This is a genomic window from Pseudooceanicola marinus (genome assembly GCF_002786295.1).
Classification (GTDB): Bacteria; Pseudomonadota; Alphaproteobacteria; order Rhodobacterales; family Rhodobacteraceae; genus Pseudooceanicola; species Pseudooceanicola marinus.
In genome coordinates this window covers 117,595-174,103 of record NZ_PGTC01000013.1, presented here as the reverse complement: position 1 = coordinate 174,103, position 56,509 = coordinate 117,595, and the positions used below count along the sequence as shown (strand labels likewise).

Below are 56,509 nucleotides of genomic sequence, written 5' to 3'. Positions count from 1 at the left end.
ATGCGCAACGATCACCTTTCGGCCAAGTACGGCGCCGAGATCTGGCTGAAGCGTGAAGACCTGTCGCCGGTGCGCAGCTACAAGCTGCGCGGGGCCTTCAACGCCATGCGCAAGGAGCTGGCGGAGCGGGAGGTGAGCGCCTTCGTCTGTGCCAGCGCGGGCAACCACGCGCAGGGCATGGCCTTCATGTGTCGGCATTTCCAGGTGCCCGGGGTCGTCTTCATGCCGGTGACCACGCCGCAGCAGAAGATCGACAAGACGCGCATCTTCGGCGGTGAGTTTGTCGAGATCCGCCTGGTCGGGGACTATTTCGACGACACCCTGGCCGAGGCGCAGCGCCATTGTGCCGAGGTGGGCGGGCATTTCCTGGCGCCCTTCGACGATGTGGACGTGATCGAGGGCCAGGCCTCCGTCGCCGCCGAGATCGAGGCACAGCTGCCCGACCTGGCCGACATGATCGTCTTGCCCGTGGGCGGGGGCGGCCTATCGTCCGGTGTGCGCAGCTATTTCGGCGATCGGATCGCCTATCGTTTCGTCGAACCGGCGGGCGGGCCCTCCCTGCGCGCCGCCGTTGCGGCGGGTGAGCCGGTGACGGTGAAGATCGCGGACAACTTCGTCGATGGGGCCGCCGTGGCGAAGATCGGCGCACGGCCCTTCGAGCGGCTGCGCGACGTGGATCCGGCCCATGTGCTGGCGCTGCCCGAGGATCGCATCTGCATCACCATGCTGGACATGCTGAACGTCGAGGGCGTCGTGCTGGAACCTGCCGGCGCCCTGTCGATCAACGCGCTGGAGGACCTGAAGGGTCAGATCGCCGGCAAGCGGGTGATCTGCGTCACCTCGGGCGGCAATTTCGATTTTGAACGCCTGCCGGAGGTGAAGGAACGGGCGCAGCGCTATGCGGGCGTGAAGAAGTACTTCATTCTCCGCCTGCCGCAGCGCCCCGGCGCCCTGCGCGATTTCCTGGAAATGCTGGGGCCGGAGGATGACATCAGCCGGTTCGAGTACCTGAAGAAATCCGCGCGCAACTTCGGCTCCGTGCTGATCGGGATCGAGACCAAGCGGGCCGAGAACCTGGATGCGCTTTACGCGCGGATGGACGCGGCGGGCTTTACCTATCGTGACATTACGACCGATCCGGTGCTGTCGGAATTCCTGATCTGACTTGGGTCGGCGCTGCCCGTCGACCCGCAGGTTGGCCTCCGGCGGAACGGTGCAGGCCGTGTGATCTGCGTGGTCGCTGAAAAGGCACCGGGGCGCAACGCTCAGGCCGCCAACCGCTCGGGCAGTTCGGCCAGGAAGATGGCCTTGCTTTCGGCATAGCTGGCGCGGATCGCCTCCAGATCCACGGCAGCCCCTTCGCCCCGCGCGGCCCGGGCCTCACCCTCTGCGCATAGGTCCGAAAAATGCGTGAACCCGAGGTTCAATGCCGATCCCTTCAGCGCGTGCAGCACCTGTTCCAGCCTCGGGCCATGGGCCAGCGCCGCCAGCGTTTCCTCGACCTCATCGAGGAAGATCTCGACCACCTCGTCGAAATCCTCGGCGCCGACATCGTTGCGCAGTTCGGTGACCTGGGACCAGGTAATCATCACAGCCTCCGCCTGTCCGTGGCCGACGCTAGGCCGTGATGTTTAACCGGGGCTGAAGCCAGGGCGGTGTTTAGCGACAAGTCGAGCTTTAAGAGGCTCTTAAATCCGGCTGTCTAAGGCTGTGGCGCTTGGACCGGCCCCGCGTCGGCGGGCCGACCGAAACGGGCGAAACAGGCAAGTGGTCTTGGATGTGCAGTTGAAAAGCGACCAGAGGGCAGGGGCGCGCCCCGTGCTGCCGGAGGACGGGGCGGAGGGGATCTCTGCCCCGGGTCAGGCCGCGCGCCGCGTGCTGGTGGTGGATGACAGCCGGTTGCAGCGGCGCATCCTGCTGTCGTCGCTGTCGGGCTGGGGGTATGAGCTGCGCGAGGCCGACAGCGGGGAGGCCGCCCTGGCCGTCTGCCGCGACTGGCCGCCCGACCTGGTGATCAGCGACTGGATGATGCCGGGCATGGACGGGCTGGATTTCTGCAAGCAGTTCCGCACCCTGGAGCGGGAGAGCTATGGCTATTTCCTGCTGCTGACCTCGAAGAACGAGAAGGTCCATGCCGCCGAAGGGCTGGATGCCGGGGCCGACGATTTCCTGACCAAGCCGGTGAACAAGGCAGAGCTGCGGGCGCGGCTGAACGCCGGCGAACGTATCCTCGACATGCAGGAGGAGCTGACGGCGAAGAACCGCATCATCCGCCAGACCGTCAGCCGGCTTCAGGCCGCCCATGACGTGATCGACAGAGATCTGATCGAGGCGCGCAAGCTGCAGCAGAGCCTGGTGCGCGACCGGCACCGCGCCTTCGGGCCGATGCAGATCTCGCTGTTGCTGCGCCCCGCCGGGCGCGTCGGCGGCGACCTGGTGGGGTTCTACCCGATCGACGAGCAGACCTTCGGCTGTTTCGCCATCGACGTGTCGGGCCACGGGATCAGCTCGGCCTTGATGACGGCGCGGCTGGCGGGCTACCTGTCCTCGGCCGTGCCCGAACAGAACGTGGCGATCCGCGCGCTGCCCGGGGGCGGCTATGCGCCGCGCGATCCGGCGGAGGTGGTGGCCCATCTCAACGACCTGGTGCTGGGGGAGATGACGACCGAGCACTACTTCACCATGATCCTGGCCCATGTGCAGATGACCACGGGGCGGGTGCGGCTGGTGCAGGCGGGCCATCCCCATCCCGTGTTGCAACGCGCCGATGGCCACATCGCGGAGGTAGGGCGGCCCGGCGTGCCCGTGGGCCTGCTGCCCGAGGTCGCGTTCGAGGAATACGAACTGGTCCTGCGCCCGGGGGATCGCCTGCTTGTCACCTCCGACGGGATCACCGAATGCCCCGATCCGACAGGGCGGCTTCTGGACAGCGACGGGCTGGCCCGGATCCTGCAGGACTTGCGTGGCGCCTCTGGCACCGCCTTTCTGGAGGGGATGTTGTGGCAGCTGGGGGACTACGGCGGCGAAGAGGAGTTCCCCGATGACATTTCCGCCGTGCTGCTGGAATACCCGCAGCCGGCGCCGGGGTAGTCAGCCCGTGCTAGAGCAGCTGGCGCAGGATGCCGGCGTCGCCTTCGCTGCCCAGCAGGTCCACCGCGATCTCCGGCGCCATCCAAAGGGCAGTGTGATGCGGCTCAATCGGCTCGGACCGGGCCATGATAGGGCGCGCCATGTAGATGTGGCACAGCTTCTCGGCATACATGTCGTAGTCGGGCATCCAGACGAAGCGGCGGTAGACGCCGACCCGGCGCGGTGCGGCGATGGTCCAGCCGGTTTCTTCCCAGACCTCGCGGTGCAGGGCGCGCACCGGGCTTTCGCCGGGATCGATGCCGCCGCCGGGCAGCTGCACCTCGGCCTCCGGTTCGGCCTGGTAGGTCAGCAGCAGTTTCCCGTCGCGTGGCAGGATCGCATAGGCCCCGGGCCGCAGGGTGTATTGCGTGTCGGACAGGGGAGGCTTGCCGTAGCGACGCATGATGTCTCCTTGAAGCGGGCTCGCTTGCCCCTTAGGTGGCACCGGGTTATGCCAAGAGCAAGCGGATAGGACCCATTTCATGACCCTCAGCAGCAAGATCGCCTGGGACGACACCGTTTTGCCGTTCCAACTGGACAATGCCGACATCCGCGGCCGCGTGGCGCGGCTGGACGGGGTGCTGGACGGCATCCTGAAGCAGCACGATTACCCGCGCGCGGTCGAGGCCCTGGTGGCCGAGATGGCGCTGCTGACCGCGCTGATCGGCCAGACGATCAAGCTGCGCTGGAAACTGTCGCTGCAGGTGCAGACCAAGGGGGGCGCGGTGCGCATGATCGCCACCGACTACTACGGCCCCACCGAAGAGGGGGAGCCGGCGCGCATCCGTGCCTATGCCTCTTACGACAAGGACAAGGTCACCGGCGACGACCCCTGGTCGCAGCTGGGCAATGAGGGCTACTTCGCCATCCTGATCGACCAGGGCCAGGGCATGCAGCCCTACCAGGGGATCTCCCCGCTGGCCGGGGGGTCGCTGCGCGCCTGCGCCGAGGCCTACTTTGCTCAGTCGGAACAGATCGCCACGCGGTTCAACCTGTCCTACGGCCTGTCGCGCGAAGCGGGCGGCGAGGAACATTGGCGCGCCGGGGGCGTGATGCTTCAGATGATGCCGGGCGCCGGGATGCACGTCAGCGAAGGCAGCGGCGAAAAGGGCCTGTTGACCGCCAGTGACCTGGTGGAGAGCGACGAGGAGAAGTCGGAGAACTGGAACCGGGTGAACTTCCACCTGGATACGGTCGACCAGCTGGAGCTGATCGGCCCCTCCGTGGCGCCGACCGACCTTCTGGTGCGCCTGTTCCACGAGGAAGTGCCGCGCGTCTTCGATTCCCAGCCGGTGAAGTTCGGCTGCTCCTGCTCCGAGGACAAGGTGCGGCAGTCGCTGTCGATCTACTCGGCCAAGGACATCGAGACGATGACCACCGAAGAGGGCGTCGTGACCGCAGACTGCCAGTTCTGCGGCGCCCATTACGTGCTGGATCCGGCCACCGTCGGGTTCGAGGCTGAAGGGAAGGACGCCCTTGGCAACGATGTGTCGAAGGACTGATCCACGCGATCCCCGTGACCTGCTCTCCGTGGCGCTGTCCCGCGCCACGGAGCCATCGTCGGATTTCGATCTGAATGATGACGCGCATCTGCTGGCCAATGTGAAGACGCGGCCGGCGGGCGTGCTTTGTGCGGTCGAGGATCTGGGCGGCGTGCCCCATGTGATCCTGACGAAACGCTCCTCCCGGCTGAAACATCACCCCGGCCAGATCGCCTTTCCGGGGGGCAAGCAGGACCCGGGCGATGCCGACCCGATTGCCGCCGCCCTGCGCGAGGCGGATGAGGAGATCGGCCTGCCGCCCTCGCATGTCGAGGTGCTGGGCACCTTGCCCAAGCATCGCACCGTCACCGCCTTTCAGGTGACCCCGGTCATTGCCTGCGTCACCGCCCCCTTCGTGGCCCGCCCCGAACCCGGCGAGGTCGAGGAGATCTTCCGCGTGCCCCTGGCCCATGTGCTGGACCGGCGCAACTATTCGATCCAGTCGCGGCGCTGGCAGAACTCCATGCGCCATTACTTCACCGTCCCCTGGGGGCCCTATTACATCTGGGGCGCCACGGCGCGGATGTTGCGGGTTCTGGCCGAGGCGGTGGAGGTCGGGCAATGACCGGGGACGCCCCGCGGATCACCGGCGACTGGCTGACGGCGCCCGCCACGCGCGCGGTCTGCGATGCGCTGACCGAGGGTGGGCACCAGGCCTGGTTCGTCGGCGGTTGCGTGCGCGATGCGCTGCTGGGCGTGCCGGTCGGGGACATCGACATTTCCACCGATGCGCGTCCCGAGACGACGCTGGCCCTGGCGCAGGCCGCCGGGCTGAAGGCGCTGCCGACGGGGATCGACCATGGCACGATCACCGTGGTCTCGGGCGGCATCCCGCATGAGGTGACGACCTGGCGCCGCGACGTGGAAACCGATGGCCGCCGCGCCGTGGTGGACTTTGCCGACACGATGGACGAGGACGCGCGGCGCCGCGACTTCACCATGAACGCGCTCTATGCCGATCCGGAAGGGCGCGTGGCCGATCCGTTGGGGCAGGGGGCGCGGGATCTGCGCGCGCGTCGCCTGCGGTTCATCGACGATCCCGATCAGCGCATCCGCGAGGATTACCTGCGCATCCTGCGCTATTTCCGCTTTCACGCCCGGTTCGGCGATCCTGACGCCGGCATGGACCCCGAGGCCCTGGCGGCCATCGCCGCCAATGCCGACGGCATCGACGGGCTGTCGCGCGAACGCGTTGGGGCCGAACTGGTGAAACTGCTGTCGGTCGCCGATCCGATGCGCGCCCTGGCGGCCATGGATCAGACCGGCGTGCTGCGCCACGTCCTGCCCGGTGCCGGCCTGCGGGCGCTGGGGCCGCTGGTGCATCTGGAGGGCACGCAGGGTCGCGCCCCCGATCCGGTGCTGCGCCTCGCCGCCCTGGGAGGAGAGGACCCGGGCCCCGCCCTGCGGCTGCCCAAGAAGGATGCGGCGCGCATCACCCGGCTTCGCGACGAGGCAACCGGCACCCGCGGCCCCGCAGAGCTGGGCTGGCGCCACGGCGAGGAGGAGGCGCAGGCGATCCTGCTCCTGCGGGAGGCCCTGCTGGAGATGCCCCTGCCGCCCGACGCCATGGCCCGTGCGCGGTTCGGCGCGGCGCAGACCTTCCCGCTGAGCGCGAAGGACCTGCAGCCCCGGTTCCAGGGGCGCGCGCTGGGTGAGGCCCTGCGCCGGGCGGAGGCGCTGTGGATCGCCTCCGATTTCACCCTCGACGCTGGCGGATTGCTGGCCGCGCTCTAGCTTTCCGCCTGTCCCACGCCGGCGCTTGAATCCCCCGATGCGCGCGGGGATAACTAGGCGAAAGGGGCCCGACATGCTCAATATCAAGACCTGGCCTGCGAAACTGGTCGATCCCTATCGCCCGGCCAAGGGCGCGCCGCCCGACACATTGCTGGCCTTCATGGGCTGGTGCCTGTCCGGCGCCTGGCCGGGCCTTGCCCTGGGCGCATTCCTGGCCGCGCTGTCGGGGGCGGCGGATGCGGGCACCGCCTGGATCCTGGGGGCGGTGGTCGACGGGGCCGAGACCATGGGCCGCGAGGCGTTCTTCTCCGTCGCCAACCTGGCGCTTCTGCTGGGCGCGCTCGGCTTCTTCCTGATCGCGCGGCCGCTGTTCATGGGGCTGTCGACCGCGGCCACCTCGATGATCCTGCAGCCGAACCTCTTCTCGCTGGTGCTCAGCCGCGTGCATCGCTGGACCATGGGTCAGTCGGTCGTCTACTTCGACAACGATTTCGCCGGGCGCATCAGCCAGAAACAGATGCAGACCTCGCGCGCCATGACCGACGTGGCTTTCGAGGTCATCAACGTGGTGGCCTTCGCCCTGGCCACCCTGGCTGGCTCGATCGCGCTGATCATCTCGATCGACGGCTGGCTGGGGCTGATCTTCCTCCTCTGGCTGGCGGGCTATTTCGCCCTGATCCGTGTCTTCATGCCGCGTATCCGCGAACGCTCGGCCAAACGGGCCTCGGCCCGGGCCATGGTGTCGGGCGTGGTCGTGGACACGATCACCAACATCAAGACGGTGAAGCTGTTCGCCCACACCGAACATGAGGACCGCGCGGCACTTGGGGCGCTGGAGAACTTCCGCCAGACGGCGCTGTCCTTCGGCCGCATCTCCACCGCCTTCCGGGCGCTTCTGACCATCATCGGCGGGCTGCTGCCCGTGCTGCTGGTCGGTGGCACGCTGATCTTCTGGTCGCGGGGCACGGCCAGCGTGGGCGACATCGTGGCGGCGGGCGCCGTGGCGGTGCGGGTGGCGCAGATGACCGGTTGGGTCAGCTTCGCCCTGATGGGCATCTATGCCAGCGTGGGCGAGGTCGAGGATGGGATGCGCACCCTGGGCCGTCCGGTGCGGCTGCACGACAAGCCCGGCGCGACCGACCTGGTGGTACCCCAGGGCGAGATCCGGTTTGACCACGTGGGCTTTGCCTACGGGCAGGAAAAGGGCGGCGTGAAGGACCTCGACCTGGTGATCCGCCCGGGCGAGAAGCTGGGCATCGTGGGCGCCTCGGGGGCGGGCAAGTCGACGCTGGTCTCGCTGCTGCTGCGCCTCTACGACGCCGAAAAGGGCCGCATCCTGATCGACGGGCAGGACATCGCGGGCGTCACCCAGGACAGTCTGCGCCGCAATATCGCGCTGGTCACCCAGGACACCTCGATGTTCAACCGCTCGGCGCGGGAAAACATCCTCTATGGCCGTCCTGACGCCAGCGAGGATGAGCTGATGGAGGCCACCGACAAGGCCGAGGCGCATGCCTTCATCGAAGAACTGTCCGATTTCGAGGGGCGCACCGGCTACGACGCCCGGCTGGGCGAGCGGGGGGTGAAGCTGTCGGGTGGACAGCGGCAGCGCATCGCCCTGGCCCGTGCCATTCTGAAGGACGCGCCGATCCTGGTACTGGACGAGGCCACGAGCGCCCTGGACAGCGAGGTCGAGGCGCAGATCCAGGAGGCGCTGGAAAACGTCATGCAGGGCAAGACGGTGCTGGCCATCGCGCACCGCCTGTCGACCATTTCCCACATGGACCGGATCGTGGTGCTGCATGACGGTGAAATCGCCGAGCTGGGCAGCCACCGCGAGTTGTTGGCGCAGGAGGGCCTTTACGCCCGCTACTGGGCGCGGCAGTCGGGCGGCTTCCTGGTGACGGACGATGACGAGGCGGAAGAGGCCCAGGGCGGCGCGGCCGCCGAGTGAGCCCTGCTGCGAAAGGGCTAGGCGAAGCGCCGCGCCTCATGTAGGAGCCGCGCCATGCAAGAGTTTCAGATCCAGCGACTGGGCCACCACGGCGACGGGATCGCCGCAGGCCCCACAGGCCCGATTTTCGCCCCCATGACCCTGCCCGGGGAACGGGTGACCGGCACCCTTTCGGGCGACCGGCTGGAAGGGGTGAAGATCCTCGAACCCGCCCCCGAACGGGTGGCGGCGCCCTGCCGGCACTTCCGCTCCTGCGGGGGCTGCGCGGTGCAGCACGCGGGCGACGGTTACGTGGCGGCCTGGAAACGCGGGATCGTGGAAACCGCCCTGGCAGGCCAGGGGATCGAGGCAGAGATCGCGGGCGTCGAGACCTCGCCCGCGCAGTCCCGCCGCCGGGCCTCCCTGTCGGCGCGGCGCACGAAATCGGGGGCCATCGCCGGCTTCCACGGGCGCGCCTCGGGCGCCATCGTCGAGGTGCCCGATTGCCAGCTGCTGCATCCCGACCTGATGCGCGCCATCCCCGTGGCCGAGGCGCTGGCCGTGGCGGGCGGGGCCCGCAAGGGAGAGCTGTCGGTGCTGGCGACCCTGTCGGAAGCAGGGCTCGACATCTCGGTGAAGGGCGGCAAGGAACTGGACGAACCCCTGCGGCTGACGCTGACCGAGGCGGCGCAGAAGCTCGACCTGGCGCGGCTGTCGTGGGAGGGCGAGCTGATCGTCACCCGCAACCCGCCCTTCCAGCGGTTCGGCCGCGCCCAGGTGGTGCCGCCGCCCGGCGCCTTCCTGCAGGCCACGCAGCACGGGCAGGACACGTTGCTGGCCCATGTGCTGGAGATCGTGAAGGGCGCCAAGAAGGTCGCGGACCTCTTCGCCGGTTGCGGCACCTTCGCCCTGCCGTTGTCGGAACGGGCCGAGGTGCTGGCGGTCGAGGGCGACCGCGCCATGACCGCCGCGCTGGAAGACGGCTGGCGCCGCGCCGGGGGGCTGCACGCCCTCAGCGCGATGCAGCGCGACCTCTTCCGCGATCCGCTGGAGGGCGACGACCTGAAGGGCATCCAGGCCGTGGTGATCGACCCGCCGCGGGCGGGCGCCGAGGCGCAGGTGCGCGCCCTGGCCGAGGCCCGCATGCCGGTGATCGCCGCTGTCAGCTGCAACCCCGTGACCTTTGCCCGTGACGCGCGCCACCTACTGGCCGCCGGCTACAGGATGGGCCCGGTGACGGTGGTGGATCAGTTCCGCTGGTCGCCCCATGTGGAGGTCGTGGCCGGATTTTCGCTCAACAAGTCGTGATCGCCGCCTTGCCGCTTTTCGCGGCCCCATGCGGGCTGGTAGACTGGCGAAAACCCCGAAAACGAGCAGATCAATGAAAAGACGGGCAGTGCTTTCCCTGGTCCTGGCGGCAGTCGCCACGGCCTGTTCCAAGTTCCAGACCTACCGCGGGCCGGAGGTCACGCGCATCCACGTGCTGAAAGGTCAGCGGCGGATGTACCTGATGCATCACGACGAGGTGCTGAAGGCCTACGACATCGGCCTGGGCTTCGCGCCCGTGGGCCACAAGCAGTTCGAGGGCGACGGCAAGACCCCGGAGGGCGCCTATATCATCGACCGCCGCAACCCGAACTCCCAGTTCCACCTGTCGATCGGCGTGTCCTACCCAAACGAGACCGACATGGCCTTCGCCGAGGAGCAGGGGCGCAGCCCGGGGGGCGACATCTTCATCCACGGCAAGCCGCGCAAGTACCGCAACGCGCCGCAGGACTGGACGGCCGGCTGCATCTCCGTCTCCGACAAGGAGGTGGAGGAGATCTACGCCATGGTGGGCAACGGCACCCCGATCTACATCCACCCCTGACCCCCGGTCGGATCGCGGCATGTCATGCGACATGAAAAAGGGCGGCCCGCGGGCCGCCCTTTTCGTAACTGTCTGATATGTCTTGGATTAACCGCCTATGCGGTTAACGGGATGCGATTACTGGGCCATCGCCATTTCGGGGCTGCGGGCGCCCATGATGAGGGTCCACCAGATCTTGCCGTTGTTTTCCTGATGCCAGGCAAAGCCCATGTCGGTGGCGCGTTTGGACAGCAGCACGCGGCGTGTGTCGTCCTTGTCCATCCAGGCGGAAATCGTCTCCATCTCGGTTTCGTATGTCTCCGAGATGTTCTCGCCGATCAGGCCGCCGGGGTAGCCCACGCGCTGCACGCGGTCGATGGGCGAGGAGCCGTCAGAGCCGAAGTGCCAGGGGCGGTTCTGGTTGGACATGTCGCGCGAATGGGTGGCGGCGGCGGCGGTCAGCTGCGGGTTCAGCTGCACCGGCGGGGCGCCGGCGGCGCTGCGCAGGGTGTTGACCGAATCCAGGACCTCGTAGGGGATCCGGTTCCGCGCATTGCCCGAGATCCGGTAGAGCTTGGGCAGGGGTTTGCCGTCGGCGGCCAGGGTCGTCGTGGGCTGCTGCGACACGGGGCTGACACAGCCGGACAGGAAAAGCATGGCAGGCAGGAGAAGTAGAATGAAACGCATTGGGGCTCCGCCGAGTTAAGTAAAGCTAAGACCGCTTAGCGCGGCCGGGTGACCTTTTCAAACGCACATGCCCGTGAGGCGGTTCAATGACATGCGTTTGAATTGCGACTGCGGCAACTTCGCCATATGGTGCCGCCGCAGGTCCGGCGCCATTTGGCCAGATCGGATACGGAGATGAAGATGACTTTCCCCAAATTTCCCACGCGGCGTGCCTTCTTTGCCGGCGGTGCCGCTGCCCTCGCCAGTCCCGCCCTCGGCCAGGTGGTCGGCGGCGGCGAATATGCGACCCCCTTCGAGAACTCGACGGAAGTGGAGCGTGACCCGAACGAAACCGCGCGCCGCAATATCTCGTCCTTCCGTTCGCTCGACTGGCGCCCCTATTTCGACAACACCCGCAAAGGTGCCATCCTGGTGGATATCGACAGCCGTGCGCTGCACTTCTGGTCTGAGGACCAGTCGGTTTATCGCCTGTATCCCACCTCGGTGCCGCTGACCGAGGACCTGACCCGGCGCGGCCGCACCTCGGTGGTGCAGAAGGTGGAAAACCCGACCTGGCGCCCGACGCCCTCGATGAAGCAACGCAACCCCGAGTGGCCTGACGTGGTCGAGGGCGGCGCACCGGATAACCCCTTGGGCGTGCGCGCTCTTTACCTCAGCTGGACCTACTACCGAATCCACGGCACCCATGACACGCGCAAGATCGGCCGCCGGTCCTCCAACGGCTGCATCGGTCTGTACAATGAACACATCCTGGAGTTGTTCGACCTGTCGCAAGTGGGCACGCAAGTGTTGCTTATTTGACGACATTTCCTTGTGCGGGTTGGACCTTACGCATGTTGCCAATTGCATTTTGCGCCCCGGCCCGCGTATGACGGAATCACGAGGTAAGTCTTGGGTGCCGGTCGATTTATGTCTATTCGTCTGCCGGCCTTTATCTGGAGGATAAAATGAAAAAACTCGTTCTCGCCGCCGCTCTGGCCGCAGCCGCAACCACCGCTTCCGCTGGCGCCTACTCCGAGCCGGTCATCGAAGCTCCGGTTGTCGTCGAAGAAACCACCAGCTCGTCCGCCGGCATCATCCTGCCGCTGATCCTGCTGGCCGTGGTTGCTGCAGCCATCGCCGACTAATTCGGCAGGCGCATAGCAAAAAAGAAGGCGGTGGAGCAATCCACCGCCTTTTTTCATGTCTGGTGCCCAGATCCGAGGACGCCGGGCCTGGGTCGGGCAGGCCGCCACAGGCCCGCCCGGGGCGCGTCAGTCCAGCCAGCCCTGCAGGTTGCGCTCGATCTCGAAGGCCAGCGCGGCGATGTGTTCCTCGTCGTCGTTCAGGCAGGGCACGTAGGTGAAGCTTTCGCCGCCCGCATGTTCAAAGCTCTCGCGGATTTCCTCGTTGATCTCCTCCAGCGTCTCGATGCAGTCGGCGGAGAAGGCGGGGGCGATCACGGCGATCTTCTTCTTGCCCGCCTCGGCCAGGCGCGCGACCTCTTCCACCGTGTAGGGTTGCAGCCAGTCTTCGGGACCGAACTTCGACTGGAAGGTCGTGGTGATCTGCCCGTCGTCCCAGCCCAGCCGTTCCTTCAGCAGGCGCGTCGTCTTCACGCACTGGCAATGGTAGGGATCCCCTTCGGTCAGGTAGCGGAAGGGCAGGCCGTGGTAGGAACAGACCAGGATGTCGGGCTTGTCCTCCATCTCCGCGTACTTGCGTTCAACCGAAGCCGCCAGCGCCTCGATATAGGCGGGGCTGTCGAAATAGGGGGGCAGGGTGCGGGTCGCCGGCTGCCACTTCTCCTCCATCAGCGCGCGGAAGAACTGGTCGTTGGCGGTGGCCGTCGTGGCGCCGGCGTACTGCGGGTAGAGGGGGCAGAACAGGATCTTGGTGCAACCCGCCTCGACCATCTTGCGCACCTTCGAGCGGGTCGAGGGGTTGCCGTAGCGCATGCAGAAATCGACCATCACCCCCTCTTCGCCATAGCGTTCGGCCAGGGCGGCGGTCAGCGCGGCGGTCTGCGCCTTGGTGATCGTCATCAGGGGTGATTCGTCGTCTTCGGTGTTCCAGATCGTGCGGTAGGCCGCGCCGGATTTGAACGGGCGGATCGACAGGACGATGCCCTGCAGGATCGGCTGCCATTTCCATTTCGGATAGTCGATGACGCGCTGATCGCTGAGGAACTCGGACAGGTAGCGGCGCATGGACCAGTAGTCGGTGTTGTCCGGCGTGCCGAGGTTGGCCAGCAGCACGCCCACCTTCTCCCGCGGGATGGCCGGGTGGCTGGCGGGGGCGTGGTCGGGGCGGGTTGCGTCGTCCATGGGGGCTCTCCTGGCAATGTCGTCCCCGGGGATAGAGGGTTCACGCCCCGGGTCAATGCGTCACGTCATCAGGCGCGGGCCGCCGCGCCGTCAGGATTTCAGTGGCGTCTCGGTGGTGCTCAGCGCCTCGGCCAGGGAGGCGCGGGCGGAGCCGGGACGCAGCGGTTTCTGCTGGCTTTCGTGCGGGGCCCAGCCGGTCAGGGTGACCAGCTCGAAGGTGGCGGGTACGCGGCCCTCGGCGTCGCCGTGGGTCTGCAGGTAAAGGTCCACCGCGCGCATCATGACGGCCCGGCGCGTCGGGTGGCGCAGCCGGTCGTTCAGCGCGTTGCCCTCGCCCATGGCGCGCAAGTCCGCCAGCAGTTTCAGCGGCGAGGAATAGTCGACCTGTACCGCGTCGCTGTCGGCCACTGGCAGGGCGAACCCCGCCCGTTGCAGCAGGCCGCCCATGTCGCGGATCTCTCCCATCGGGGCGATGCGCGGCGACAACCCGCCCGTCACCTCGACCTCGGCCTGGCCCAGGCAGGCGCGCAGCTCGGTCAGGGTCTGGCCGCCGAAGAAGACCGCCAGCATCAGCCCGTCGGGCCGCAGGGCGCGGCGGCACTGGATCAGCTGGCCGACCGGGTCGTTGGACCAGTGCAGGTCGAAGACATGCATCACCAGGTCGGCGGATCCGGGTTCCACGTCCAGCACTTCCGCCGCGGGGATGATCCGCGGCGCGACCGGGAAGGGCGCGCTCAGCGCGCGCCAGTGGTCGGGGTAGGGGGTGATCAGCAGGGGATCGGTAAACTCTCTCTTAACCATCTCGACCCGATCCTGAAGGTCCAGCGCGGCGCGCTCGTGCAGGAAAAGGGCGTCTGCGGTGGCGCGGGCCCGATTGCGGGCCAGGGCGTCGGTATCGGTGAGGATCGGATGGGTCATGCGCGATTAGATAGGAGCTTCGGCGGCGCTGTGCAAATGGCACTGCGCCTGATCTATCCGCCGCGCTGCCTGGGCTGCGGCGGGCTGGTCGAAAGCGACTTCGGCCTGTGCGGGCCGTGCTGGCGCGACACGCCCTTCATCGGCGGCCTGGCCTGCGATGGCTGCGGGCTGCCGCTGCCCGGCGGGCGACCGGGCGAGGTGGCGCGCTGCGACGGCTGCCTGGCCGATCCGCCGCCCTGGGCGCAGGGGCGGGCGGTGATGCTCTATGAAGGGATGGGGCGGAAACTTGTGCTGGGGCTGAAGCATGGCGACCGGCATGACATCGCGGCCCCGTCGGCCGCCTGGCTGGCCGAGGCGGCGGAAGGGATCGTGGCCCGCGGCGCCGTCATCGCGCCGATCCCGCTGCACTGGCGGCGACGGGTGCGACGCGGCTACAACCAGTCGGCCCTGCTGTCGCGTGGGCTGGCCCGCGCCCTGGCGGCGCATGCGGTGCTGGACCTGCCCGACCTGCTGGAACGCCCCCGCGCCACGCCTTCGCTGGACGGGCGGCAGCGGGCCGAGCGGCGCGCGATCCTGAAGGGCGCGATCCGGGTCGCGCCCCGGTACGCCGACAGGCTGGCGGGGCGACCGGTGCTTCTGGTCGACGATGTCCTGACCTCGGGGGCGACCTTTTCGGCGGCAACCCGGGCCTGCCAGGCCGCCGGTGCCGCAACGGTTGCGGTTCTGGCACTGGCGCGGGTGGGCAAAGCACCTTAGGTTGGCGGCCGAACCGGATAACGGAGGCTCCCGTGCAGACCATTGAAATCTATACCAAGCCGACCTGCGGCTTCTGCCATGCCGCCAAGCGCCTGCTGACCAGCAAGGGCGCCGAATTCACCGAGATCGACATCGCCCAGCACCCCGAACGCCGGGGCGAGATGATCAGCCGCGCCTCGGGCGGGTCCACCGTGCCGCAGATCTTCGTGGGCGACATCCATGTCGGCGGCTGTGACGAGCTGATGGCGCTGGAACGCGCCGGTAAGCTCGACCCCCTACTGGCGATGGAGTGATCCCGTGACCGCGCCCGTCAAAGCCGCCCTTCTTCAGATCACCTCGACCGATCAGCCGGAGGGCAACCTTGGCATGATCCGCGCCATGGTGGCCGAGGCCGCCGGCCAGGGTGCGGGGTTTGTGCTGACGCCGGAGGTGTCGAACTGCCTGTCGAACTCGCGCGCGCACCAGCGCGAGGTGCTGTGCATGCAGGACGACGACCCCGTTTTGGCGGGCCTGCGCGCCCAGGCGGCGGAGCTGGGCATCTGGCTCCTGATCGGCTCGCTAGGGCTGAAGACGGGCGAGGCGGACGGGCGGTTCGCCAACCGCTCCTTCCTGATCGACCCAAAGGGCGGGATCGCCGCCTGGTACGACAAGATCCACATGTTCGACGTGAACGTGGATGCCCATGAAACCTACCGCGAATCCGATGGCTACCGCCCCGGTGACCGCGCGGTGGTGGCCGCAACGCCCTTCGGCACCGTGGGGATGACCATCTGCTACGACGTGCGGTTCCCCTACTTGCATCGGGCACTGGCCAAGGCCGGCGCGACGATCCTGACCGCGCCCGCCGCCTTCAGCCCTGTCACCGGCGCCGCCCATTGGGAACCGCTGCAACGCGCCCGGGCGATCGAGACCGGTTGTTACGTGCTGGCGCCCGCGCAGACCGGGCTGCACACCCGCCCGGACCAGAAGGAACGCCGCACCCATGGCCATTCGATGGTCGTGGCGCCCTGGGGCGAGGTCCTGCTGGACATGGGCACCGAGACCGGCATCGGCTATGCCGAGATCGACCCCGCCGCGGTGACCAGTGCGCGCAAGCGGGTTCCGTCGCTGGGCCATGACCGGCCCTTCTCCCTCGATACTTCCGCGCTCTGAGGCCCCATGGACGGACCCAGGAATTCCCTCGCCATCGCGCTGTTCTCCGAGATCCTGGCGGTGGATCAGATGATCCGCAACCGCCTGTCCAAGGTGTTGCCCAAGGGGATGGAGCTGTCGCATTTCTCGGTGCTGAACCACCTGGCGCGGACCGGCACGGAACGCAGCCCGGCGCAGCTGGCGCAGACGTTTCACGTGACGCGCGGCGCGATGACCAACACCCTGGGGAAGCTGGAATGGGCGGGCTACGTGCACATCCGGCCCGACTGGGATGATGCGCGGCGCAAGATGGTGGCGATCAGCCCCGCCGGGCGCCAGGCCCGCGATGCGGCGCTGACGGCGGTGGCACCGCTGTTCGCCGGCATGCTGGACGAGATCCCCGAGGAGAAGGTGCGCGCTATGCTGCCCTTGCTGCGGGAACTGCGCGGCAAGCTCGACGACGAGCGTTAGCCGCCGCCGCCGAAGGCCAGGACCTGCACCGCGATGGCGCCGGCGTAGATCAGCAGCAGGGCCGAGCTGTCGAACCCGATACCCGCCGGTCCGCGCCGTTCGCGCACCACCAGCCCGCCGATCAGGATCGCCGTCATCAGCGACGAGGTGACCACCCAGAAGTAGTCCTGGTTGGTGGCGGCGTGGTAGAGCGACCCGTCGCGATAGGCCATGTCCGACAGGGGCAGGAACAGCGTGTCGAAGGTGTTGCCGCCGATGATCCCGCCCACGGCCAGCTGCAGCGCGCCACGCCGCACGGCGGCCAGCGTCGTCACCAGTTCCGGCAGGGAGGTCGCTACGGCGGTCATCAGCGCCCCCACGAGCGAGGCCGACAGACCCAGCGTGTCGGTGATGGCCGAGCCGGTTTGCCCGATGCCGTAGCCCGCCACGCCCATGATGGCCATCAGCACGCCGAACTCGCCGTAAAGACGCAGGTTCGATTTGCGCGCGGTCTGTTCGTCCTCTTGCTCCGGGGCGTCGGTGCGGGTGTGGCGCGTGTGCACCGGCGTCCACATCGGTGTCTCCTGCACCGTCTTCGAGACGAAGAGACCCGCGATGTAGAGCGTGGGGATCAGGAAGGAGACCGGGTGGATCGACAGCCAGGTCACCTCCGGCGTGACCAGCGCGCCGAGTGGCAGAAGAAGCAGGAAGATCAGCAGGATACCCTGGAAAAGGTTGGTCAGCTCGGCGGCGGCATGTTCCAGGTTGGCGCGGCGGAACGTCATGTCGGCCAGCGCCAGGAAGGCGGTCTGCGCCGCAATGCCCCCGATGGAGTTGGAAAAGGCCAGCGAGGCGCGTCCCTCCATCGCGGCGGAGATCGACACGATTGTCCCCGAGAGGGAGGTCGCGGCGCCCAGGATGACGCCGCCCACGATCGCCTCGCCCAGCCCGGTGCGGTCGGCGATCCGGTCGGCGTAGTCGGTCATCCGCACGCCCACCAGGGCGATCACCACGGCAAAACCGGCGAAGAGGGCCAGCACGACGGCTGGGGGAAGATCAGCGAACATCGGCGGCCAGGATCGGCGTGGCGGGGCAGGGGCGGGACTGTGTCATCGCAGCCTCAACGCCCCCTGCGCCCGCCGGTTCCCTTATTCCGGTCGCAGCGCGGCGGTGACGTAGTTCACCGACAGATCCCGGGCGGAGATCGACCACTGCCAGCTGACCGGATTGAAGACGTAGCCCTTGCGGTCCACGGGCGTCATGCCGGCCTTGCGGATCAACTCGTACAGCTCATCGGGGGTGATGAACTTCGACCATTCATGGGTGCCCTTGGGCAGCCATCGCATGACCCATTCGGCGCCCACGATGGCCATGGCGAAGCTTTTGGCATTGCGGTTGATGGTCGAGCAAAGGTGCAGGCCGCCCGGCTTCAACAGATCGTGACAGGCGGTCAGATAGGCCAGCGGGTCGGAGACGTGTTCGACGACCTCCATGTTCAGCACCACGTCGAATTTCTCGCCGGCCGCCGCCATCGCCTCGGCGGTGTCGTGGCGATAGTCGATCTGCAGGCCCGACTGTTCGGCATGGGTCTGGGCCACGGGGATGTTGCGCGGGGCGGCATCGACGCCCACCACTTCGGCGCCAAGCCGCGCCATGGGTTCGCAGAGCAGTCCGCCGCCACAGCCGATGTCCAGCAACCGCAGGCCGGCAAAGGGTTTTTCGCCGCTCAGGTCACGGTCGAATTCCGCGGCGATCTGACGGGTGATGTAGTCCAGCCGCACCGGGTTCATCATGTGCAGCGGTTTGAACTTTCCAGTGGGGTCCCACCACTCGGCCGCCATGGCTTCGAACTTGGCGACTTCCGCGGCGTCCACGGTTGTGTTGTCGGTTTGCATTCCGCGCTCCTTGGGGTCATGGTGGCTTAACCCCTCTTATATGGGACGGAGATGGATAGAAACTCGGGTCAAAAGAGCGCAAGCCAGATGTTGTACCCGCCCGTGGACCCCTTCGATCAGCGGATGCTGACGGTGGGTGAGGGGCATGACATCTATGTCGAGCAATCCGGCAACCCGAAGGGCCTTCCGGCCATCGTCCTGCACGGCGGACCCGGGGGCGGCTGTTCCCCCGCCATGCGGCGCTATTTCGATCCCGACCGCTATCGCATCATCCTGTTCGATCAGCGCGGCTGCGGCCGTTCGCGCCCCTTCGCCAGCGTGGAACACAACACCACCTGGCACCTGGTGCGCGACATCGAAAAAATCCGCGAAACCCTGGGCATCGACCAGTGGTGCGTCTTCGGCGGATCCTGGGGCGCCACGCTGGCGCTGATCTACGCCGAAACCCACCCCGACCGCGTGCTGCACCTGGCGCTGCGCGGGGTCTTCACCATGACCCGGGCCGAGCTGGACTGGTTCTATGGCGGTGGCGCCGGACATTTCTGGCCGGAAACCTGGGCCCGCTTCATCGAACCGATCCCGGAGGAGGAACGCGACGACCTGATCGCCGCCTATGCGCGCAGGCTGTTCACCGGCGACCCGGTGGAAGAGGTGCGGTTCGCCAAGGCCTGGTCGTCTTGGGAGAATGCGCTGGCTTCGGTTGCCAGCAACGGCGTCGGCGGGGAACCCCCGGGGCAGTATGCGCGGGCCTTCGCGCGTCTGGAAAATCACTACTTCACCCACCTGGGCTGGATGGAAGAGGGACAGATCCTGCGCGACATTGGCCGCATCGCCCATATCCCCGGCGACATCGTGCAGGGGCGGCTGGACATGATCTGTCCGCCGCGGACGGCCTGGGCAGTGGCGCGGGCCTGGGACAAGGCGGATCTGCACATGGTTCCGAACGCGGGGCACGCCCTGTCGGAGCCCGGGATCACCGCGAAACTGGTGCAGGTGATGGACCGCGTGGCGCGGGGCTGAGCGGGCTGAAACGCAGCGGGGCTTGCGATTCGCCGCGTTCAGGCGTATATGCCCCTCAACAGCGGCGCGTCGGACCCTCTGGGATCGACACTCCACCGGAATTTCGACGGGCCGCGCGCCCGTTTTTTTGTGCCCCGATGGCCCCCGTGCCTGACGGCCCCGACCCGGATGAGTATGACCGATCTAATCGCAAAAACCGCCATCGACCGCCGCCTGGCAGAGATCGTGGGCCCCGTGATCGAGGACCTCGGTTTCGAGCTGGTGCGCATCCGCGTGATGGGTGGCACCAAGAACACCAAGACCGTGCAGATCATGGCCGAACGGCCTGACGGCGGGATCGAGGTGGATGAGTGCGCCGAGATTTCCAACGCGGTCTCCGCCGTGCTGGATGTCGAGGACCCGATCACCGACATGTACAACCTCGAGGTCAGCTCCCCCGGTATCGACCGGCCGCTGACCCGGCTGAAGGACTTCGAGGCCTACGAAGGCTACGAAGCCAAGGTCGAAACCGCCGAGCTGATCGACGGCCGCAAGCGGTTCCGCGGCATCCTGGCCGGGATCGAGGACAACGACGTGCTGATCAACATCGAGGATCAGGGCGAAGAGATCACCGTGGGTCTGAACTATGACTGGCTGGCGGACGCCAAGCTGGTCATGACCGACGAGCTGGTCAAGGAAATGCTGAAGGCCCGGAAAGCCGCCGGCGTGTTGAACGAAGAGACTTTCGACGAGATCGAGACCGATCCGGGTTCCCAGGAGGACTGATTATGGCGATTACCTCTGCCAACCAGCTTGAACTGCTGCAAACCGCCGAGGCGGTTGCGCGCGAGAAGATGATCGACCCCGGTCTCGTGGTCGAGGCGATGGAAGAGTCGCTGGCCCGGGCCGCCAAGAGCCGCTACGGCTCGGAGATGGACATCCGCGTGTCCATCGACCGCAAGACCGGCCGCGCCACCTTCACCCGCGTGCGCACCGTGGTCGAGGACGAGGACCTGGAGAACTACCAGGCCGAGATGACCGTCCAGCAGGCCAAGCAGTACATGGCCGACCCGCAGATCGGGGACACCTACGTCGAGGAGATCCCGCCGGTCGAGATGGGCCGGATCGCCGCCCAGTCGGCCAAGCAGGTGATCCTGCAGAAGGTCCGCGAAGCGGAGCGGGATCGCCAGTACGAGGAATTCCAGGATCGCGTCGGCACGATCATCAACGGCGTGGTCAAGCGCGAGGAATACGGCAACGTCATCGTCGACGTGGGCCGGGGCGAAGCCATCCTGCGCCGCAACGAGAAGATCGGCCGCGAGGCCTACCGTCCGAACGACCGCATCCGTTGCTACATCAAGGATGTGCGCCGCGAGACCCGTGGCCCGCAGATCTTCCTGTCCCGCACCGATCCGCAGTTCATGGCCGAGCTGTTCAAGATGGAAGTGCCGGAGATCTACGACGGCATCATCGAGATCAAGGCCGTGGCCCGGGATCCCGGCTCGCGCGCCAAGATCGGTGTGATTTCGCATGACGGTTCCATCGACCCCGTCGGCGCCTGTGTCGGTATGCGCGGGTCGCGCGTGCAGGCCGTGGTGAACGAACTGCAGGGCGAGAAGATCGACATCATCCCCTGGTCCGAAGACATGCCCACCTTCCTGGTGAACGCGCTGCAACCGGCCGAGGTGACCAAGGTCGTTCTCGACGAGGAAGCCGAGAGGATCGAGGTCGTGGTGCCCGAGGAGCAGCTGTCCCTGGCCATTGGCCGTCGCGGTCAGAACGTGCGCCTGGCCTCGCAGCTGACCGGCCTGGACATCGACATCATGACGGAGGAGGAGGAATCCGCCCGCCGTCAGAAGGAATTCGAGGATCGCACCAAGCTGTTCATGGACACGCTGGACCTGGACGAGTTCTTTGCCCAACTCCTGGTGTCCGAAGGCTTCACCAACCTCGAAGAGGTCGCCTACGTCGAGATCGACGAACTGCTGGTGATCGACGGGGTGGACGAGGATACGGCCAACGAACTGCAGGCCCGGGCCCGCGACGTTCTGGAAGCCCAGGCCAAGGCGGCCCTGGACCACGCCCGCGAGATGGGCGCCGAGGACAGCCTTATTGAATTCGACGGCCTGACCCCCCAGATGGTGGAGGTGCTGGCGGAAGACGGCATCAAGACGCTGGAAGATTTCGCCACCTGTGCCGACTGGGAACTGGCTGGCGGCTGGACCACCGTCGACGGCGAACGCCAGAAGGACGACGGCCTTCTGGAGAAATTCGACGTCTCCCTCGAAGAGGCTCAGCAACTGGTGATGACCGCCCGCGTCCTGCTGGGCTGGGTCGATCCGGCCGAGCTTGAACCGGACGAGGAAGAGATCGAGGACGGCGAAGAACAGGCCGAAGGCTGAGACCGGGAACGGAGACGCGCTGATGAGCCGTGGTGGCAAGACCAAGGCCCGCGAGGACGGACCGGAACGCAAGTGCATCGTCACTGGCGAGGTGCAGCCCAAGGCCGGGCTGATGCGTTTCGTCGTCGGGCCCGAGGGCCAGGTGGTCCCGGACGTGGCGGAGAAGCTGCCGGGCCGGGGCATCTGGGTCACCTCGGAACGCGAGGCGATCGACACGGCCGCGAAGAAGAAACTCTTCTCGCGGTCGGCCAAGCAACAGGTGACCGTGCCCGACAACCTGTCGGACATGGTCGAAACCCTTCTGGCGAAACGCGTGTGCGAGCTTCTGGCTCTGGCGCGCAAGTCCGGTGACGCGGTCGCGGGCTACGAGAAGGTGAAGGATATGCTGGCGAAGGAAGAGGCAACCGCCCTCATCCAGGCCTGCGACGGGTCGACCCGAGGCAAGACCAAACTGTCGACCCCCCACCGGGGCAAATACATCGGCTGGCTCACCGCAAGTGAGCTGGGCTTGGCCTTCGGACGGGAAACTGTCATACACGCCGCCTTAGGAACTGGCGGTTTGAGCAAACGTGTTGTAGAGGAGGCCGCAAGACTGCGAGGTCTGCGTGCCTGACGCATGAGGCGGGAGGGTCCCGCCTGAAAGGAAGATTGGCCAATATGAGCGACAACGACGGTAAAAAGACTCTGGGTGTTCGAGGCGGCGGTCCCCGTGCGGGGAACGTGAAGCAGAGCTTCAGCCACGGCCGCACCAAGAACGTCGAAGTGGTGACGAAGCGCAAACGCGTTGTCGTGCCCAAGCCGGGCTCGGGCAAATCTGGTGGCAACCCGGCACTGGGCGATCCCAACAAGCGGCCAAAGGGCATCACCGATGCCGAAATGGAACGCCGCCTGAAGGCCGTGGCCGCCGCCAAAGCGCGTGAGGCTGAAGACGCCGAACGCCGCGCCCGCGAGGAAAAGGAACGCGAGGAAGAGCGCCAGCGCCGCCGTGAAGAGGCGGAGCAGAAAGAGCGTGAGGCCCGCGAAGCCGAGGAAAAAGCCAAGGCCAAGGCCGCGGAAGAAGAGCGCAAGCGCACCGAGGAGGCCGAGGCCGCCAAGCGCGCTGCCGCTGCTGCCTCCGCGCCGGCTGCTGCTCCGGCCGGCGACGATGCCGGTCGCGCGCCCAAGGGCCGCGTCAAGACCGCGACCCCCGAACGCACCGACCGCGACGATCGCGGCGGCCGCAACAAGGGTCGCGATGATGGCCGTCGTTCCGGGAAACTGACGCTGAATCAAGCACTTCGCGGTGGCGAAGGTGGCCGTCAGAAATCCATGGCCGCGATGAAGCGGAAGCAGGAGCGTGCCCGCCAGAAAGCCATGGGCGGCAACGTTTCCCGTGAGAAGGTGGTGCGTGACGTGCAGCTGCCCGAAACCATCGTTGTCTCGGAACTGGCGAACCGCATGGCCGAACGCGTCGCCGACGTCGTGAAGTCGCTGATGAACATGGGCATGATGGTCACGCAGAACCAGACCATCGACGCGGACACCGCTGAACTGATCATCGAAGAGTTCGGCCACAAGGTGCAGCGTGTCTCCGATGCGGACGTCGAAGACGTCATTCACGCGGAAGAGGACAAGGAAGAGGATCTGCAGGGTCGTCCCCCGGTCATCACGATCATGGGCCACGTCGACCACGGCAAGACCTCGCTTCTGGACGCGATCCGCAACGCGAAGGTGGTGGCTGGCGAAGCCGGCGGCATCACCCAGCACATCGGTGCCTACCAGGTGACGACCGACAGCGGCGCTGTCCTGTCGTTCCTCGACACGCCCGGCCACGCGGCCTTCACCTCCATGCGCTCCCGCGGGGCGCAGGTGACGGACATCGTGGTGCTGGTGGTGGCGGCGGATGATTCGGTCATGCCGCAGACCATCGAGGCCATCCACCACGCGAAAGCGGCCGGCGTGCCGATGATCGTGGCGATCAACAAGTGCGACAAGCCCGCCGCAGACGCCGACAAGGTGCGCGCCGAGCTGCTGCAGCACGAGGTGATCGTCGAGAAAATGTCTGGCGACGTGCAGGACGTGGAAGTCTCGGCACTTACCGGCCAGGGCCTGGATGAACTGCTGGAAGCCATCGCGCTGCAGTCCGAGATCCTGGAACTGAAGGCGAACCCGAACCGGGCCGCCGAAGGCGCCGTGATCGAGGCCCAGCTGGACGTGGGCCGTGGCCCCGTCGCCACCGTGCTGGTCCAGAAGGGCACCCTGCATCGCGGCGACATCTTCGTCGTCGGCGAACAGTACGGCAAGGTCCGCGCCCTGGTGAACGACAAGGGCGAGCGCGTCGAGGAGGCCGGCCCGTCCGTGCCCGTCGAGGTGCTGGGCCTGAACGGCACGCCCGAAGCGGGTGACGTTCTGAACGTGGTTTCGACCGAGGCCCAGGCCCGCGAGATCGCCGAGTACCGTCACAACGTGGCCAAGGAGAAATCCGCGGTCATCGGGGCCGGCACCACGCTGGAACAGCTGATGGCGAAGGCCAAGGCGGACGAGAATGTGTCCGAACTGCCGGTCATCGTGAAGGCCGACGTGCAGGGCTCTGCCGAGGCCATCGTTCAGGCGCTGGAAAAGGTCGGCAACGACGAGGTCCGCGTGCGGGTTATCCATTACGGTGTCGGTGCCATCACCGAAACCGACGTGGGCCTGGCCGAAGCCTCCGGTTGCCCGGTCATCGGGTTCAACGTCCGGGCCAACGCCCCGGCGCGGAACTCGGCCAACCAGAAGGGCGTCGAGATCCGCTACTACTCGGTGATCTACGATCTGGTGGATGACGTGAAAGCGGCGGCCTCTGGCCTGCTGTCCAACGAGATCCGCGAGAACTTCATCGGCTACGCCACGATCAAGGATGTCTTCAAGGTGTCCAACGTCGGCAAGGTTGCTGGCTGCCTGGTCACCGAAGGTGTGGCCCGCCGTTCCGCAGGCGTCCGCCTGCTGCGCGACGACGTGGTGATCCACGAGGGTACGCTGAAGACCCTGAAGCGTTTCAAGGACGAGGTGTCGGAAGTCATCTCGGGCCAGGAATGCGGCATGGCCTTCGAGAACTACGAAGACGTCCGCCCCGGCGATGTCATCGAGATCTTCGAGCGCGAGGAGGTCGAGCGGAAGCTCTGATCGCCCGTCCCGGAACAGACGAAAGGCCGGTCCCTCGCAGGGCCGGCCTTTTTTGTTGTCTGGGAGGGAGGCAAGTGGCCGGGGGATGACCTTGCCGCCGAAAACGAAAAGGCAGCCCGAAGGCTGCCCTGACGCTATTCAATTTGGCCGTGCCAAGATGTTCAGGCGGCGGCGCCCTGGCTCACCGGGGACCCGGTGAACAGTTGCTGGCCGACGCGAACTTCGACCTTGCCGTTCGGCAGTGCGCGCACGAAGGTGCCCTGAACGGAAACGCACGTGCCAAGAGTAATGGTCTTCAGCATGGTTGGAACCCCTTCCCCACAAACGTTGTAGGTCCCTTTATACCTTATGCGTCATTCTCAGATCATCTAAAAATTACGCTTCGTTAACAAAACTGTCTCACTTTTCGTCCAATATTCCGCCGCGTCGCGGAAATATCGCCGCGACGCAGAAGTATGGCTTGCGCGTATGGACGCGTCATACGCCCCGAAAACCGGCACGAACCGTTGACTCGTCTATGAAATGGGCGAAGCTAACCTTATGGGTGCTCTGGGAAATTTTGCACACGCATAGAGAGAGTCGGCGACAGAGCGCCGATCTCGGCGGTGATTCGCCTAGAGCCAGTCGCGCAGGATGGGCAGGAGGGGCACATCCGCCGGGGGCATCTCGTAGTTGCGCAACTCGTTGCCACGCGCCCAGGCCAGGGTCTGGCCTTCCTGCGGTTGCGGCGTGCCCTCCCAGCGTCGGCAGGCAAAGAGCGGCATCAGCAGGTGGAAGTCGTCATAGGCGTGGCTGGCAAAGGTCAGCGGTGCCAGGCAGGATGACCAGGTCTCGATCCCCAGCTCCTCCTTCAGTTCGCGGATCAGCGCGGCCTCGGGGCTTTCGCCCGGCTCGACCTTGCCGCCCGGGAACTCCCACAGGCCGGCCATGGATTTGCCCTCCGGGCGCTGCGCCAGCAGCACCCGGCCGTCCACGTCGATCAGGGCGACGGCGGAGACGAGAATGATCTTCTTGGTCACGACCGATAATCCGCGTTGATCGAGATGTAGCCGTGGGTCAGATCGCAGGTCCAGACGGTGGCGGTGCCGCCGCCAAGGCCCAGGTCGACCGAAATGGCGATCTCCTGTTCCTTCATGATCGCGGCACCCTGTTCTTCGCGGTAGTCGGGCGAGACCCAGCCGTTTTCGGCCACCAGGACATCACCGAAGCGGATGGTCAGCAGGTCGCGGTCGGCCGCGGCGCCGGATTTGCCGATCGCCATGACAACACGGCCCCAATTCGGGTCCTCGCCGGCGACGGCGGTCTTGATCAGCGGCGAATTTGCGATGGCCATGGCGTGCACCTTGGCGTCCTCGTCCGAGGCCGCGCCGGAGACGTGGATCTCGACGAACTTCGTCGCTCCTTCGCCGTCCTTCACCACCTGGTGCGACAGATCCAGCATCACGCCGCGCAGCGCCTCGATGAAGGCGGTATTTTCCGGGCCGACCTCGGCCCCGCTCTTGCCGGTGGCGGCCAGCAGCAGCGTGTCGGAGGTGGAGGTGTCGCTGTCCACGGTGATGCAGTTGAAGGTCACGTCGGTCAGCGCCGACAGCATGTCCTGCAGCACGGACCGTTCCACCTTCGCATCGGTGAAGATGTAGACCAGCATCGTCGCCATGTCCGGCGCGATCATGCCGGAGCCCTTGGCGATACCCGCGATCTTCACCGGCTTGCCGTCCACCATCACCTCCGCCGAGGCGCCCTTGGGGAAGGTGTCGGTGGTCATGATGGCGCGGGCGGCTTCCTCGATCCCGGTGGCCGAGAGAGCGTCGGCCAGCTCATCCAGTTTGGCGGTGATGCGGGCGTGGGGCAGGGGTTCCCCGATCACGCCGGTGGAGGAGGAGAAAACGCGCGCCTCCTCCAGCCCCAGGGCCTTCGCCGCGGCAGAGGTGACCGCGCGGGTCGCCTCGATGCCGTTCTTGCCGGTGAAGGCGTTGGAGTTGCCCGAGTTGACGACGATGGCCGCCGGGCCGTCGCCGTCCTGGCCGATCTTGTCCTGGCAATCCAGCACCGGGGCCGAACGGGTCTTCGAGCGGGTGAAGACGCCGGCCATCGTGGTGCCGGCGTCGAGGGCGGCAAGCATCACGTCCGTGCGCCCCTGGTATTTCACGCCCGCCGCTGCCGTGGCAAAGCGCACCCCGTCGATGACGGGTAGTGCGGGGAAGGCGGCCGGAGCCAGGGGGGAGGTCGGATACTTGCCTGCCATGCGGTGTTACTCCTGCATTTCCATGTAGAGCGGCATCATGGCCTGGTTGCCCAGGTCCAGATCGCCAAGTTCGGCAATGGATGCATCGGAGTTTGCGGTCAGCTCGTCAAGATAGGCCGCGCTTTCGCTCTGCTGAAGTTCCGCGGTGAGTTCCTCGCGCACCTCGTCCAGCGAGGGTTTGCGCTGGCGGGTTTCCTCCAGCTTGATCACGTGCCAGCCGAACTGGGTCTGCACCGGCGCGGACACTTCGCCCGGCTCCATCGCTTCGACGGCCTGGCTGAACTCGGCCACCATGCGGTCCGGGGTGAACCAGCCCAGGTCGCCCCCGTTGGGACCCGACGGGCCGGTGGATTCGTCGCGCGCCAGCTGGGCGAACTCGGCGCCGCCGTCCAGCTGCTCGATGATGGCCTGAGCCTCTTCCTCGGTTTCGACCAGAATATGGGCAGCGTGGTATTCGACGGGGCCGGAGGCATCATCGGGGTAGGCCTCGTCATAGGCGGCCTGAATGCGCTCATCCGTCAGGGTCTCGTTCAGGTGCTGCATCATGGCGTCGGTGGCCACGATCCGGCGTTCGGTGTTGTCCAGCATGTAGCGCGTGGCGGCGGGGGTCTCGCCTTCGAACTGCTGGCTCAGCTCTTCCTGCTGGATCAGCTGTTGCAGCAGCGGGCCGGCGATCTGCGCCATGGGCATCTGGTTATAAGGCTGCGGAGCCTCCATGTGGGCTGCCACGACATGACCCAGGGTGATCTCGGTCTCGCCGACGCGGGCCAGCACGGTGTCCAGGGCCAGCGGGCCTTCGACGGTGAAGGTCTCCATCTCCGGGGCGGTGGTTTCCGTTGCGGCAGTGTCCTGCGCCAGCAGGGGGGCCGGAACCGAAAGGGCCAGCAGGGCGGCGAGGGTGAGACGGTGCAACATGGATTTTCCTTCCGTTTGCCACGGGGGGCGTGGCGTTGACACTCTTCCGCCCGCCCACTACATCGCCTTATGGCAAAGGGGCTTGGCGGCCTGTTCCGGCCCTGTTTACGGGCCCGAAGGCGACCGCACAACCGGCCCCCTCACACGTTGGCGTCAGGAAGCGGAAGATAGATCATGCTGGGTTTCGGAACACTCGCCAAGAAGGTCTTCGGCACACCGAATGACCGCAAGGTTAAGGCGACACGCCCGCTGATCGCGAAGATCAACGCGCTGGAAGAAGAGTACAAGGCCCTGTCGGACGATGGCCTGCGCGCCAAGACCGAGGAATTCAAGAAACGGCTGGGCGAGGGCGAGACACTCGACGATCTGCTGCCCGAAGCCTTTGCAAACTGCCGTGAAGGGGCCCGCCGCGCCATTGGCCTGCGGGCCTTCGACGTTCAGTTGATGGGCGGCATCTTCCTGCATCAGGGCAATATCGCCGAGATGAAGACGGGCGAGGGCAAGACCCTCGTCGCCACCTTCCCCGCCTACCTGAACGGGCTGACGGGCAAGGGCGTGCACGTGGTCACGGTGAACGACTACCTGGCCAAGCGTGACGCGGAATGGATGTCGAAGGTCTACGGCTTCCTCGGACTGACGACCGGTGTCGTCTATCCCAGCCAGCCGGACGCGGAGAAACGCGAGGCCTACCTCTGTGACATCACCTATGCGACCAACAACGAGCTGGGCTTCGATTACCTGCGCGACAACATGAAGTCCGAGCTGAAGGACCTCTACCAGCGCGAGCACAACTTCGCGATCGTCGACGAGGTGGACAGCATCCTGATCGACGAGGCGCGCACGCCGCTGATCATTTCCGGCCCGGCGCAGGACCGCAGCGATCTCTATACCGCGATCGACGCGCTGATCCCCTCGCTGACCGAAGAGGATTATTCCACCGACGAGAAGCAGCGCAGCGTCACCTTCACCGAGGCGGGCAACGAGAAGCTGGAGACCCTGCTGCACGAGGCCGGTCTGCTGGAAGAGGGGGCGACGCTCTATGACCCTGAATCCACCACGATCGTGCACCACGTGAACCAGGGCCTGCGCGCCCACAAGCTGTTCATCAAGGACCAGCATTACATCGTGCGCAACGGCGACGTGGTTCTGATCGACGAATTCACCGGCCGCATGATGCCGGGTCGCCGCCTGTCCGAGGGGCTGCACCAGGCGATCGAGGCCAAGGAAAAGGTCGAGATCCAGCCGGAGAACGTGACCCTGGCGCAGGTGACCTTCCAGAACTACTTCCGCCTCTACAACAAGCTGTCGGGCATGACCGGCACCGCCACCACCGAGGCCGAGGAATTCCAGGAAATCTATGGCCTGGGCGTCGTCGAGGTGCCGACGAACAAGCCGATCGCGCGGATCGACAACGACGACGCGATCTACCGCACCCAGGAAGAGAAGTACCAGGCGATCATCGAGGAGATCCGCAAGGCGCACGAGAAGGGTCAGCCTATCCTTGTGGGCACCACCTCGATCGAGAAGTCGGAACTGCTGTCGCAACTGCTGACCCAGGCCGGGCTGGAGCACAACGTGCTGAACGCCCGCCACCATGAGCAGGAGGCGCAGATCGTCGGCGAGGCCGGCAAGCTGGGCGCGATCACCATCGCCACGAACATGGCTGGCCGCGGCACCGACATCAAGCTGGGCGGCAACGTCGAGATGAAGGTGATGGATGCCCTGGCCGCCAACCCCGAGGCCGATCCCGACGCCGTGCGCGAGAAGATCGAGGCCGAACATGCCTCTGCCGAACAGGCGGTGAAGGATGCCGGCGGTCTTTACGTGCTGGCGACCGAACGCCACGAAAGCCGTCGCATCGACAACCAGCTGCGGGGCCGGTCGGGCCGTCAGGGGGACCCGGGCAAATCCAGCTTCTTCCTCAGCCTTGAAGACGATCTGATGCGCATCTTCGGCTCTGAACGGCTGGAGAAGGTGCTGTCGGGTCTCGGCATGAAGGAAGGCGAGGCGATCATCCACCCCTGGGTGAACAAGTCGCTGGAACGCGCCCAGGCCAAGGTCGAGGGCCGCAACTTCGACATGCGCAAGAACGTGTTGAAGTTCGACGACGTGATGAACGACCAGCGGAAGCTGATCTTCGGTCAGCGCCGCGAGATCATGGAGGCGCAGGACCTGAGCGAGATCGTGCAGGACATGCGCTATGAGGTGATCGCGGATCTGGTCGATCAGTACATGCCGCCCAAGACCTACGCCGATCAGTGGGATACCGAGGGCCTGCGCGCCGCCTGCATCGAGAAGCTGGGCATCGACGTGCCGGTGGACGAATGGGCCGCCGAGGAAGGCGTGGACGACGAACAGGTGATCGAACGGCTGGAGAAGGCGTCGGACGAGGCCATGGCCGCCAAGGCCGCCGCCTTCGGCCCCGAGCACATGCGCGTCATCGAAAAGCAGATCCTGCTGCAGACCATCGACGGCAAGTGGCGCGAACACCTGCTGCGGATGGAGCATCTGCGCTCTGTCGTCGGTTTCCGCGGCTATGCGCAGCGCGATCCGCTGAACGAGTACAAGAACGAGGGCTTCCAGCTGTTCGAGACGCTTCTGGACAGCCTGCGCGAAGAGGTGACGGCGACCCTGTCGCGGGTCCGCCCGATGACCGAGGAAGAGCGCCAGGCCCAGATCAACGCCCTGCAACAGCAGATGGCGGCGCAGCAGGCCCAGGTGGATGCCGCCGTGCAGCAGTCCGAGGCCCGCGCCTCGGGCGAGGTGGTGGCCGAAGGTGTGAACCCCGACGGCGAAGGCTACGTCGAGGGCTTCGATCCGGAGAACCCCGAAACCTGGGGCCGTCCGAACCGCAATGCGCTCTGCCCCTGCGGCTCGGGCAAGAAGTTCAAGCATTGCCACGGCGCGCTGGTCTGATCGCTGGCCGCCGACAGGATGCGAAGGGGCGGTGCCGATGGCGCCGCCCTTTTTTCATGGGCCCAAGCGGGGGGAGAGGCCCGAATGACTCCCCGCCCGCGCCACATCGCTGCCCGAATCCTCATCGATCTTGCGGTAATCGCAGGAGGGACATCCGATGCCACTCGCCAAGGCCAGACTGATCAAGGGCGTTGCCATTGCCGGGGCGACGCTTTGCGTTGCGGGCGTCAGCGGCGTGCTGATGGAACGGCACAGCCGACAGGTCGCCGCGGAACAGGCCGCCGAGGCCAGCGCCCCGGCGCGGCAACCCGCGGTGCAGGAGGCCAAGGCTGTCGCCCTCCCGGCTGCCCCGGTGCCCCAGGCTCTGCCCGAGGCTGAGACCTTGCCGCTTCAGGACATCGAACTGACTTCCTCCCCCGTGGTCCTGCCCGAGGCCGAGCCCACCCACGGCGGCTTCGGCGCCGAGGCGCAGTTGGTTCAGGCCCAGGCCGCGGACCCGACCGCGCCCAAGGATGAGGCCGATGCGGAGGTGGCAAACGACTGCCCCGTGACCCTGACCGCCGAACCCGCCGCCGCGGCCATGGTGACCCTGACCCTGGATGCGCCCTGCTACGCCGAGGATCGCGTGGCCTTCCATCATGAGGGCATGGTCTTTTCCGAGCTGACCGACGCCGAGGGTGCGCTGACCCTGTCGGTGCCGGCCCTGGCCGAATATGCGATCTTCGTGGCCGTCTTCCAGGATGGCGAAGGCGCCAGCGCCGAGGCCGAGGTGTCGTCGCTGGCCTTCTACGACCGCTCGGTCGTGCAGTGGCAGGGCGAGACGGGGCTGGAGCTGCACGCGCTGGAATATGGCGCGAACTACGACGACAGCGGCCACGTCTGGGCCGAAACCCCCCGCGACGTCAGCGTCGCAGCACGGGGCGAGGGCGGCTTCCTGACCGTGCTGGGTAACGCCGATCTGCCACAGGCCCGCCTGGCGCACGTCTATTCCTTCCCGCTGGGCATCGCCCGCCAGGCCGGCACCATAGACCTGTCGGTGGAGGCCCAGGTGACCGAGGCCAATTGCGGCCGCGAGATCACCGCCCAGGTCATCCACGTCAGCGAAGGCACCTTCGGCAGCTTCCATGACCTGAATGTCACGATGCCCGCCTGCGACGCGACGGGGGATTATCTGCTGTTGAAGAATCTGCTCGATGATCTGAAGATCGCCGTCAAGTAACCTGCGGGAACCCGAGGTCAGGCGCATGCGATCCTTCCGTGCGGCGATTTTCGCCGCACTTTTCCTTTTGCCGCTCGCGACACTGGTCCGCGCGCAGGACGTGACGCTGACCTCGCGCGACGGCAATGTCGAGCTGTCCGGCGACCTGCTGGGGTTCGACGGCGAATTCTACCGGCTGCAGACCGAGTTCGGCGTGCTGACGCTGGATGGATCCGGCGTGCTGTGCGACGGGCCGGGTTGTCCCGATCTGACCGACTATGTTGCCCGCATCACCATTTCCGGCGCCGAAACCGTGGGCGAGGTGCTGATGCCCGCCCTCGTCGAAGGCTTCGGCCTGCGTGCGGGCTATGCCGTGCGGCGCGAGGCCCTGGGGCCGGGGCAGGTCCTGTATATCCTGACGGAACGGGACGGTGGCCGCGTCGCGGGGGAATTCACCATTCACAGCCAGACCACCGACAGCGGCTTCGACGAGCTGATCGAGGCCGGCGCCGATCTGGTCATGGCCCTGCGCGAGGTCCGCGAGGAGGAGCTGGAGGCCGCCCGGGCGGCAGGCCTTGGCGATCTGACCCAGCGGGGCCGGGCGCGGGTGCTGGCGCTGGATGCCCTGGTGCCCATCGTGGCGCCGGACAACCCGGTGCAGCGGATCACCATGCCCCAGTTGGCCGATGTCTTCGCCGGGCGGATCACCAACTGGCAGGAGCTGGGCGGGGCGGATGCGCCCATCGTGCCGCACTTGCGGGATCTGACCTCGGGCCTGGGGCAGGTGGTGCAGGATCGCCTGCTGCGCCCCGCCGGGGCCGGCCTGGCCGAGGGGGCGGTGCAGCATGGCACCGACGACGCCCTGCTGCGCGCGGTGTTGGCCGATCCCTTCGCCATTGGCCTGTCCTCGGCCTCCGAAGTGGGGGCGGCGGCGGGGCTGGCCCTGTCGGGGGACTGCGGCTTCACCCTTCAGGCCACGCGGCGCAACGCCAAGACCGAAGATTACCCGATGACCGCGCCGGTCTTCCTCTACCAGCCCGCCGTGCGCCTGCCGAAGCTGGCGCGCGATTTCCTGGCCTATACCCGCGACCCCCAGGCGCAATACGTGATCCGACGTGCAGGATTCGTCGACCAGCTGCCCGAAGAGGTCGCGATCGACGACCAGGGGGACCGATTCGCCAACGCCATCGCCCAGGCCGGCGACGAGGTGCCCCTGGCCGAATTGCAGCGCATGGTGACCACCCTGACGGGGATGAAGCGGCTGACCATCTCCTTCCGCTTCCGCGCCGGATCCACCCGACTGGACGCGCAGTCCATGTCGAACGTGCGGATGATGGCCCGGGCGCTGGAAAGCGGCCAGTTCGACGGGCGCGAGGTTCTGCTGGTCGGCTTCTCCGACGGGGATGGCCCGGCGGAGGCGAACCTGCGACTGTCGGCGGAACGGGCCGAAACGGTGCGCCGCGCGGTGCTGGCCGCGGCCGAAACCGCCGACCTGTCGCGCCTGACCCTGGGCATCGACACCTTCGGCGAGGCGATGCCCATGGCCTGCGATGACAGCGAATGGGGCCGCCAGGTGAACCGCCGGGTCGAGGTCTGGCTGCGCTGAACGGGCCCGCAGGGCCTGGGCTTTCCATTTTCCGACCCCTGCTTTCCATATCGTGGAAAGGCGCGGAATTTCCGTCGTCAGTGACCGCACAGGCGCTATCCTTGACGCAACACTTTCAGGAGATCGTTATGACCGACTATGTCCGCCGCGCCGGCCTGTCCGTGGCCACCGAACTGGCCGATCTGATCGAAGGGCAGGTTCTGCCCGGCCTGCCCGTGGGGGCGGAAGAGTTCTGGGCCGGCTACGCCGGCATCCTGCGGGACCTGGTGCCGCAGAACCTGGCCCTGCTGAACACGCGCGAGACGATGCAGGCGCAGATCGACGACTGGCTGACCGCCCGCAAGGGCCAGCCCTGGGATGGCACCGCCTATCGCGCCTTCCTGGAGGAGATCGGCTATATCGTTCCCGAGGGCCCGGATTTCTCCATCGGCACCGAGAACGTCGATGACGAGATCGCCCGTGTCGCCGGTCCGCAGCTGGTGGTGCCGATCACCAACGCCCGCTTTGCGCTGAACGCCGCCAATGCCCGCTGGGGATCGCTCTACGACGCGCTTTACGGCACCGATGCCCTGCCGGGTGCGCCCGAGGGCAAGGGATACGACCCCAAGCGCGGCGCGCAGGCGGTGGCCTGGGCGGCGGAGTTCCTGGACACCACGGTGCCGCTGAAGACGATCTCGCACACCGAGGTCAGCGAGTATTTCCGCGAGGGCAAAGAGCTGATGGCGCGCTCGGCGTCCGGCGTGCACGGTTTCAAGGATCCGCATGTCTTCGTGGGCTACGCCGAAGAGGGCGCCACGGCCACTTACATGCTGCGCCACAACGGGTTGCACATCGGCCTGCTGATCGACCCCTCGCACCCGGTGGGCCGCGACAGCGCCGCGGGTCTGCGCGACGTGCTGCTGGAATCGGCCCTGACCGCGATCCAGGATTGCGAGGACAGCGTGGCCTGCGTCGATGCCGCGGACAAGGTTCTGGCCTATGCCAACTGGCTGGGCCTGATGAAGGGCGACCTCAGCGAGACCTTCGAGAAGGGCGGCGAGACGATGACCCGCGTCCTGGCCCCCGACATGGCGCTGACCGCGCCTGACGGCAGTGACCTGTCGCTGCAGGGCCGGTCGCTGCAGCTGGTGCGCAACGTGGGGCACCTGATGACCACCGATGCGGTGCTCTTCGAGGGCGAGGAGACGCCCGAGGGCATGCTGGACGCCATGGTCACCGTGACCTGCGCCATGCACGATCTGGCCAAGACCGAGGGCCCGCGCAATTCCCGCACCGGGTCGGTCTACGTGGTGAAGCCCAAGATGCACGGGCCGGAGGAAGTGGCCTTTGCCGATCGTCTTTATGCCGATGTGGAGGCCGTTCTGGGCCTGCCGCTGAACACGGTGAAGCTGGGCGTGATGGATGAGGAGCGCCGCACTTCGGTCAACCTCTCCGAATGCCTGCGCCAGGTGAAGGACCGCGTGGTCTTCATCAACACCGGCTTCCTCGACCGGACGGGCGATGAGATCCACACCTCGATGCAGGCGGGCGCCTTCGTGCCCAAGGCCGACATGGCCAAGGCCGGCTGGCTGGCCGCCTATGAACAGGGCAACGTCGATACCGGCCTGACCCTGGGCCTGCAGGGCAAGGGGCAGATCGGCAAGGGCATGTGGGCCAAGCCGGACAAGATGGCGGAGATGCTGGAGGCCAAGATCGGCCACCCGATGGCTGGCGCCAACTGCGCCTGGGTGCCGTCGCCCACGGCCGCCACGCTGCACGCCACCCACTACCATCAGGTCGATGTCTTCGCCCGCCAGAATGAGCTGAAGGGCCGTGAGGCCGCCTCGCTGGATGCGCTGCTGACGCCGCCGCTGCTGTCGGGGCGCAACTTGACGGACGAGGAGGTGACCCGCGAGGTGGAAAACAACTGCCAGGGCATCCTGGGCTACGTGGTGCGCTGGATCGACCAGGGCGTGGGCTGTTCCAAGGTGCCCGACATCAACGACGTGGGCCTGATGGAAGACCGCGCGACGCTGCGGATCTCGTCCCAGTACCTGGCCAACTGGCTGTTGCACGGCCTGGTCAGCGAAGACCAGGTCGAGGACGCCCTGCGCCGCATGGCCGTCAAGGTCGACGCCCAGAATGCCGGTGACCCGGCCTATACCCCCATGGCGCCCGATTTCGACGGGGTGGCATTTGCCGCCGCGCGGGACCTGATCTTCACCGGCGTGGCGCAGCCTTCGGGCTATACCGAACCGGTGCTGCATGCCCGCCGTCGGGAAGCGAAGGAGAAGGCCCAATGATCCAGGTGACCCGCTTGGACCTCGCCGATGCCCGCGTGCTGCTGGACGGCGCCAAGGCCAAGGCCGAGGAAATCGGCGTGCCCATGTGTATCGCCATCACCGACGAAAGCGGCAACCTGCTGGCGTTCGAGCGGATGGAAGGCGGCAAGGTGACCTCGATCACCATCGCCATCGACAAGAGCTTCACCGCCTCGGGGGCGAAGAAGGCGACCCATGACTACGGCAGCGCCTCGCAGCCCGGCGCACCGGCCTATGGCATCGGCTCCGCCATCGGTGGGCGCCTGATGGTCGTCGCCGGCGGTCTGCCGGTGATGGCCGGCGGCGACTGTGTCGGCGGCATCGGCATCAGCTCCGGCACGCCAGGGCAGGATCGCGAAGTGGCCGAGGCCGGGATCGCGGCCTTTGAGGCGACTCTCTGACCCTATCGGGGACAGGATGAGAGGATCGGGCGGCCCCTTCGGGGGCCGTCTGTCGTTCATGGCCAGGGTTATGCGGGCGAGGGCTAGAGGTAGCCTTCGGAGCGGAAGGACAACTCGCGCGAGCGGCCGACGATGATGTGGTCGTGCAGCGACAGGCCCAGGGCTGCGGCCGCGGCTTCGATCTGGGCGGTCATGTCGATATCCGCCTGCGAGGGCGAGGGATCGCCCGAAGGGTGGTTGTGCACCAGGATCAGAGCGCTGGCATTGAGCTGCAGCGCGCGTTTCACCACCTCGCGCGGGTAGACGGGCACATGGTCGACGGTGCCCTTGCCCTGTTCCTCATCCGCGATCAGCACGTTCTTCCGGTCGAGGTAGAGGACGCGGAACTGTTCGGTTTCGCGATGCGCCATGGCGGTGTGGCAGTAGTCCAGCAGGGCGTCCCAGGAACTGACCACGGGGCGCTGCATGATGCGGGCGCGGGCCAGGCGCTGCGCGGCGGCCTCGATGATCTTCAGCTCGCACACCACGGCCTCGCCGACCTCGTGCTGTTCCAGCAGCTGATCGCGCGGGGCGCTGATGACACCGTTGAAATCCCCGAACCGTTGCAGCAGGCGGCGGGCCAGGGGTTTCATGTCCTGGCGCGCATTGGCGCGGAAGAGGACCAGCTCCAGCATCTCGTAGTCGGGCAGGGCGGCGGGACCGCCCTGCATGAACCGTTCGCGCAGGCGCTTGCGGTGATCCCCGATATAGGACGGCAGGCGGCCGAATTTCAGCGGCTGCACTGGCGCCTCGTCGCTGTCGAAGAGCGAGGGGGAGCTGTCGGAAAAGGCGGGTGGTCTGGTCATGGGACCAGCCTGTGCCCGCAATGGTTAGCGTTGGGTTAAGGGGCTTGGGGCAAAGAGAAAGGGCGGCCCTGGGGGACCGCCCTTTGTACGGGTATTGCATGGGGGCCGGGGCTCCGCCCGTGAATTGCCCAAAGGGTCCACTGGACCTTTTGCCGGGGCCAAAGGCCCCGGTTCGGCAATTCACCCCTTCATCGAATCCCAGAAGTTCTTCACCGACTTGAAGAAGCCTTCACTTTCGGGATTGTTCTCTTCCGAGAGATCCTCGAACTCGCGCAGCAGCTCCTTCTGGCGGCTGGTCAGGTTGACCGGGGTCTCCACCGCCAGTTCGATGAACATGTCACCCGAACCGCCGCCGCGCAGGGCCGGCATGCCCTTACCGCGCAGGCGCATCTGGCGACCCGATTGCGAGCCTTCGGGGATCTTCACGCGGCTTCGGCCGCCGTCGATCGTCGGCACCTCGATGTCGCCACCGAGTGCGGCCGTGGCCATCGACACCGGCACGCGGCAGAAGAGGTTGGGCCCTTCGCGTTCAAAGATCGGATGCTTGGCCACCTCGATGAAGATGTAGAGATCCCCGGAAGGACCGCCACGCATCCCGGCCTCGCCCTCGCCGCCCAGGCGAATGCGGGTGCCGGTTTCGACACCGGCGGGGATGTTCACCGACAGCTGCCGGTCGCGATCGACACGGCCCTGGCCGCCACAGGCCTTGCAGGGGTTCTGGATGATCTGGCCCAGGCCCGAACAGGTCGGACAGGTGCGTTCGACCGTGAAGAAGCCCTGCTGCGCGCGCACCTTGCCCATGCCGGAACAGGTGGGGCAGGTGGTGGGTTCCGCGCCACCCTCGGCGCCGGACCCCTCGCAGACGGTACATTGCACCGAGGTCGGCACGTTGATCGTCTTCTGCAGGCCGGTGTGGGCCTCTTCGAGGGAGACACGCAGGTTGTAGCGCAGGTCTGCGCCCCGGGTGGCGCGCTGGCGCCCGCCGGGCTGACGCCCGCCCATGAAGTCGCCGAACAGATCGTCGAAGACATCGGAGAAGGCCGAGGCGAAGTCGGCATTGCCGCCGGGGCCACCGCCGCCGGGACGTCCGCCGCCGCCCATGCCGCCCTCGAAGGCCGCGTGGCCGTAGCGGTCATAGGCCGCCTTGCGGTCGGCATCCTTCAGGCAGTCGTAGGCCTCGTTCACTTCTTTGAACTGGTCTTCGGCCTGGGGGTTGTCGGCATTGCGGTCGGGGTGAAGTTCCTTCGCCTTCTTGCGATAGGCCTTCTTGATCTCGTCCGCAGAGGCGCCCTTCTTCAGGCCGAGGACCTCGTAGTAATCACGTTTTGCCACGGTAGGTTATCCCTTCCTTGGAACGTTGAAGGCCGGCCCGCCCGAAGGGAGGACCGGCCCCAGAGGTTCCTCAGCGTGGGCTGATCAGATCAGCCACGCTTGTTGTCATCCAGATCCTCGAAGTCAGCGTCGACGATGGTGTCATCGTCGGAGCCACCGTTGGACGCGCCGTCGTCAGAGGCCTGGGGCTCATCCGAGCCTTCTTCCTGCTGCGACTTGTAGATCGCCTCGCCCAGACGCATCGACGCTTCGGTCACGTTCTGGATGCCGCTGCGGATCTTCTCGGCGTTGTCGTTCTCCAGCTCGTCCTTGAGCGCGGCAACGGCCAGTTCGATCGCCTCGACGGTCGAGGGGTCGACCTTGTCGCCGTGTTCCTCGACCGATTTCTCGGTCGAATGGATGAGGCTTTCGGCCTGGTTCTTGGCTTCGACCAGGTCCTTGCGGGCCTTGTCGGCTTCGGCGTTCTCTTCGGCGTCCTTGACCATCTTCTCGATGTCGTCGTCGCTGAGACCACCGGAGGCCTGGATCGTGATCTTCTGTTCCTTGTTGGTGCCCTTGTCCTTGGCGGAGACCGACACGATGCCGTTGGCGTCGATGTCGAAGGTCACCTCGATCTGGGGCATGCCGCGCGGTGCCGGCGGGATGTCTTCCAGGTTGAACTGGCCGAGCATCTTGTTGTCGGCGGCCATCTCACGCTCACCCTGGAACACGCGGATCGTCACGGCGCCCTGGTTGTCCTCGGCGGTCGAGAAGACCTGGGACTTCTTCGTCGGGATCGTCGTGTTGCGGTCGATCAGGCGGGTGAAGACACCACCCAGCGTCTCGATGCCCAGCGACAGCGGCGTCACGTCCAGCAGGACCACGTCCTTCACGTCACCCTGAAGAACACCGGCCTGGATGGCGGCGCCCATGGCGACCACTTCGTCCGGGTTCACGCCCTTGTGGGGTTCCTTGCCGAAGAACTTCGTCACTTCCTCGACCACGCGGGGCATGCGGGTCATGCCGCCGACCAGGACGACCTCGTCGATGTCGGAGGTGGACAGACCGGCATCCTTCAGCGCGGCCTGGCAGGGCTTGATCGAGTTCTTGATCAGGTCGGACACCAGGCTTTCCAGCTTGGCACGGGTCAGCTTCATGACCATGTGCAGCGGCTGACCGTTGGAGCCCATCGAGATGAACGGCTGGTTGATCTCGGTCGACTGGCTGGAGGACAGTTCGATCTTGGCCTTTTCAGCCGCCTCTTTCAGGCGCTGCAGGGCCATCTTGTCCTGGCGCAGATCGACGTTGTTCTCTTTCTTGAACTCCTCGGCGAGGTAGTTGACGATCTTCATGTCGAAGTCTTCGCCGCCCAGGTGGGTGTCGCCGTTGGTCGACTTCACCTCGAAGAGGCCGTCGTCGATTTCCAGGATGGTCACGTCGAAGGTACCGCCGCCAAGGTCATAGACCGCGATGGTGTGGCTTTCTTCCTTGTCGAGGCCATAGGCCAGGGCCGCCGCGGTCGGTTCGTTGATGATCCGCAGCACTTCCAGGCCGGCGATCTTGCCGGCGTCCTTGGTGGCCTGACGCTGGGCGTCGTTGAAGTAGGCCGGAACGGTGATGACCGCCTGGTCGACTTCTTCGCCGAGGTAGCTTTCGGCGGTTTCCTTCATCTTGCCGAGGATGAAGGCGGAGATTTGCGAGGGCGAATATTTCTCGCCGCGGGACTCGACCCATGCGTCACCGTTGCCGCCGTCGACAATGGCGTAGGGGAGGTTGGATTTATCCGCAGCCAGGGCCGGGTCGGTCGCGCGACGACCGATCAGGCGCTTCACGCCGAAAATGGTGTTGGTGGAGTTGGTGACGGCCTGGCGCTTGGCGCTCTGGCCGACCAGCCGCTCTTCTTCGGTGAAGGCGACGATCGAAGGCGTGGTGCGGGCGCCTTCGGAGTTCTCGATGACCTTCGGCTGGGCGCCGTCCATGATGGCGACGCAGGAGTTGGTGGTGCCGAGGTCGATCCCGATCACTTTACCCATGATTTGTATCCCTTCTACTTAAGGCGATGGTCTGGCGGTCCGACCCATTCCGGCATCGGCCCTTCCAAGACCCGGTCCGGCGGGGGTTTTGGCCCCGCCCGCCGGGCTTCGAAGGCTATATAAGGAGGGGGTTTCGGCCCTGCAAGCCGGTCACAAGCGCGAGATCGGCAAAAAATTCGCCTTTTGCGCTCTTGGTGAACGTCCCGTCGAGGAATGCCCGGGATTCTTGCAATGTCAGTGAATTGGCCGGGCCGGGCCTGTGGCATGGTTGGGGGCAATCTGTAGTGTTCGGCGCTGAAACTTCCCCTACATAGGGGAAGAGACCCGTCAGTGTTCCGCAGAGAGGTAGACCCATGTCCCCCGATCCGACCCTGACCCTGCGCGGCGTCAAGATCTGGCAAGGTTTGCTGGACCGGCCCGCGCAGGAGGCGCTGCTGGAGGATCTGCGCGCCGTGCAGCGCGCCGCGCCGCTGTTTTCCCCCGAGACCCGCTGGGGCAAGAAGATGTCGGTGCGCATGACCTCGGCCGGGAAATACGGCTGGTATTCCGACCGCCGCGGCTACCGGTATGAGCGGCAGCACCCCAGCGGGGTCGACTGGCCGCCCATTCCCGACAGCGTGCTGCGCCTATGGTCCGAGCTGACCGGGCTGGAGCGGCAGCCCGATTGCTGCCTGGTGAACCTCTATGGTGAGGGGGCGAAGATGGGCCTGCACCAGGACCGGGACGAGGCCGACTTCTCCTGGCCCGTGATGTCCGTGTCCTTGGGGGACGAGGGGCTTTTCCGCATCGGCAACGAGGAACGGGGCGGCAAGACTGAAAGCGTCTGGTTGAAAAGCGGTGACGTGCTGACCCTTCAGGGGCCGTCGCGGCTGCTGCATCACGGGGTGGACCGGATCCGGTTCGGGTCGTCCACGTTGCTGGCCCAGGGCGGGCGGATCAACCTGACCTGTCGCGTGGTGGACTGACCCGTCCCCGGCAGGGCCTCTGGTCGTCCGCCTGCAACCGGCAGCAGCCTGCGTGCAGGGCATAGCTTTCGCCCGTCGCGCCTTCGATGCAGGTGACCGGCGCCAGGGCCGGCTGCGGGGCGTCAGCGCCGGGCGTTCCAGGACAGCGAGGCGTGGCGGCGGGTGTAGAACTCGCCGATCATGCCCAGACAGAACAGGGCCACCGCCACCGACAGCGCATATTCCAGCGAGGAGAAATGCGGGTTGTAGTTGATGAAGGTATGCCCGCGCGCCTGGTCGATCGAATGGTACAGCGGGTTCCAGTCGAAGAGGTTGCGCATCTGCGGCGTGATCTGGTTGGCCACGAACATCTTGCCCGAGGCGATCATGTTGGCCCGGGTGTAAAGCTGCGCCGCGATCCCGGTGAATTCCGGGAACCAGGGCTTCAGCGCCAGGAAACAGACACCCACGGCGATGCCGTAGAACCAGGCCGTCAGGATGCAGGCAAAGGCGGCGGCGGGTTCGTAGATCTCGTAGGGGCGCACCGCGACGTGGTAGACGAAGAGGATCAGCAGAAGCGTCAGCACCTGAAGATAGAGCGTCGACAGCGCCGAGGCGGCGAGCGCAATGACCGTGTTCATCGGCGCGTGTTTCATCATCGGAGAGGACGGCCCGTCGGAGCCCATCACCGACGACACCGTCTTCACATGGGTCATGTAGATGAAGACGCCCGACAGCATGAACAGCAGGAAGTCGCCGCGAATCGCGGTCCGGCGCAGGCCGAGGATGGCGAACATGGCGTAGAAGACCGCCATCATGATCGCCACGCGGACCAGGTTGTTCACGATCGACAGGATCGCGTTGTTGTGGCTCTTGCGGATGTTGTGCGCGGTCGAGTGGAAGATCAGTTCGCACATGGCGATGGCCGACTGCAGTCGCGTCTTCCGGGTTCTTTGCTGAAACATGCGCCGGTTCTCTGCCTCTTGCCGCCGGACCGAAGGACGGGGCCGGTCGTCCCCGTCGTCTCGGGCTTTGGCCCGAAGATACATTGCCTTGGCATGGCAATCAATTCTGCCGGGCCGGTTTGCGGAGGGGCGGGGGCGTGAGGAACGACGGGCTGTGAGGAAGGATGGGGCGTTAGGAGGGGAGTGAGGCGACTCGGGGAGCGCGACGGGCGATGCTGTCCGCTCTGCGTCGCGAGCCGATCTTGGGATCTGCACTTTATGCGGGTGTATGACTCTCAGGCAAAGCTGCCTCAAAAGCGGGCGTTCCACCCTGGCGTTGGCCGGCTGCCCCGGGTGATCGCCTGCGCCGATTCCGGGGCCTGACGGCGCAAGACGGCGCCATGTGCGAACTTTTCAAGGGGGTCGCCTGACAGCTTGCCCATGGGTAAGTCACGGGAATCCCGATATATGATCCGGCGTGTGCCCTGCGTCCCGCCGCCTGGCAGCCCGAGCGTGGCGAGGCCCTCGGCGGGTTCCGGCACAGCGTCCAGTTGTATCGGCGATGACCTGCCTGTCGTGGGCCGTTGCCTTTTATTCGGCATTCACGGTCACTAATGTTTTTACGTTGACGCTCCATGAGGGGCATCGGCGGCTTGGGTTGATGGGCCGCGTGCCCGGAGAATCCGCAGGGTGTGTCCGCGGATCTGGACGAGAGGGTCACGGTGGTTGGTTTTAAGGTTTCAGACATCTAAGCTGGTCAGGCGTGAACTTGACCATAAATGTTTATCCCGGTGCGCTCGTTCCGAGAGCGGCCGAACAGCAATAGATTGAGGGCTCACAGTGCAAAATAAGGTCACGAAAGCGATTTTCCCGGTTGCCGGTCTCGGGACGCGGTTCCTGCCCGCCACCAAGTCGGTTCCGAAGGAGATCATGACCCTGGTCGACCGACCGTTGATCCAGTACGCGATCGACGAGGCGCGGGCCGCCGGGATCGAGGAATTCATCTTCGTCACCTCGCGCGGCAAGTCCGCCCTGGAGGATTATTTCGACCATAGCGCCGTGCTGGAGGCCGAGCTGGAGGCCAAGGGCAAGGATGACCTGCTGGAGGTGCTGAAGTCCACCTACATGGAAAGCGGTCAGATCGCCTACATTCGTCAGCACAAGGCCCTGGGCCTCGGCCACGCCGTCTGGTGCGCGCGGCGCCTGCTGAACAAGGATGAGCCCTTTGCCGTCATCCTGCCCGATGACGTCATCGCCGCCGAGAAGCCCTGCCTGCAGCAGATGGTCGAAGCTTTCGAGGAGAAACCCGCCTGCATGGTCGCCGCGATGGAAGTGTCGGCCGACAAGGCGAAGTCCTACGGCATCCTCGACGTGAAGGAAGACATGGGCAATGTCGTCTCGGTGAAGGGCATGGTCGAGAAGCCCGCGCCGGGCACCCAGCCGTCGAACCTGGCCGTGATCGGCCGCTACGTGCTGACGCCGCAGGTGATGGAGAACCTCAACCAGCTGAAGAAGGGGGCCGGCGGCGAAGTGCAGCTGACCGATGCCATCGCAGACGAGATCGCGGCGGGCCGCGACGTGCACGGTTTCCGCTTCAACGGCCAGCGCTTCGACTGCGGGTCGAAGGCGGGCTTCCTGCAGGCCACCGTTTCCTTCGGTCTGCAGCGTGACGACCTGAAGGACGAGTTGATGGGCTATCTGCAGGATGTCGTCGTCAGCCAGCAGGCGGCAGAATAAGAAGGACGGATACGTGAAGGACCACGTTCTCGTCACCGGGGGTGCGGGCTATATCGGCTCGCACGCCTGCAAGGCGCTGAAGGCGGCGGGTTTCGTGCCCGTCACCTTCGATTCTCTCGTCACCGGCTGGCAGGACGCGGTGAAATTCGGACCCTTCGAGAAAGGGGATCTGCTGGACCGCGCCCGCCTGGACGCGGTCTTTGCCCACTATGAACCCGTCGCCGTGATGCATTTCGCCGCCCTCAGCCAGGTCGGCGAGTCGATGCAGGAACCCGGCCTTTACTGGCGCAACAACGTGCTGGGCTCGTTGAACCTGGTGGAGGCCGCGGTGGACGCGGGCTGCATGAACTTCGTCTTTTCCTCCACCTGCGCCACCTATGGCGAGCATGACAACGTCGTGCTGGACGAGGAGACCCCGCAGCTGCCGATCAACGCCTATGGCGCTTCGAAGAAGGCGGTGGAGGAGATCCTGCGCAACTTCGGCGAAAGCCACGGGCTGCGCCACGTGATCTTCCGCTACTTCAACGTCGCGGGCGGGGATCCCGAGGCCGAGGTGGGCGAACATCACCGCCCCGAAACGCACCTGATCCCGATCATGCTGGAGGCGATCGACGGCACGCGCCCGGCGCTGACCATCTTCGGCACCGATTACGACACCCCCGACGGCACCTGCATCCGCGACTACGTCCATGTCTGCGACCTGGTCGATGCCCATGTCCTGGGCGTGAAGTGGCTGCAGCAGGGCAAGCGCAACCGCGTCTTCAACCTCGGGACGGGGTCGGGTTTCTCGGTGCGGGAGGTGATCGAACAATCCCGCGCGGTGACCAACCGCGCCGTGCCCTACGAGGAAGGCCCGCGTCGCCCCGGTGACTGCACCAAGCTGGTATCGGGATCCGTGCGGGCGGAACGCGAACTGGGCTGGACACCGCAGCGGTCCACCCTCGATATTATGATCGAGGACGCATGGCGGTGGCACCAGACAGGACATTACGAGAAATGACCCCGGGCGCGGGGGCCGGTGATGCCGGCCCCCCGCCCGCGCTGTCGCTTGGGCGACGGTATCGGCTGCGCCTTCTGCGGCGCCGGCTGCTTTATCGTGCGCTGCGGGCGCGGCACCGTCTTCAGCCCGTCGCGGACCGAACGGAGGCGATCGCCCCCGACGCGGTGCTGGCCGTCACCTGCCTGCGCAACGAGGCGCTGCGTCTGCCGTTCTTCCTCGAGCACTACCGCCGCCTGGGCGTCGATCATTTCCTGGTCGTCGACAATGGCAGTGACGACGGCAGCGCGGCCCTGCTGGCGGAACAGCCCGATGTTTCGCTCTGGCAGACGGCGGACAGCTACCGCGACAGCCGTTTCGGCATGGACTGGCTGGGCTGGCTGCTGATGCGCCACGGGTCGGGCCACTGGTGCCTGACGGTGGATGCCGACGAGCTGTTGGTTTGGCCGGGACATGAGGCGGAGGGGCTGGCCGCCCTGACCGCCCGGCTGGAGGGCGCGGGGCAGAGCGCCATGGGCGCCCTGATGCTGGATCTCTATCCCGAGGGGCCGCTGGACGGCGTGGCCTACCGGCCCGGGCAGGATCCGGCGGAGGTGCTGACGGGCTTCGACCCCGGCCCCTACCGCGCCTGCTGGCAGCCCCGCCACGGCAATCTGTGGGTGCAGGGTGGGATGCGCGAACGGGTGTTTTTTGCCGACACCCCGGCGCAGGGGCCGACCCTGAACAAGCTGCCGCTGGTGCGCTGGCACTGGCGCCAGGCCTACCTGAATTCCACCCATGCCCTGCTGCCCGCTGGCCTGAACGCGGCCTATCGTGGCCCCGCCGGTCCCGGCCCCTCGGGCGTGTTGCTGCACACGAAATTCCTGCCCGACAGCCCCGCGCGCGCCGCTGAAGAACGACAGCGCCAACAGCACTTCGGGGATCCGGCGGCCTTCGATCCCTACTACAGCGCTGTCAGCGCCGCGCCCGACGCCTGGCACGCGGGGACCTGCCGCTACACCGGCCCGGAGCAGCTGGCGCAGCTGGGCCTGATGCGGCGCGACTGACCGGCGCGTCGCCGCGGGGACACATTCGCCTCCGTCCGGTCCACTCGGCCCTTTCCGACAGTTCTGTTTTCATGGAGAAATAGATTGTAGACTGACCGGCATGGATCCGCCGGCAGGGGAGGTCCGAGGCAGAGGGCACCCGGCGCAGGAGCAGTGGATTGGGCTGGTTCGAATCGTACAATCTGGGGCGGGAAAAGCGTTTCCTGCACTACAGGGCGCTGCGCAAGCGGCACCAGTTGACCGCCGTGGTCAACCGGACCCGGAAGATTCGCAAACGTCACATCCTGGCCTTCACCACCCTGCGCAACGAACGCATCCGCCTGCCGTATTTCCTGGAGTACTACCGCGACCTGGGGATCGACCACTTCCTCTTCGTGGACAACGACAGCGATGACGGATCCCGCGAATACCTGACCGAGCAGGAGGACTGTTCCGTCTGGACGACCAGGGCCAGCTACCTGAAATCGCGCTTCGGCATGGACTGGATCAATTGGCTGCTGCTGCGCTACGCCCATGACCACTGGACGCTGACGGTCGATCCGGACGAGTTTTTCGTCTACCCGTTCTGCGACACGCGGCCCCTGAACGCGCTGACCGACTGGCTGGATGCCTCCGAGATCCGCAGCTTCTCGGCCATGCTGCTGGACATGTACCCCAAGGGGCCGATCACCGCCGAGCCCTACCGGGAGGGGCAGGACCCTCTGGAAATTGCCAGCTGGTTCGACGCGGGCAACTACACGATCAGCCGCAACTGGCGGAACGGCAACCTGTGGATCCAGGGCGGGCCGCGCATGCGGGTCTTCTTCGAGGACGACCCCTGGAAGGCGCCGGCGCTGAACAAGGTGCCGCTGGTGCGCTGGCACCGGCGCTATGCCTTCCAGTCCTCCACCCATTCCCTGCTGCCGCGCGGGATGAACCTGGTGTTCGACGAATGGGGGGGCGAAAAGGCGTCGGGCGTGCTGCTGCACACCAAGTTCCTCGATACCTTCACCGCCAAGGCGGCGGAGGAGCTAACCCGTGGCCAGCATTACGGCGACAGCCAGGAGTACATCGCCTACCACCAGCGGCTGCAGGACGAGCCGGAGTTGTGGTGCAAGTGGTCGGAGAAATACATCAACTGGCGCCAGCTGGAGATTCTCGGGCTGATGTCGAAGGGAAACTGGGCCTGACCGGCCCCTGGAAGGAGAAAGCGGGGATTTGGGCGTCGGGATCGTGATGCTGGTCCATACGGCCCTGGGACGGGCCGAGCAGGTCGCGCGCCACTGGGCCGCGGCCGGATGCCCCGTGGTCATCCATGTCGACAAGAAGGTGCGCGACCGGGTCTATGACAAGTTCCGCGAGACCCTGGCAGACGAGGAGTTGATCCGGTTTTCCCCGCGCCACCTATGCACCTGGGGCGCCTGGGGGATCGTCGCCGCGACCCAGGACGCCGCCGAGATGCTGCTGCGCGATTTCCCCGAGGCGCGCCATGTCTACCTGTCGTCTGGGTCCTGCCTGCCGCTGCGCCCGGTGGAAGAGCTGAAGAACTACCTGCGCGCCCGGCCGCACACGGATTTCATCGAAAGCGCCACCACGGCGGATGTGCCCTGGACCGTGGGCGGGCTGGACGAGGAGCGTTTCACCCTGCGCTTCCCGTTTTCCTGGAAGACACAGCGCCGCGCCTTCGACTGGTACGTCGATTTCCAGCGCCGCGTCGGGTTCCGCCGGCGCATCCCCGCAGGCATCGTGCCGCATATGGGCAGCCAGTGGTGGTGCCTGACACGTCAGACCCTTCAGGCGATCCTGACCGATCCGCAACGGTCGGAATACGACCGCTATTTCAGCAAGGTCTGGATCCCCGACGAAAGCTATTTCCAGACCCTGACGCGGAAGCATTCGGTCCATGTGGAAAGCCGGTCGCTGACCCTGGCGAAGTTCGATTTCCAAGGCAAGCCGCACATCTTCTACGACGATCACCTGCAATTGCTGCGCCGGTCGGATTGCTTCGTCGCGCGCAAGATCTGGCCCCATGCCAACCGCCTCTACCGTGCCTTCCTGACCGACCCGGCGGGCGCGATGAAGAAGCGCGAGCCGAACCCCGGCAAGATCGACCGCATCTTTTCCAAGGCGGTGGAGCGGCGCACGCGCGGGCGCGCGGGTCTTTACATGCAGTCGCGCTATCCCCGCGACGGCTGGGAAGGCGGGCTGACGGGCACCAAGTATTCCGTCTTCCAGGGCTTTGCCGAGCTTTACGAGGATTTCGAGCCCTGGCTGGCGCGCACCACCGGCTTTCGCGTGCACGGGCAGATCTTCGGCCCCGGCGATGCGGCGTTCGCGGGCGGACAACCGGTGATCAACGGGGCGCTGACGGCCAGCGCGACCCTGCGCGACTATGCCCCGCGCGATTTCCTGACGAACCTGCTGTGGAACACCCGGGGCGAGAGGCAGTGCTTCCAGTTCTCGCCGCGTGGGAACCAGGCGGTGACCTGGGACATGGCCAAGGACCTGAACGCGCAGATCAGCGTCATCTCCGGCGCCTGGGCGGTGCCGTTGTTCCGCGCTGACCGGCCCTTCAGCGAGATCCGCAAGGAAGCCGCCCGGCTGCAGAAGGTGGAGGCCGATTTCCTGCATGCGCTGCGGTCCCCCCATGCCAAGGCGCGGGTGCGGATCTGGACCATGGCGGAGTTCGTCGAAGCCCCGATGGAGCCGCTGCAGCTGATGATCGACGAGATGGGCGCCCGCACCGCGCGGCGCCTGTCGGAGGTGCCGCAGATGCGCGATCTGGACGGGTTCGGGCAGTTCCTGCAGGATCTGAAGAACCAGGGCATGCACCCCTACCTGATGGGCGATTTCCCGACCACCCCGGCGGAGGCCGTCCCGGCCACCGAGCCGGAGGAGAAGCCGCGCAAACCCCGCCGCCCCTACCTGGTACAGAAATAGGACGCCATGGCCCGCTTCGACTACTTCATCGTCTTCGCCGAGATGCGCACCGGGTCCAATTTCCTGGAGGCAAACCTGAACGCGCTCGATGGCGTCAATTGCCTGGGCGAGGTCTTTAACCCCTATTTCATCGCCTATCCCAATGCCGAGGACTGCCTCGGGATCACCCAAGCGGCGCGCGATGCCGATCCGCTGGCGATGATCGAGGCGGTGCGCGCGGCGCCCGGTCTGAATGGGTTCCGCTTCTTCCACGACCATGACCAACGGGTGCTGGACCTGGCGCTGGCCGACCCGCGCTGCGCCAAGATCGTGCTGACCCGCAACCCGGCCGAAAGTTATGTAAGCTGGAAGATTGCCCAGGCCACCGGCCAGTGGAAACTGACCGACGTGCGCCGCCGCAAGGAGGAGCAGGCCACCTTCGACGCCGAGGAATTCGAGGCCCATCTTCAGGCGCTGCAGCAGTTCCAGATGCGGCTGATGTCGGTGCTGCAGGTGACGGGGCAGACGGCCTTCTACGTCGATTACGAGGATCTGCAATCGGTCGACGTGATGAACGGTCTGGCCGACTGGCTGGGCGTCGAGGCGCGGCTGGAGGGGCTGACCCAGAAACTGAAGGTGCAGAACCCCCAGGCCCTGTCGGAGAAGGTGGCGAACTTCGACCAGATGGAGGGGGTGCTGGCGCGGCTGGACCGCTTCAACCTGTCGCGCACCCCCAATTTCGAGCCGCGCCGCGGCCCGCAGGTGCCGGGTTTCGTCGCCGCGACCGAGGCGCCGCTGCTTTACATGCCTGTGAAGGGCGGGCCGGACCGGCAGGTGGAACAATGGCTGGCGGCGCTGGACGGGGGCAAGCCGCGCGACCTGACGCGCAAGATGTCCCAGAAGGACCTGCGCCAGTGGCTGCGCGCCCGGACCGGGCACCGCAGCTTCACCGTGCTGCGTCATCCGATGGCGCGGGCGCATGCGGTCTTCTGCGAGAAGATCCTGTCGGGCAAGTTCACCGAGATCCGCAAGATCCTGCGCCAGCGCTATTCCCTGCCGATCCCGGGCAAACCCAATGGCGACTACAGCCTGGAGCAGCACAGGGAGGCCTTTGGCCTGTTCCTCGATTTCCTGAAGGCCAACCTGGCGCAGCAGACGGGCCTGCGCATCGACCCCCATTGGGCCAGCCAGTCGGCGCTGCTGGAAGGGATGGCGCAGTTCGCCACCCCCGACCTGGTGCTGCGCGAGGAGGAGATGGCCGAGGATCTGCCGCGCCTGGCCGCGCGGCTGGGGATCGACGCGCCGCAGCCCGGCCCGGCGCCTGCCGATACGCCCTATACCCTGGCGCAGATCCACGATGCGGACCTGGAGGCGCGCGCGGCAGAGACCTATCAGCGGGACTACATGATCTTCGGCTTCGGCCCCTGGGCGGGCTGAGGCGCGCAGGGGGCCGCCACGAAAAACGGGGCCCGAAGGCCCCGCTGCGTGATCCGTTTCCTGCGTCTTGCGTCAGGCGGCGGCGACGTTCTGATCCGACGTCAGGATCGCGTAGAGCGTCGAGGGATCGGGGTTAGCGCGCAGCTTCTTGCACAGGCCCTGATCGCGCAGGCTGCGCGACACCAGTGCCAGCGCCTTCAGGTGTTCGACACCCGCGTCCTGCGGAGCAAACAGGGCAAAGATCAGGTCCACCGGCTGACGATCGACCGCGTCGAAATCGACCGGCTTTTCCAGCATGATGAACCCGCCCTGGACACTGTCCAGCCCGTCCAGCCGCGCATGGGGCAGGGCGACGCCGTGGCCGACACCCGTCGGACCCAGCGATTCCCGTTCCTGCAGCGCCTCGACCACGCGGGACTGGTTCAACTGGAAGGCGGAATGCGCCAACTCGCCCACATCGTGCAGAAGACGTTTCTTGCTGGAGGCCGAGTTGATCACCTTGATCGCCTCGGGCTTCAGGATCTGTGACAGTTTCATGCTGCCTCGTGCTGTTTCGGGCGGTCCGACCCCGCGTGGCGGGGCCGGAGGCGGCCATCAGCTACGCGGGTCAATCCAACCAATGTTTCCATCATCGCGGCGGTAGACCACGTTCAGACCGTTCTTTCCCTCGTTGCGGAAGACCAGGACAGGCGCGCCGGCCAGCTCCATCTGCATCACGGCCTCGCCGACAGAGAGCGACGGGATCCGTGTTTCCATCTCCGCGACGATAATGGGCTGCAGGGTCTCGGGTTCCGAATCCTCGTTATCCTGATCCGAGGCGAGGATATACGAGGAGCCCTCGAGGATTTCAACCGGCGTGGCACGGGTTTTGTGATGGTCTTTCAACCGGCGCTTGTAGCGGCGCAGCTGCTTTTCCATCTTGTCGCAGCACTTCTCGAATGCCGCGTAGATCTCGGTCGAGACGCCCCGCGCCTGGGCGGTCAGCCCGGTGGAGAGATGGACGGTCGTCTCGCAGACAAATTCATGGGCGTCCTTGGAAAAAGTCACGATCGCATCGGTGGGGCGCTCGGCATATTTCGCCACGGCGGTGTTGACGCCGTCCTTGACGTGAGTTTGCAGGGCATCGCCAATGTCGATCTGCTTTCCTGTGATCTTGTAACGCATTCCGTCTCCTCTCATGACAATTCGGGCGTCACCCGGGCGCGGCGGGGCCGCGGGGTGGGATCAGGCTCGAATGCTGCGGAAAAACGACAGGGCCGGCGACGAAATCTTCCGGGTCCCGCCGGGGCGGCACGCAAGGAACATTACGGCGTGAGTCAGACCTGTCATGGGTTCATTTGACGAGCAAAGGGACCGGGCTGTCAATGAAATCCGGTTCAAGAGATTGCCAGGATATTGCGCCGCAAAGCAGCGTGAACCAGCGCAGGGGCCGCCGGTTTTCCGCCGTCTGCGGGCCTGTCCCTTGTCACGTTGACGCTGCGCTGCGCGGGAACATGCCGCACTGCGGCGCGAGGCGGAAAAGATGCGGCAAAATGGCCCGCGCGGGCCGGGCGGGGATCAGCCGATCCGGAAATTGTCGCCCAGGTAGACGCGGCGCACGTTGTCGTTCTCGACCACCTCGTCGGGGGTGCCCGACATCAGCACGGCGCCGTCGTGCAGGATATAGGCGCGGTCCACGATCTCCAGCGTTTCCCGCACGTTATGGTCGGTGATCAGCACGCCGATGCCGCGCGTCTTCAGGTCGGCCACCAGGTGCCGGATGTCGGCGACCGAGATCGGGTCGACCCCGGCGAAGGGTTCGTCGAGCAGCAGGTACTTGGGTTCCGCCGCAAGGCAGCGGGCGATCTCCACCCGACGGCGTTCCCCGCCCGACAGGGCCAGGGCGGGCGCGCGGCGCAGGTGTTCGATGGAGAACTCCGACAGCAGCTCTTCCAGACGTTCGCGGCGCTTGTGGCGGTCGGAATAGGTGATGTCGAGGATCGCGGCGATGTTGTCCTCGACGTTCATGCCGCGAAAGATCGACATTTCCTGCGGCAGGTAGCCGATGCCGAGGCGGGCGCGGCGGTACATTGGCAGGCCGGTCACGTCGGTGCCGTCCAGCATCACCCGGCCGCCTTCGGGAATCACCAGGCCGGCGACGGAATAGAAGGTCGTCGTCTTGCCTGACCCGTTGGGCCCCAGCAGGGCCACCACCTCGCCCCGGTCCAGGGTCATGGTCACGTCGCGGATCACCACGCGCTTCTTGTAGGCCTTGCGCAGGCCCTCGATCTGCAGGCCGTGCTGGCCGTCCGCGACTTTCAGTTCCGGGGTGGCCAAATGTCAGTCCCCGTCCTGCGACAGGAAGGTGCGCACGCGCCCTTCCAGCTGGGCGGTGCCCGCGTCGACATCCACACGCATCCGTTCGGAGGCGATGGTGCTGGGGCCGCGCACCAGCAGGACGTCGCCCGACAGGACCAGCGCGCCCGAGGTCACGTCGTAGTCGGCACGTTCGGCCTCGGCGGCATCGTCGCCGCTGACCAGGGTGACCCCGCCCGAGGCCGCCAGGCTGGCGATCTGCGACTGGGTTTCGTTGTAGATCACTTCGACGCGGGCCGCCGACAGGCGCATGTTGTCCTGCTCCACCAGCACGTTGCCCTCGAAGATGGCGGCGCCATCGTCCTGGCTGACCGACAGGGTTTCCGACTGCACCTCGATCGGGGCGGAGCTGTCGGCCTGGGTGCCGAAGGGCACCGTCGTCTCCTGCGCGACACCGGGCGCGGCCAGCAGAAGCACCAGGCCTGCGGCAGCGGCCAGGGGACGGGCGAAGGCCCGGCCGCGACGCGGGGTTGGGGCGTGGGTCTGGACGCGGGGCACGGGCGTTACTCCTCGGTTGGTCCGGGGGTGGATCCCGGATCGTATATCAGCTTCACGCCAGCGGTGAAAACCATATAGACCTTGCCGGTCTCGGGATCCGTACTCAGCCGCATGCGGCCGGCGGTGAAGGTGCCGGGCGGGCCCTCGGCGCGGATCTCGCCCTCGGTCTCGGCGCGGGTCTGGCGCATGCCGATGGCCAGGGCCTCCGTCTCCACGCGGTAGCCGGTGGAGGAGGTGATCTCCACCCCGCCGCGCAGGGTGGCGGTGTCGGCGGGCTGGTCGATCTGGCCGGCCTCGGCGCGGACGGCCACGCTGCCACCGCTGGCAAAGTCGATCTCGGCCGCCAGCTCATTGGCGTCCAGGCGGTTTCCGTCACGGGGCAGGGCGCTTTCGGCGGTGAAGGCGATCATGTCGCCCTCCTCGGTGGCGCCGGCAAAGCTGGGCTTGGTCACCCGTTCGCTGCGGGCGCTGTCGCGCAGGTCGACGGTGGAATAGGGGATCTCCGCCAGGGGGTCGATGCTGCGCGAGATCAGGAAGAGCGTCGACAGGATCGCCATGGCCGCCAGCGGCAGCACGATCTTCAGCCAGCTTATCAGCCGGGTGCGGGAGGACTCGCTCAGCGCCATCTGACCCTCAGGAATGGGCGAAGATGTCGATCTCGGGCCAGCCCGCGAGGTCGAGTTTGGCCCGGGTGGGCAGGAAGTCGAAACAGGCCTGGGCCACCTCGGTGCGATCCTCGCGCGCCAGCCGTTCGTCCAGCTTTTCGCGCAGGCGGTGCAGGTAGAGGACATCCGAGGCGGCATAGTCGAGCTGCGCCGGCGTCAGCTCCGCCGCGCCCCAGTCCGACATCTGCTGCTGCTTGGAAATGTCGACGCCGATCAGTTCCTGGGTCAGGTTCTTCAGCCCGTGGCGGTCGGTGTAGGTACGCACCAGGCGGCTGGCGATCTTGGTGCAGTAGACCGGCGCGGCCAGGGCACCGAAGGCGTTGAACATCGCGGCGATGTCGAACCGGCCGTAGTGGAACAGCTTCAGCACCTTCGGATCTTCCAGCATGCGGCAGAGGTTCGGCGCCTCGGTCTGGCCCTTCGCGACCTGCACGATATGCGCGTCGCCGTCGCCGCCCGACATCTGGATCACGCAAAGCCGGTCGCGATGCGGGTTCAGCCCCATGGTTTCACAGTCGATGGCCACCACCGGGCCGAGGTCCAGCCCGTCGGGCAGGTCGTTCTTGTAAAGGTGGTTGGTCACGGGGGCGGCTCCCTGAAAATCTGGAAATGACTTAGGGCGTCGGGGCCGTGGATGCAAATGAAGCTTGGGAAAAGGCGTGGGGCCGGGCGGTGCGGCCCGGCCCCCCTGTGCGGGTTTGCACAGCGCCTCAGGCGGCGTGGGCGGCCAGTTCCGGCAGCGGCGGCGTCAGCTCGCCCGCGTAGTGGCAGGCGACCTTGTGACCCTCGGCGAAGGTCTTCACCGGCGGTTTCTCGGCCCGGCAGGTGTCGGTGGCGAAGGGACAGCGCCCGGCAAACCGGCAGCCCTTCGGCGGGTTGATCGGCGAGGGGGGCTCTCCCGTCACGGTGAACCGTTCCGTCGAGGGCGTGGTGTCGTCGGGCGACAGGGCCGCGGCCATCAGGGACCAAGTATAGGGGTGCTTGGCATTGGCAAACAACTCCTGGGTGGGGGCGGTCTCGACGAACTCGCCCAGGTACATCACCGCCACATGGGTGCACAGGTGCTGCACCACCGCCAGGTCGTGGGAGATGAAGACATAGGTCAAGTGCTTCTCGGCCTGCAGTTTCTTCAGCAGGTTCAGGATCTGCGCCTGGATCGCCACGTCGAGGGCCGAGACCGGCTCGTCGCAGACGATCAGGCGGGGTTCCGTCACCATGGCCCGGGCGATGCACAGCCGCTGCCGCTGCCCGCCGGAGAACTGGTGCGGGAAGAGGCGCTTGGCATCCGGGTGCAGGCCCACGGCGCGGAACATCTCGTCCACCCGCTTGTCCCGGCCCCGGGCCGGGCCGAGGCCCATCAGGTCCAGCGGTTCGCGCACGGCCTGCCCCGCCCGCAGCCACGGGTTGAGCGAGGAATAGGGATCCTGGAACACCATCTGCAGCATGTGCCGGAGGCTGCGCAGGGCCTCGCCCTCAAGCCGGCCCAGGTCGTGCTTGTCCAGGGTGATGGATCCGGCCACCGGATCGACCAGCCGCATTAGGGCCTGCGCGGTGGTGGATTTGCCCGACCCGCTTTCGCCAACGATGCCGAAACTGTCGCCTTCGTTCACCTGGAAGCTGACGCCGTCGACGGCGTGGACGGTGCTGCCATTGGCCAGCGGGAAGTGGACCTTCAGGTCCTGAACGTCGAGGAGGGGTGTCATGCGACCTGCTCCATCTTGTCGGTGTGCCAGCAGAGGGCGGAATGATCGGGGCCTGCGGGGACCAGCGGCGGGGCCTCGGCGTGGCAGCGGGCATCGGCGAGGGCGCAGCGCGGGGCGAAGCGGCAGGCCTTGGGGAAACGGCCCAGGGGCGGCACCATGCCGGGGATTTCTCCCAGCCCCTCCTCCGCCGCCGATGCGGCCGCCGCGCCCAGACGCAGGCGCGGGGTGCAGGCCATCAGGCCGCGCGTATAGGGGTGCGAGGGATTGCTGAGGATTTCGCGAACCGGACCGCTTTCCACGCATTTGCCCGCGTAAAGCACGGCGACCTCATCGGCCATTTCGGCCACCGCGCCCAGGTCGTGGGTGATCAGCATGATCGCGGTTTCGGTCTGCTCCTGTAGCTCGCGCAGCAGGCGGAAGATCTGCGCCTGAACGGTCACGTCCAGCGCCGTGGTCGGCTCATCCGCGATGATGACCTTGGGGCGACAGGCCAGGGCAATGGCGATCATCACCCGCTGGCGCATCCCCCCCGACAGTTCATGCGGATAGGCAGCCAGCCGGTCCTCGGGCGAGGGGATCTGCACCGCGCGCAGCATCTCCAGCGCGATCTCGCGGGCTTCGGCGCCGGTCTTGCCCTGGTGCAA

Annotated in this window: 54 protein-coding genes (2 of these 54 running past the window's edge); 31 read left to right on the top strand and 23 right to left on the bottom strand. The window is 66.4% G+C overall.

Features of this window, described 5'->3' with window-relative positions:
- Positions 1 to 1,164 carry the 3' portion of a threonine ammonia-lyase IlvA gene (gene ilvA / locus CVM50_RS08930; RefSeq protein WP_085889560.1) on the top strand. Its footprint begins 72 nt before the window's first position, so the window shows 1,164 of its 1,236 coding nt (coding positions 73–1,236); its start codon lies beyond the left edge, outside the window; its stop codon occupies positions 1,162 to 1,164.
- Between the two features lie 101 nt (positions 1,165 to 1,265).
- On the opposite strand, the gene CVM50_RS08925 is transcribed toward ilvA, so the two are convergent.
- Positions 1,266 to 1,589, bottom strand: coding sequence for an Hpt domain-containing protein (locus CVM50_RS08925; RefSeq protein ID WP_085889561.1), 324 nt, complete (start codon positions 1,587 to 1,589; stop codon positions 1,266 to 1,268).
- Positions 1,590 to 1,785: 196 nt separating this feature from the next.
- Here CVM50_RS08925 and CVM50_RS08920 point away from each other — a divergent pair, with 196 nt between their 5' ends.
- Positions 1,786 to 3,090, top strand: a complete 1,305-nt coding sequence (locus CVM50_RS08920; RefSeq protein ID WP_408634056.1) for a PP2C family protein-serine/threonine phosphatase — start codon at positions 1,786 to 1,788, stop codon at positions 3,088 to 3,090.
- A gap of 10 nt (positions 3,091 to 3,100) precedes the next feature.
- Here CVM50_RS08920 and CVM50_RS08915 read toward each other — a convergent pair whose 3' ends face one another.
- On the bottom strand, positions 3,101 to 3,535 hold the full coding sequence (locus CVM50_RS08915) for an NUDIX domain-containing protein (protein WP_085889710.1): 435 nt from the start codon (positions 3,533 to 3,535) through the stop codon (positions 3,101 to 3,103).
- 76 nt (positions 3,536 to 3,611) lie between these two features.
- On the opposite strand from CVM50_RS08915, the gene hslO reads away from it, so the two are divergent.
- From hslO to CVM50_RS08885, 6 genes are all read left to right on the top strand, one after another.
- Complete coding sequence (hslO, locus tag CVM50_RS08910; RefSeq protein WP_085889562.1) at positions 3,612 to 4,631, top strand: Hsp33 family molecular chaperone HslO; 1,020 nt, start codon at positions 3,612 to 3,614, stop codon at positions 4,629 to 4,631.
- Entirely contained in the window at positions 4,615 to 5,235 is a 621-nt protein-coding gene (locus CVM50_RS08905) for a CoA pyrophosphatase (protein WP_085889563.1), read from the top strand. Before hslO ends, CVM50_RS08905 begins: the two co-directional genes overlap by 17 nt.
- Positions 5,232 to 6,404 (top strand): CCA tRNA nucleotidyltransferase, encoded by a 1,173-nt coding sequence (locus CVM50_RS08900; protein WP_085889564.1) that lies wholly within the window; start codon positions 5,232 to 5,234, stop codon positions 6,402 to 6,404. The genes CVM50_RS08905 and CVM50_RS08900 overlap by 4 nt, the downstream gene beginning before the upstream one ends.
- A gap of 73 nt (positions 6,405 to 6,477) precedes the next feature.
- Positions 6,478 to 8,358: an ABC transporter ATP-binding protein gene (locus CVM50_RS08895; RefSeq protein WP_085889565.1), complete on the top strand. Its 1,881-nt coding sequence runs from the start codon at positions 6,478 to 6,480 to the stop codon at positions 8,356 to 8,358.
- A gap of 54 nt (positions 8,359 to 8,412) precedes the next feature.
- Positions 8,413 to 9,645, top strand: a complete 1,233-nt coding sequence (locus CVM50_RS08890; protein WP_085889566.1) for a class I SAM-dependent RNA methyltransferase — start codon at positions 8,413 to 8,415, stop codon at positions 9,643 to 9,645.
- Positions 9,646 to 9,718: 73 nt separating this feature from the next.
- A complete protein-coding gene (locus CVM50_RS08885) occupies positions 9,719 to 10,207 on the top strand; it encodes a L,D-transpeptidase family protein (protein WP_085889567.1) in 489 nt (162 codons plus the stop codon).
- Between the two features lie 117 nt (positions 10,208 to 10,324).
- On the opposite strand, the gene dalA is transcribed toward CVM50_RS08885, so the two are convergent.
- Entirely contained in the window at positions 10,325 to 10,873 is a 549-nt protein-coding gene (gene dalA, locus CVM50_RS08880) for a divisome-associated lipoprotein DalA (RefSeq protein ID WP_085889568.1), read from the bottom strand.
- A gap of 180 nt (positions 10,874 to 11,053) precedes the next feature.
- Between dalA and CVM50_RS08875 the strand changes: the two genes are divergently transcribed.
- Together CVM50_RS08875 and CVM50_RS08870 are read left to right on the top strand one after the other, a co-directional pair.
- Complete coding sequence (locus CVM50_RS08875) at positions 11,054 to 11,674, top strand: L,D-transpeptidase (protein WP_085889711.1); 621 nt, start codon at positions 11,054 to 11,056, stop codon at positions 11,672 to 11,674.
- Positions 11,675 to 11,820: 146 nt separating this feature from the next.
- A complete protein-coding gene (locus tag CVM50_RS08870; protein ID WP_085889569.1) occupies positions 11,821 to 12,000 on the top strand; it encodes a hypothetical protein in 180 nt (59 codons plus the stop codon).
- Between the two features lie 126 nt (positions 12,001 to 12,126).
- Here the strand turns inward: CVM50_RS08870 and hemH are convergent, their stop codons facing one another.
- On the bottom strand, positions 12,127 to 13,179 hold the full coding sequence (hemH, locus tag CVM50_RS08865) for a ferrochelatase (RefSeq protein ID WP_085889570.1): 1,053 nt from the start codon (positions 13,177 to 13,179) through the stop codon (positions 12,127 to 12,129).
- Between the two features lie 90 nt (positions 13,180 to 13,269).
- Positions 13,270 to 14,097, bottom strand: a complete 828-nt coding sequence (locus CVM50_RS08860) for a methyltransferase domain-containing protein (RefSeq protein ID WP_085889571.1) — start codon at positions 14,095 to 14,097, stop codon at positions 13,270 to 13,272.
- 36 nt (positions 14,098 to 14,133) lie between these two features.
- Here CVM50_RS08860 and CVM50_RS08855 point away from each other — a divergent pair, with 36 nt between their 5' ends.
- From CVM50_RS08855 to CVM50_RS08840, 4 genes are read left to right on the top strand one after another with little or no spacing between them, the layout of a single operon-like run.
- Positions 14,134 to 14,853, top strand: coding sequence for a ComF family protein (locus CVM50_RS08855; protein ID WP_232618195.1), 720 nt, complete (start codon positions 14,134 to 14,136; stop codon positions 14,851 to 14,853).
- A 32-nt stretch (positions 14,854 to 14,885) separates the two neighbouring features.
- Positions 14,886 to 15,146 carry a glutaredoxin 3 gene (gene grxC / locus CVM50_RS08850; protein ID WP_085889573.1) on the top strand — a complete coding sequence of 87 codons (261 nt, stop codon included), beginning with the start codon at positions 14,886 to 14,888 and terminating at the stop codon, positions 15,144 to 15,146.
- Between the two features lie 4 nt (positions 15,147 to 15,150).
- The gene (locus CVM50_RS08845; RefSeq protein WP_085889574.1) at positions 15,151 to 16,005 is read left to right on the top strand and encodes a carbon-nitrogen hydrolase family protein; all 855 of its coding nucleotides are present in this window, start codon (positions 15,151 to 15,153) and stop codon (positions 16,003 to 16,005) included.
- 6 nt (positions 16,006 to 16,011) lie between these two features.
- Positions 16,012 to 16,455 (top strand): MarR family winged helix-turn-helix transcriptional regulator, encoded by a 444-nt coding sequence (locus CVM50_RS08840; RefSeq protein ID WP_085889575.1) that lies wholly within the window; start codon positions 16,012 to 16,014, stop codon positions 16,453 to 16,455.
- Here the strand turns inward: CVM50_RS08840 and CVM50_RS08835 are convergent.
- Positions 16,452 to 17,501: a sodium:calcium antiporter gene (locus CVM50_RS08835; protein WP_085889576.1), complete on the bottom strand. Its 1,050-nt coding sequence runs from the start codon at positions 17,499 to 17,501 to the stop codon at positions 16,452 to 16,454. The genes CVM50_RS08840 and CVM50_RS08835 overlap by 4 nt on opposite strands.
- Before the next feature lie 81 nt (positions 17,502 to 17,582).
- Positions 17,583 to 18,329: a bifunctional 2-polyprenyl-6-hydroxyphenol methylase/3-demethylubiquinol 3-O-methyltransferase UbiG gene (gene ubiG / locus CVM50_RS08830; protein ID WP_085889577.1), complete on the bottom strand. Its 747-nt coding sequence runs from the start codon at positions 18,327 to 18,329 to the stop codon at positions 17,583 to 17,585.
- A 51-nt stretch (positions 18,330 to 18,380) separates the two neighbouring features.
- Here ubiG and pip point away from each other — a divergent pair, with 51 nt between their 5' ends.
- From pip to infB, 5 genes are all read left to right on the top strand, one after another.
- On the top strand, positions 18,381 to 19,349 hold the full coding sequence (pip, locus tag CVM50_RS08825; RefSeq protein WP_085889578.1) for a prolyl aminopeptidase: 969 nt from the start codon (positions 18,381 to 18,383) through the stop codon (positions 19,347 to 19,349).
- Between the two features lie 174 nt (positions 19,350 to 19,523).
- The gene (gene rimP / locus CVM50_RS08820; protein WP_085889579.1) at positions 19,524 to 20,114 is read left to right on the top strand and encodes a ribosome maturation factor RimP; all 591 of its coding nucleotides are present in this window, start codon (positions 19,524 to 19,526) and stop codon (positions 20,112 to 20,114) included.
- Positions 20,115 to 20,116: 2 nt separating this feature from the next.
- Entirely contained in the window at positions 20,117 to 21,730 is a 1,614-nt protein-coding gene (gene nusA, locus CVM50_RS08815; RefSeq protein WP_085889580.1) for a transcription termination factor NusA, read from the top strand.
- Positions 21,731 to 21,752: 22 nt separating this feature from the next.
- Positions 21,753 to 22,343, top strand: a complete 591-nt coding sequence (locus CVM50_RS08810; RefSeq protein ID WP_085889581.1) for an RNA-binding protein — start codon at positions 21,753 to 21,755, stop codon at positions 22,341 to 22,343.
- A 44-nt stretch (positions 22,344 to 22,387) separates the two neighbouring features.
- Positions 22,388 to 24,871, top strand: a complete 2,484-nt coding sequence (infB, locus tag CVM50_RS08805; RefSeq protein WP_085889582.1) for a translation initiation factor IF-2 — start codon at positions 22,388 to 22,390, stop codon at positions 24,869 to 24,871.
- Between the two features lie 161 nt (positions 24,872 to 25,032).
- On the opposite strand, the gene CVM50_RS21705 is transcribed toward infB, so the two are convergent.
- The 4 genes from CVM50_RS21705 to CVM50_RS08785 form a co-directional block, all read right to left on the bottom strand.
- Positions 25,033 to 25,173, bottom strand: a complete 141-nt coding sequence (locus CVM50_RS21705) for a hypothetical protein (protein ID WP_100148468.1) — start codon at positions 25,171 to 25,173, stop codon at positions 25,033 to 25,035.
- A gap of 312 nt (positions 25,174 to 25,485) precedes the next feature.
- A complete protein-coding gene (locus CVM50_RS08795) occupies positions 25,486 to 25,890 on the bottom strand; it encodes a (deoxy)nucleoside triphosphate pyrophosphohydrolase (RefSeq protein WP_085889583.1) in 405 nt (134 codons plus the stop codon).
- Entirely contained in the window at positions 25,887 to 27,116 is a 1,230-nt protein-coding gene (gene argJ, locus CVM50_RS08790; RefSeq protein ID WP_085889584.1) for a bifunctional glutamate N-acetyltransferase/amino-acid acetyltransferase ArgJ, read from the bottom strand. Before argJ ends, CVM50_RS08795 begins: the two co-directional genes overlap by 4 nt.
- Before the next feature lie 6 nt (positions 27,117 to 27,122).
- Complete coding sequence (locus tag CVM50_RS08785) at positions 27,123 to 28,031, bottom strand: peptidylprolyl isomerase (protein ID WP_085889585.1); 909 nt, start codon at positions 28,029 to 28,031, stop codon at positions 27,123 to 27,125.
- A 174-nt stretch (positions 28,032 to 28,205) separates the two neighbouring features.
- Here CVM50_RS08785 and secA point away from each other — a divergent pair, with 174 nt between their 5' ends.
- The 5 genes from secA to CVM50_RS08760 all read left to right on the top strand — a co-directional run bounded on the left by secA (position 28,206) and on the right by CVM50_RS08760 (position 36,452).
- On the top strand, positions 28,206 to 30,947 hold the full coding sequence (gene secA / locus CVM50_RS08780; RefSeq protein ID WP_085889586.1) for a preprotein translocase subunit SecA: 2,742 nt from the start codon (positions 28,206 to 28,208) through the stop codon (positions 30,945 to 30,947).
- A gap of 157 nt (positions 30,948 to 31,104) precedes the next feature.
- Positions 31,105 to 32,166, top strand: coding sequence for a hypothetical protein (locus CVM50_RS08775; protein WP_085889587.1), 1,062 nt, complete (start codon positions 31,105 to 31,107; stop codon positions 32,164 to 32,166).
- 25 nt (positions 32,167 to 32,191) lie between these two features.
- On the top strand, positions 32,192 to 33,751 hold the full coding sequence (locus CVM50_RS08770) for a phosphate ABC transporter substrate-binding/OmpA family protein (protein WP_085889588.1): 1,560 nt from the start codon (positions 32,192 to 32,194) through the stop codon (positions 33,749 to 33,751).
- A gap of 128 nt (positions 33,752 to 33,879) precedes the next feature.
- Positions 33,880 to 36,033 (top strand): malate synthase G, encoded by a 2,154-nt coding sequence (locus tag CVM50_RS08765; RefSeq protein WP_085889589.1) that lies wholly within the window; start codon positions 33,880 to 33,882, stop codon positions 36,031 to 36,033.
- A complete protein-coding gene (locus CVM50_RS08760; protein ID WP_085889590.1) occupies positions 36,030 to 36,452 on the top strand; it encodes a GlcG/HbpS family heme-binding protein in 423 nt (140 codons plus the stop codon). The genes CVM50_RS08765 and CVM50_RS08760 overlap by 4 nt, the downstream gene beginning before the upstream one ends.
- 83 nt (positions 36,453 to 36,535) lie before the next feature.
- Here the strand turns inward: CVM50_RS08760 and radC are convergent, their stop codons facing one another.
- From radC to dnaK, 3 genes are all read right to left on the bottom strand, one after another.
- Positions 36,536 to 37,297 (bottom strand): RadC family protein, encoded by a 762-nt coding sequence (gene radC, locus CVM50_RS08755; RefSeq protein ID WP_085889591.1) that lies wholly within the window; start codon positions 37,295 to 37,297, stop codon positions 36,536 to 36,538.
- A gap of 180 nt (positions 37,298 to 37,477) precedes the next feature.
- Positions 37,478 to 38,629 carry a molecular chaperone DnaJ gene (gene dnaJ / locus CVM50_RS08750; RefSeq protein WP_085889592.1) on the bottom strand — a complete coding sequence of 384 codons (1,152 nt, stop codon included), beginning with the start codon at positions 38,627 to 38,629 and terminating at the stop codon, positions 37,478 to 37,480.
- An 89-nt stretch (positions 38,630 to 38,718) separates the two neighbouring features.
- Entirely contained in the window at positions 38,719 to 40,641 is a 1,923-nt protein-coding gene (gene dnaK, locus CVM50_RS08745; protein ID WP_085889593.1) for a molecular chaperone DnaK, read from the bottom strand.
- A 353-nt stretch (positions 40,642 to 40,994) separates the two neighbouring features.
- Between dnaK and CVM50_RS08740 the strand changes: the two genes are divergently transcribed.
- The gene (locus CVM50_RS08740; RefSeq protein WP_085889594.1) at positions 40,995 to 41,606 is read left to right on the top strand and encodes an alpha-ketoglutarate-dependent dioxygenase AlkB family protein; all 612 of its coding nucleotides are present in this window, start codon (positions 40,995 to 40,997) and stop codon (positions 41,604 to 41,606) included.
- Positions 41,607 to 41,728: 122 nt separating this feature from the next.
- Here the strand turns inward: CVM50_RS08740 and CVM50_RS08735 are convergent, their stop codons facing one another.
- Positions 41,729 to 42,550 (bottom strand): ABC transporter permease, encoded by an 822-nt coding sequence (locus tag CVM50_RS08735; RefSeq protein WP_085889595.1) that lies wholly within the window; start codon positions 42,548 to 42,550, stop codon positions 41,729 to 41,731.
- Positions 42,551 to 43,369: 819 nt separating this feature from the next.
- Between CVM50_RS08735 and CVM50_RS08730 the strand changes: the two genes are divergently transcribed.
- The 6 genes from CVM50_RS08730 (at position 43,370) to CVM50_RS08705 (ending at position 50,644) form a co-directional block, all read left to right on the top strand.
- Positions 43,370 to 44,266, top strand: a complete 897-nt coding sequence (locus CVM50_RS08730; protein ID WP_085889596.1) for a UTP--glucose-1-phosphate uridylyltransferase — start codon at positions 43,370 to 43,372, stop codon at positions 44,264 to 44,266.
- Positions 44,267 to 44,279: 13 nt separating this feature from the next.
- The gene (galE, locus tag CVM50_RS08725) at positions 44,280 to 45,266 is read left to right on the top strand and encodes a UDP-glucose 4-epimerase GalE (protein ID WP_232618194.1); all 987 of its coding nucleotides are present in this window, start codon (positions 44,280 to 44,282) and stop codon (positions 45,264 to 45,266) included.
- A complete protein-coding gene (locus tag CVM50_RS08720; RefSeq protein WP_085889598.1) occupies positions 45,263 to 46,309 on the top strand; it encodes a glycosyltransferase family 2 protein in 1,047 nt (348 codons plus the stop codon). Before galE ends, CVM50_RS08720 begins: the two co-directional genes overlap by 4 nt.
- A gap of 158 nt (positions 46,310 to 46,467) precedes the next feature.
- The gene (locus CVM50_RS08715; protein WP_085889599.1) at positions 46,468 to 47,478 is read left to right on the top strand and encodes a glycosyltransferase family 2 protein; all 1,011 of its coding nucleotides are present in this window, start codon (positions 46,468 to 46,470) and stop codon (positions 47,476 to 47,478) included.
- 28 nt (positions 47,479 to 47,506) lie between these two features.
- A complete protein-coding gene (locus CVM50_RS08710; protein WP_198431876.1) occupies positions 47,507 to 49,228 on the top strand; it encodes a DUF5927 domain-containing protein in 1,722 nt (573 codons plus the stop codon).
- A gap of 6 nt (positions 49,229 to 49,234) precedes the next feature.
- Positions 49,235 to 50,644, top strand: coding sequence for a sulfotransferase family 2 domain-containing protein (locus CVM50_RS08705; protein WP_085889600.1), 1,410 nt, complete (start codon positions 49,235 to 49,237; stop codon positions 50,642 to 50,644).
- 72 nt (positions 50,645 to 50,716) lie between these two features.
- Here the strand turns inward: CVM50_RS08705 and CVM50_RS08700 are convergent, their stop codons facing one another.
- The 8 genes from CVM50_RS08700 to CVM50_RS08665 all read right to left on the bottom strand — a co-directional run.
- Positions 50,717 to 51,181, bottom strand: a complete 465-nt coding sequence (locus CVM50_RS08700) for a PTS sugar transporter subunit IIA (protein WP_085889601.1) — start codon at positions 51,179 to 51,181, stop codon at positions 50,717 to 50,719.
- Positions 51,182 to 51,238: 57 nt separating this feature from the next.
- The gene (gene hpf, locus CVM50_RS08695) at positions 51,239 to 51,808 is read right to left on the bottom strand and encodes a ribosome hibernation-promoting factor, HPF/YfiA family (protein ID WP_085889602.1); all 570 of its coding nucleotides are present in this window, start codon (positions 51,806 to 51,808) and stop codon (positions 51,239 to 51,241) included.
- 393 nt (positions 51,809 to 52,201) lie between these two features.
- A complete protein-coding gene (gene lptB, locus CVM50_RS08690; RefSeq protein WP_085889603.1) occupies positions 52,202 to 52,960 on the bottom strand; it encodes an LPS export ABC transporter ATP-binding protein in 759 nt (252 codons plus the stop codon).
- A gap of 3 nt (positions 52,961 to 52,963) precedes the next feature.
- Positions 52,964 to 53,497 (bottom strand): LptA/OstA family protein, encoded by a 534-nt coding sequence (locus tag CVM50_RS08685; RefSeq protein ID WP_198431875.1) that lies wholly within the window; start codon positions 53,495 to 53,497, stop codon positions 52,964 to 52,966.
- A gap of 5 nt (positions 53,498 to 53,502) precedes the next feature.
- On the bottom strand, positions 53,503 to 54,123 hold the full coding sequence (gene lptC / locus CVM50_RS08680; protein WP_085889604.1) for an LPS export ABC transporter periplasmic protein LptC: 621 nt from the start codon (positions 54,121 to 54,123) through the stop codon (positions 53,503 to 53,505).
- A 7-nt stretch (positions 54,124 to 54,130) separates the two neighbouring features.
- Positions 54,131 to 54,745, bottom strand: coding sequence for a ribonuclease D (locus CVM50_RS08675; RefSeq protein WP_085889605.1), 615 nt, complete (start codon positions 54,743 to 54,745; stop codon positions 54,131 to 54,133).
- 127 nt (positions 54,746 to 54,872) lie between these two features.
- Entirely contained in the window at positions 54,873 to 55,865 is a 993-nt protein-coding gene (locus tag CVM50_RS08670; protein WP_085889606.1) for an ABC transporter ATP-binding protein, read from the bottom strand.
- Positions 55,862 to 56,509, bottom strand: the 3' portion of a protein-coding gene (locus tag CVM50_RS08665) for an ABC transporter ATP-binding protein (RefSeq protein ID WP_085889607.1). The gene runs 354 nt beyond the window's last position; 648 of the gene's 1,002 nt are visible here — the last part of the coding sequence; its start codon lies beyond the right edge, outside the window; its stop codon occupies positions 55,862 to 55,864. Before CVM50_RS08665 ends, CVM50_RS08670 begins: the two co-directional genes overlap by 4 nt.

Excerpts from the sequence above, each read along its gene's own strand:
- CVM50_RS08700 (WP_085889601.1), bottom strand. The coding sequence starts at position 51,181 with ATGAAACTGTCACAGATCCTGAAGCCCGAGGCGATCAAGGTGATCAAC.
- CVM50_RS08775 (WP_085889587.1), top strand. The coding sequence starts at position 31,105 with ATGCCACTCGCCAAGGCCAGACTGATCAAGGGCGTTGCCATTGCCGGG.
- CVM50_RS08740 (WP_085889594.1), top strand. The coding sequence starts at position 40,995 with ATGTCCCCCGATCCGACCCTGACCCTGCGCGGCGTCAAGATCTGGCAA.
- CVM50_RS08770 (WP_085889588.1), top strand. The coding sequence starts at position 32,192 with ATGCGATCCTTCCGTGCGGCGATTTTCGCCGCACTTTTCCTTTTGCCG.
- rimP (WP_085889579.1), top strand. The coding sequence starts at position 19,524 with ATGACCGATCTAATCGCAAAAACCGCCATCGACCGCCGCCTGGCAGAG.
- CVM50_RS08925 (WP_085889561.1), bottom strand. The coding sequence starts at position 1,589 with ATGATTACCTGGTCCCAGGTCACCGAACTGCGCAACGATGTCGGCGCC.
- dalA (WP_085889568.1), bottom strand. The coding sequence starts at position 10,873 with ATGCGTTTCATTCTACTTCTCCTGCCTGCCATGCTTTTCCTGTCCGGC.
- CVM50_RS21705 (WP_100148468.1), bottom strand. The coding sequence starts at position 25,173 with ATGCTGAAGACCATTACTCTTGGCACGTGCGTTTCCGTTCAGGGCACC.
- CVM50_RS08895 (WP_085889565.1), top strand. The coding sequence starts at position 6,478 with ATGCTCAATATCAAGACCTGGCCTGCGAAACTGGTCGATCCCTATCGC.
- CVM50_RS08900 (WP_085889564.1), top strand. The coding sequence starts at position 5,232 with ATGACCGGGGACGCCCCGCGGATCACCGGCGACTGGCTGACGGCGCCC.
- CVM50_RS08905 (WP_085889563.1), top strand. The coding sequence starts at position 4,615 with ATGTGTCGAAGGACTGATCCACGCGATCCCCGTGACCTGCTCTCCGTG.
- CVM50_RS08705 (WP_085889600.1), top strand. The coding sequence starts at position 49,235 with ATGGCCCGCTTCGACTACTTCATCGTCTTCGCCGAGATGCGCACCGGG.
- CVM50_RS08735 (WP_085889595.1), bottom strand. The coding sequence starts at position 42,550 with ATGTTTCAGCAAAGAACCCGGAAGACGCGACTGCAGTCGGCCATCGCC.
- lptC (WP_085889604.1), bottom strand. The coding sequence starts at position 54,123 with ATGGCGCTGAGCGAGTCCTCCCGCACCCGGCTGATAAGCTGGCTGAAG.
- CVM50_RS08840 (WP_085889575.1), top strand. The coding sequence starts at position 16,012 with ATGGACGGACCCAGGAATTCCCTCGCCATCGCGCTGTTCTCCGAGATC.
- hslO (WP_085889562.1), top strand. The coding sequence starts at position 3,612 with ATGACCCTCAGCAGCAAGATCGCCTGGGACGACACCGTTTTGCCGTTC.
- CVM50_RS08785 (WP_085889585.1), bottom strand. The coding sequence starts at position 28,031 with ATGTTGCACCGTCTCACCCTCGCCGCCCTGCTGGCCCTTTCGGTTCCG.
- CVM50_RS08670 (WP_085889606.1), bottom strand. The coding sequence starts at position 55,865 with ATGACACCCCTCCTCGACGTTCAGGACCTGAAGGTCCACTTCCCGCTG.
- hemH (WP_085889570.1), bottom strand. The coding sequence starts at position 13,179 with ATGGACGACGCAACCCGCCCCGACCACGCCCCCGCCAGCCACCCGGCC.
- CVM50_RS08855 (WP_232618195.1), top strand. The coding sequence starts at position 14,134 with ATGGCACTGCGCCTGATCTATCCGCCGCGCTGCCTGGGCTGCGGCGGG.
- CVM50_RS08890 (WP_085889566.1), top strand. The coding sequence starts at position 8,413 with ATGCAAGAGTTTCAGATCCAGCGACTGGGCCACCACGGCGACGGGATC.
- CVM50_RS08885 (WP_085889567.1), top strand. The coding sequence starts at position 9,719 with ATGAAAAGACGGGCAGTGCTTTCCCTGGTCCTGGCGGCAGTCGCCACG.
- CVM50_RS08860 (WP_085889571.1), bottom strand. The coding sequence starts at position 14,097 with ATGACCCATCCGATCCTCACCGATACCGACGCCCTGGCCCGCAATCGG.
- ubiG (WP_085889577.1), bottom strand. The coding sequence starts at position 18,329 with ATGCAAACCGACAACACAACCGTGGACGCCGCGGAAGTCGCCAAGTTC.
- radC (WP_085889591.1), bottom strand. The coding sequence starts at position 37,297 with ATGACCAGACCACCCGCCTTTTCCGACAGCTCCCCCTCGCTCTTCGAC.
- dnaK (WP_085889593.1), bottom strand. The coding sequence starts at position 40,641 with ATGGGTAAAGTGATCGGGATCGACCTCGGCACCACCAACTCCTGCGTC.
- CVM50_RS08765 (WP_085889589.1), top strand. The coding sequence starts at position 33,880 with ATGACCGACTATGTCCGCCGCGCCGGCCTGTCCGTGGCCACCGAACTG.
- infB (WP_085889582.1), top strand. The coding sequence starts at position 22,388 with ATGAGCGACAACGACGGTAAAAAGACTCTGGGTGTTCGAGGCGGCGGT.
- CVM50_RS08835 (WP_085889576.1), bottom strand. The coding sequence starts at position 17,501 with ATGTTCGCTGATCTTCCCCCAGCCGTCGTGCTGGCCCTCTTCGCCGGT.
- CVM50_RS08810 (WP_085889581.1), top strand. The coding sequence starts at position 21,753 with ATGAGCCGTGGTGGCAAGACCAAGGCCCGCGAGGACGGACCGGAACGC.
- CVM50_RS08720 (WP_085889598.1), top strand. The coding sequence starts at position 45,263 with ATGACCCCGGGCGCGGGGGCCGGTGATGCCGGCCCCCCGCCCGCGCTG.
- nusA (WP_085889580.1), top strand. The coding sequence starts at position 20,117 with ATGGCGATTACCTCTGCCAACCAGCTTGAACTGCTGCAAACCGCCGAG.
- secA (WP_085889586.1), top strand. The coding sequence starts at position 28,206 with ATGCTGGGTTTCGGAACACTCGCCAAGAAGGTCTTCGGCACACCGAAT.
- CVM50_RS08875 (WP_085889711.1), top strand. The coding sequence starts at position 11,054 with ATGACTTTCCCCAAATTTCCCACGCGGCGTGCCTTCTTTGCCGGCGGT.
- CVM50_RS08760 (WP_085889590.1), top strand. The coding sequence starts at position 36,030 with ATGATCCAGGTGACCCGCTTGGACCTCGCCGATGCCCGCGTGCTGCTG.
- hpf (WP_085889602.1), bottom strand. The coding sequence starts at position 51,808 with ATGCGTTACAAGATCACAGGAAAGCAGATCGACATTGGCGATGCCCTG.
- pip (WP_085889578.1), top strand. The coding sequence starts at position 18,381 with ATGGATAGAAACTCGGGTCAAAAGAGCGCAAGCCAGATGTTGTACCCG.
- CVM50_RS08870 (WP_085889569.1), top strand. The coding sequence starts at position 11,821 with ATGAAAAAACTCGTTCTCGCCGCCGCTCTGGCCGCAGCCGCAACCACC.
- argJ (WP_085889584.1), bottom strand. The coding sequence starts at position 27,116 with ATGGCAGGCAAGTATCCGACCTCCCCCCTGGCTCCGGCCGCCTTCCCC.